The sequence below is a fragment of the Cupriavidus sp. GW822-FHT06G04 genome, assembly GCF_058799075.1.
In genome coordinates, this window is record NZ_JBXALD010000014.1 from 57,672 (window position 1) to 113,031 (window position 55,360).

The 55,360-nt window shown below is 64.4% G+C and carries 55 protein-coding genes and 2 tRNA genes (1 of these 57 running past the window's edge); 37 read left to right on the forward strand and 20 right to left on the reverse strand.

Annotated elements, in window-relative coordinates:
- Positions 1-94: 94 nt before the first annotated feature.
- Positions 95-1,621, forward strand: coding sequence for an oxygen-independent coproporphyrinogen III oxidase (gene hemN, locus AC1RKI_RS25830; RefSeq protein ID WP_492797902.1), 1,527 nt, complete (start codon positions 95-97; stop codon positions 1,619-1,621).
- Between the two features lie 250 nt (positions 1,622-1,871).
- Here the strand turns inward: hemN and AC1RKI_RS25835 are convergent, their stop codons facing one another.
- Entirely contained in the window at positions 1,872-2,780 is a 909-nt protein-coding gene (locus AC1RKI_RS25835) for a c-type cytochrome (RefSeq protein ID WP_492797900.1), read from the reverse strand.
- A gap of 324 nt (positions 2,781-3,104) precedes the next feature.
- On the opposite strand from AC1RKI_RS25835, the gene AC1RKI_RS25840 reads away from it, so the two are divergent.
- From AC1RKI_RS25840 to AC1RKI_RS25860, 5 genes are all read left to right on the forward strand, one after another.
- Positions 3,105-3,180, forward strand: a tRNA-Arg gene (locus tag AC1RKI_RS25840).
- A gap of 185 nt (positions 3,181-3,365) precedes the next feature.
- Positions 3,366-4,166: an enoyl-CoA hydratase gene (locus tag AC1RKI_RS25845; protein ID WP_150982464.1), complete on the forward strand. Its 801-nt coding sequence runs from the start codon at positions 3,366-3,368 to the stop codon at positions 4,164-4,166.
- 197 nt (positions 4,167-4,363) lie between these two features.
- Positions 4,364-5,755, forward strand: coding sequence for an FAD-binding oxidoreductase (locus tag AC1RKI_RS25850; protein ID WP_490714458.1), 1,392 nt, complete (start codon positions 4,364-4,366; stop codon positions 5,753-5,755).
- Between the two features lie 50 nt (positions 5,756-5,805).
- Entirely contained in the window at positions 5,806-6,210 is a 405-nt protein-coding gene (arfB, locus tag AC1RKI_RS25855) for an alternative ribosome rescue aminoacyl-tRNA hydrolase ArfB (protein ID WP_167585401.1), read from the forward strand.
- A 167-nt stretch (positions 6,211-6,377) separates the two neighbouring features.
- On the forward strand, positions 6,378-9,572 hold the full coding sequence (locus AC1RKI_RS25860) for a bifunctional cytochrome P450/NADPH--P450 reductase (protein ID WP_492797898.1): 3,195 nt from the start codon (positions 6,378-6,380) through the stop codon (positions 9,570-9,572).
- Positions 9,573-9,623: 51 nt separating this feature from the next.
- On the opposite strand, the gene htpX is transcribed toward AC1RKI_RS25860, so the two are convergent.
- Both htpX and AC1RKI_RS25870 read right to left on the reverse strand, forming a co-directional pair.
- The gene (gene htpX, locus AC1RKI_RS25865; protein WP_061953468.1) at positions 9,624-10,502 is read right to left on the reverse strand and encodes a protease HtpX; all 879 of its coding nucleotides are present in this window, start codon (positions 10,500-10,502) and stop codon (positions 9,624-9,626) included.
- 112 nt (positions 10,503-10,614) lie between these two features.
- Positions 10,615-11,049, reverse strand: a complete 435-nt coding sequence (locus AC1RKI_RS25870) for a hypothetical protein (protein ID WP_492797896.1) — start codon at positions 11,047-11,049, stop codon at positions 10,615-10,617.
- Between the two features lie 251 nt (positions 11,050-11,300).
- Here AC1RKI_RS25870 and AC1RKI_RS25875 point away from each other — a divergent pair, with 251 nt between their 5' ends.
- The 3 genes from AC1RKI_RS25875 (at position 11,301) to AC1RKI_RS25885 (ending at position 13,247) form a co-directional block, all read left to right on the forward strand.
- Positions 11,301-11,735 carry a Cd(II)/Pb(II)-responsive transcriptional regulator gene (locus AC1RKI_RS25875; RefSeq protein WP_061953472.1) on the forward strand — a complete coding sequence of 145 codons (435 nt, stop codon included), beginning with the start codon at positions 11,301-11,303 and terminating at the stop codon, positions 11,733-11,735.
- 443 nt (positions 11,736-12,178) lie between these two features.
- A complete protein-coding gene (gene rnk / locus AC1RKI_RS25880) occupies positions 12,179-12,592 on the forward strand; it encodes a nucleoside diphosphate kinase regulator (protein WP_061953589.1) in 414 nt (137 codons plus the stop codon).
- Positions 12,593-12,902: 310 nt separating this feature from the next.
- Positions 12,903-13,247 carry a hypothetical protein gene (locus AC1RKI_RS25885; RefSeq protein WP_061953474.1) on the forward strand — a complete coding sequence of 115 codons (345 nt, stop codon included), beginning with the start codon at positions 12,903-12,905 and terminating at the stop codon, positions 13,245-13,247.
- A 198-nt stretch (positions 13,248-13,445) separates the two neighbouring features.
- Here the strand turns inward: AC1RKI_RS25885 and ypfJ are convergent, their stop codons facing one another.
- From ypfJ to gcl, 6 genes are all read right to left on the reverse strand, one after another.
- A complete protein-coding gene (gene ypfJ / locus AC1RKI_RS25890) occupies positions 13,446-14,339 on the reverse strand; it encodes a KPN_02809 family neutral zinc metallopeptidase (RefSeq protein ID WP_061953476.1) in 894 nt (297 codons plus the stop codon).
- A gap of 222 nt (positions 14,340-14,561) precedes the next feature.
- Positions 14,562-16,028, reverse strand: a complete 1,467-nt coding sequence (gene pyk / locus AC1RKI_RS25895; protein WP_061953591.1) for a pyruvate kinase — start codon at positions 16,026-16,028, stop codon at positions 14,562-14,564.
- A gap of 50 nt (positions 16,029-16,078) precedes the next feature.
- Complete coding sequence (locus AC1RKI_RS25900) at positions 16,079-17,410, reverse strand: glycerate kinase type-2 family protein (RefSeq protein WP_227458767.1); 1,332 nt, start codon at positions 17,408-17,410, stop codon at positions 16,079-16,081.
- Between the two features lie 149 nt (positions 17,411-17,559).
- Entirely contained in the window at positions 17,560-18,483 is a 924-nt protein-coding gene (gene glxR / locus AC1RKI_RS25905) for a 2-hydroxy-3-oxopropionate reductase (RefSeq protein ID WP_061953480.1), read from the reverse strand.
- A 116-nt stretch (positions 18,484-18,599) separates the two neighbouring features.
- On the reverse strand, positions 18,600-19,379 hold the full coding sequence (gene hyi / locus AC1RKI_RS25910; protein WP_061953482.1) for a hydroxypyruvate isomerase: 780 nt from the start codon (positions 19,377-19,379) through the stop codon (positions 18,600-18,602).
- A 102-nt stretch (positions 19,380-19,481) separates the two neighbouring features.
- Complete coding sequence (gene gcl, locus AC1RKI_RS25915) at positions 19,482-21,266, reverse strand: glyoxylate carboligase (protein WP_150982459.1); 1,785 nt, start codon at positions 21,264-21,266, stop codon at positions 19,482-19,484.
- 473 nt (positions 21,267-21,739) lie between these two features.
- Here gcl and AC1RKI_RS25920 point away from each other — a divergent pair, with 473 nt between their 5' ends.
- From AC1RKI_RS25920 to AC1RKI_RS25930, 3 genes are all read left to right on the forward strand, one after another.
- Positions 21,740-22,243: a BUD32 family EKC/KEOPS complex subunit gene (locus AC1RKI_RS25920; protein ID WP_227458769.1), complete on the forward strand. Its 504-nt coding sequence runs from the start codon at positions 21,740-21,742 to the stop codon at positions 22,241-22,243.
- Between the two features lie 202 nt (positions 22,244-22,445).
- On the forward strand, positions 22,446-23,093 hold the full coding sequence (locus tag AC1RKI_RS25925) for a hypothetical protein (RefSeq protein WP_317851312.1): 648 nt from the start codon (positions 22,446-22,448) through the stop codon (positions 23,091-23,093).
- Positions 23,094-23,208: 115 nt separating this feature from the next.
- The gene (locus tag AC1RKI_RS25930; RefSeq protein ID WP_490714464.1) at positions 23,209-24,165 is read left to right on the forward strand and encodes a LysR family transcriptional regulator; all 957 of its coding nucleotides are present in this window, start codon (positions 23,209-23,211) and stop codon (positions 24,163-24,165) included.
- A 198-nt stretch (positions 24,166-24,363) separates the two neighbouring features.
- Here AC1RKI_RS25930 and AC1RKI_RS25935 read toward each other — a convergent pair whose 3' ends face one another.
- Together AC1RKI_RS25935 and AC1RKI_RS25940 are read right to left on the reverse strand one after the other, a co-directional pair.
- Positions 24,364-25,056: a GntR family transcriptional regulator gene (locus tag AC1RKI_RS25935; RefSeq protein WP_061953491.1), complete on the reverse strand. Its 693-nt coding sequence runs from the start codon at positions 25,054-25,056 to the stop codon at positions 24,364-24,366.
- Between the two features lie 52 nt (positions 25,057-25,108).
- Positions 25,109-26,512, reverse strand: a complete 1,404-nt coding sequence (locus AC1RKI_RS25940; protein ID WP_227458771.1) for a C4-dicarboxylate transporter DctA — start codon at positions 26,510-26,512, stop codon at positions 25,109-25,111.
- A gap of 399 nt (positions 26,513-26,911) precedes the next feature.
- Here AC1RKI_RS25940 and AC1RKI_RS25945 point away from each other — a divergent pair, with 399 nt between their 5' ends.
- On the forward strand, positions 26,912-28,168 hold the full coding sequence (locus tag AC1RKI_RS25945) for an allantoate amidohydrolase (protein ID WP_061953493.1): 1,257 nt from the start codon (positions 26,912-26,914) through the stop codon (positions 28,166-28,168).
- Positions 28,169-28,232: 64 nt separating this feature from the next.
- Positions 28,233-29,483, forward strand: a complete 1,251-nt coding sequence (locus AC1RKI_RS25950) for a M20/M25/M40 family metallo-hydrolase (RefSeq protein ID WP_492797890.1) — start codon at positions 28,233-28,235, stop codon at positions 29,481-29,483.
- Positions 29,484-29,622: 139 nt separating this feature from the next.
- Here AC1RKI_RS25950 and AC1RKI_RS25955 read toward each other — a convergent pair whose 3' ends face one another.
- The gene (locus AC1RKI_RS25955) at positions 29,623-30,138 is read right to left on the reverse strand and encodes a MarR family winged helix-turn-helix transcriptional regulator (protein ID WP_150982454.1); all 516 of its coding nucleotides are present in this window, start codon (positions 30,136-30,138) and stop codon (positions 29,623-29,625) included.
- A gap of 59 nt (positions 30,139-30,197) precedes the next feature.
- Between AC1RKI_RS25955 and AC1RKI_RS25960 the strand changes: the two genes are divergently transcribed.
- From AC1RKI_RS25960 to AC1RKI_RS25970, 3 genes are read left to right on the forward strand one after another with little or no spacing between them, the layout of a single operon-like run.
- Complete coding sequence (locus AC1RKI_RS25960) at positions 30,198-30,659, forward strand: carboxymuconolactone decarboxylase family protein (protein ID WP_244786302.1); 462 nt, start codon at positions 30,198-30,200, stop codon at positions 30,657-30,659.
- Positions 30,659-31,108: a GNAT family N-acetyltransferase gene (locus AC1RKI_RS25965; protein WP_490714466.1), complete on the forward strand. Its 450-nt coding sequence runs from the start codon at positions 30,659-30,661 to the stop codon at positions 31,106-31,108. Before AC1RKI_RS25960 ends, AC1RKI_RS25965 begins: the two co-directional genes overlap by 1 nt.
- Before the next feature lie 15 nt (positions 31,109-31,123).
- A complete protein-coding gene (locus tag AC1RKI_RS25970) occupies positions 31,124-31,747 on the forward strand; it encodes an FMN-dependent NADH-azoreductase (RefSeq protein WP_492797888.1) in 624 nt (207 codons plus the stop codon).
- Here AC1RKI_RS25970 and AC1RKI_RS25975 read toward each other — a convergent pair.
- Complete coding sequence (locus AC1RKI_RS25975; RefSeq protein ID WP_423782027.1) at positions 31,736-32,362, reverse strand: GNAT family N-acetyltransferase; 627 nt, start codon at positions 32,360-32,362, stop codon at positions 31,736-31,738. The genes AC1RKI_RS25970 and AC1RKI_RS25975 overlap by 12 nt on opposite strands.
- Before the next feature lie 278 nt (positions 32,363-32,640).
- On the opposite strand from AC1RKI_RS25975, the gene arsC reads away from it, so the two are divergent.
- Complete coding sequence (arsC, locus tag AC1RKI_RS25980) at positions 32,641-33,000, forward strand: arsenate reductase (glutaredoxin) (protein WP_150982451.1); 360 nt, start codon at positions 32,641-32,643, stop codon at positions 32,998-33,000.
- Positions 33,001-33,102: 102 nt separating this feature from the next.
- On the opposite strand, the gene AC1RKI_RS25985 is transcribed toward arsC, so the two are convergent.
- The 3 genes from AC1RKI_RS25985 to AC1RKI_RS25995 form a co-directional block, all read right to left on the reverse strand.
- Positions 33,103-33,333: a hypothetical protein gene (locus AC1RKI_RS25985; RefSeq protein WP_061953509.1), complete on the reverse strand. Its 231-nt coding sequence runs from the start codon at positions 33,331-33,333 to the stop codon at positions 33,103-33,105.
- A 178-nt stretch (positions 33,334-33,511) separates the two neighbouring features.
- Positions 33,512-34,156, reverse strand: coding sequence for a 3'-5' exonuclease family protein (locus AC1RKI_RS25990; RefSeq protein ID WP_244786296.1), 645 nt, complete (start codon positions 34,154-34,156; stop codon positions 33,512-33,514).
- A gap of 4 nt (positions 34,157-34,160) precedes the next feature.
- Positions 34,161-34,811: an MBL fold metallo-hydrolase gene (locus tag AC1RKI_RS25995; RefSeq protein ID WP_061953595.1), complete on the reverse strand. Its 651-nt coding sequence runs from the start codon at positions 34,809-34,811 to the stop codon at positions 34,161-34,163.
- Between the two features lie 284 nt (positions 34,812-35,095).
- On the opposite strand from AC1RKI_RS25995, the gene AC1RKI_RS26000 reads away from it, so the two are divergent.
- Complete coding sequence (locus tag AC1RKI_RS26000; protein WP_492797884.1) at positions 35,096-35,872, forward strand: septal ring lytic transglycosylase RlpA family protein; 777 nt, start codon at positions 35,096-35,098, stop codon at positions 35,870-35,872.
- A 121-nt stretch (positions 35,873-35,993) separates the two neighbouring features.
- On the opposite strand, the gene rsmI is transcribed toward AC1RKI_RS26000, so the two are convergent.
- Positions 35,994-36,917 (reverse strand): 16S rRNA (cytidine(1402)-2'-O)-methyltransferase, encoded by a 924-nt coding sequence (rsmI, locus tag AC1RKI_RS26005; protein ID WP_227458777.1) that lies wholly within the window; start codon positions 36,915-36,917, stop codon positions 35,994-35,996.
- Positions 36,918-36,932: 15 nt separating this feature from the next.
- Here rsmI and AC1RKI_RS26010 point away from each other — a divergent pair, with 15 nt between their 5' ends.
- From AC1RKI_RS26010 to AC1RKI_RS26090, 17 genes are all read left to right on the forward strand, one after another.
- Positions 36,933-37,340 carry a YraN family protein gene (locus AC1RKI_RS26010; protein ID WP_061953515.1) on the forward strand — a complete coding sequence of 136 codons (408 nt, stop codon included), beginning with the start codon at positions 36,933-36,935 and terminating at the stop codon, positions 37,338-37,340.
- 30 nt (positions 37,341-37,370) lie between these two features.
- Positions 37,371-37,958 carry a phosphoheptose isomerase gene (locus AC1RKI_RS26015; RefSeq protein WP_061953517.1) on the forward strand — a complete coding sequence of 196 codons (588 nt, stop codon included), beginning with the start codon at positions 37,371-37,373 and terminating at the stop codon, positions 37,956-37,958.
- A gap of 190 nt (positions 37,959-38,148) precedes the next feature.
- Positions 38,149-38,994 (forward strand): BON domain-containing protein, encoded by an 846-nt coding sequence (locus AC1RKI_RS26020; RefSeq protein ID WP_061953519.1) that lies wholly within the window; start codon positions 38,149-38,151, stop codon positions 38,992-38,994.
- A gap of 22 nt (positions 38,995-39,016) precedes the next feature.
- Positions 39,017-39,415, forward strand: coding sequence for a c-type cytochrome (locus tag AC1RKI_RS26025; RefSeq protein WP_084003811.1), 399 nt, complete (start codon positions 39,017-39,019; stop codon positions 39,413-39,415).
- Positions 39,416-39,422: 7 nt separating this feature from the next.
- Positions 39,423-40,697, forward strand: coding sequence for an FCSD flavin-binding domain-containing protein (locus AC1RKI_RS26030; RefSeq protein ID WP_341248255.1), 1,275 nt, complete (start codon positions 39,423-39,425; stop codon positions 40,695-40,697).
- A 248-nt stretch (positions 40,698-40,945) separates the two neighbouring features.
- Positions 40,946-41,839: an EamA family transporter gene (locus AC1RKI_RS26035; protein ID WP_492797881.1), complete on the forward strand. Its 894-nt coding sequence runs from the start codon at positions 40,946-40,948 to the stop codon at positions 41,837-41,839.
- A gap of 286 nt (positions 41,840-42,125) precedes the next feature.
- Positions 42,126-42,452, forward strand: coding sequence for a c-type cytochrome (locus AC1RKI_RS26040; RefSeq protein WP_061953525.1), 327 nt, complete (start codon positions 42,126-42,128; stop codon positions 42,450-42,452).
- A 158-nt stretch (positions 42,453-42,610) separates the two neighbouring features.
- Positions 42,611-43,066: a thiosulfate oxidation carrier protein SoxY gene (gene soxY, locus AC1RKI_RS26045; RefSeq protein WP_061953527.1), complete on the forward strand. Its 456-nt coding sequence runs from the start codon at positions 42,611-42,613 to the stop codon at positions 43,064-43,066.
- Positions 43,067-43,130: 64 nt separating this feature from the next.
- Positions 43,131-43,442 (forward strand): thiosulfate oxidation carrier complex protein SoxZ, encoded by a 312-nt coding sequence (gene soxZ / locus AC1RKI_RS26050; RefSeq protein WP_061953529.1) that lies wholly within the window; start codon positions 43,131-43,133, stop codon positions 43,440-43,442.
- 22 nt (positions 43,443-43,464) lie between these two features.
- Entirely contained in the window at positions 43,465-43,923 is a 459-nt protein-coding gene (locus AC1RKI_RS26055; RefSeq protein ID WP_061953531.1) for a DsrE family protein, read from the forward strand.
- Between the two features lie 132 nt (positions 43,924-44,055).
- Entirely contained in the window at positions 44,056-44,922 is an 867-nt protein-coding gene (gene soxA / locus AC1RKI_RS26060) for a sulfur oxidation c-type cytochrome SoxA (protein ID WP_211922792.1), read from the forward strand.
- Between the two features lie 16 nt (positions 44,923-44,938).
- Complete coding sequence (gene soxX, locus AC1RKI_RS26065) at positions 44,939-45,583, forward strand: sulfur oxidation c-type cytochrome SoxX (protein ID WP_061953533.1); 645 nt, start codon at positions 44,939-44,941, stop codon at positions 45,581-45,583.
- Positions 45,584-45,589: 6 nt separating this feature from the next.
- Positions 45,590-46,111: a TlpA family protein disulfide reductase gene (locus AC1RKI_RS26070; protein WP_341248256.1), complete on the forward strand. Its 522-nt coding sequence runs from the start codon at positions 45,590-45,592 to the stop codon at positions 46,109-46,111.
- A 31-nt stretch (positions 46,112-46,142) separates the two neighbouring features.
- The gene (gene soxB, locus AC1RKI_RS26075) at positions 46,143-47,867 is read left to right on the forward strand and encodes a thiosulfohydrolase SoxB (RefSeq protein WP_492797877.1); all 1,725 of its coding nucleotides are present in this window, start codon (positions 46,143-46,145) and stop codon (positions 47,865-47,867) included.
- 67 nt (positions 47,868-47,934) lie between these two features.
- Positions 47,935-48,010: transfer RNA gene (locus tag AC1RKI_RS26080), tRNA-Ala, on the forward strand.
- A gap of 980 nt (positions 48,011-48,990) precedes the next feature.
- Complete coding sequence (locus AC1RKI_RS26085; protein WP_492797875.1) at positions 48,991-49,197, forward strand: type II toxin-antitoxin system MqsA family antitoxin; 207 nt, start codon at positions 48,991-48,993, stop codon at positions 49,195-49,197.
- A gap of 639 nt (positions 49,198-49,836) precedes the next feature.
- Positions 49,837-51,300 carry an anti-phage dCTP deaminase gene (locus AC1RKI_RS26090; RefSeq protein ID WP_492797873.1) on the forward strand — a complete coding sequence of 488 codons (1,464 nt, stop codon included), beginning with the start codon at positions 49,837-49,839 and terminating at the stop codon, positions 51,298-51,300.
- A gap of 382 nt (positions 51,301-51,682) precedes the next feature.
- Here the strand turns inward: AC1RKI_RS26090 and AC1RKI_RS26095 are convergent, their stop codons facing one another.
- Positions 51,683-52,813: a site-specific integrase gene (locus AC1RKI_RS26095; protein ID WP_492797871.1), complete on the reverse strand. Its 1,131-nt coding sequence runs from the start codon at positions 52,811-52,813 to the stop codon at positions 51,683-51,685.
- Between the two features lie 398 nt (positions 52,814-53,211).
- Here AC1RKI_RS26095 and AC1RKI_RS26100 point away from each other — a divergent pair, with 398 nt between their 5' ends.
- Positions 53,212-54,195: a cation diffusion facilitator family transporter gene (locus AC1RKI_RS26100; RefSeq protein ID WP_150982445.1), complete on the forward strand. Its 984-nt coding sequence runs from the start codon at positions 53,212-53,214 to the stop codon at positions 54,193-54,195.
- Here the strand turns inward: AC1RKI_RS26100 and AC1RKI_RS26105 are convergent.
- Complete coding sequence (locus tag AC1RKI_RS26105; RefSeq protein WP_341248258.1) at positions 54,187-54,816, reverse strand: LysE family translocator; 630 nt, start codon at positions 54,814-54,816, stop codon at positions 54,187-54,189. The genes AC1RKI_RS26100 and AC1RKI_RS26105 overlap by 9 nt on opposite strands.
- A gap of 450 nt (positions 54,817-55,266) precedes the next feature.
- Positions 55,267-55,360, reverse strand: the 3' end of a protein-coding gene (locus AC1RKI_RS26110; RefSeq protein WP_061953551.1) for a DNA-3-methyladenine glycosylase I. The gene runs 530 nt beyond the window's last position; 94 of the gene's 624 nt are visible here — the last part of the coding sequence; its start codon lies off the right edge, out of view; it ends in the stop codon at positions 55,267-55,269.

Genomic DNA, 55,360 nt, shown 5'->3' on the forward strand with positions numbered 1-55,360 from the left:
AGCGTTGCCCCGGGTTTGACGCGCATCAATGCTGCGCCGCGAGGCAAGGCATAGCATCGATCGCTAATTGCGCCCAAGATCTCGAAAATCCACTATGTCCGCCCCCCAATCCGCCTCTCAGCCCGCACTGCGATCCGCGCCTCGATCCTCTTCCCCATCCACGTCGCCGATATCCGATGCCACGGCCTTTGACCGTGGCGCGCTAGCCGATTTTCGCAGCCTCGCCGGTCGCATCGACGGCAACGGGCCGCGTTATACGTCCTACCCCACCGCCGACCGCTTCCACGCCGAAATGGGCGACGCCGGCTATCTGCGGGCGCTGGACTTCTGCCGCGCTAATGCGCCGGCGCCGTTATCGCTATACGTCCACGTTCCGTTCTGCGAGAACATTTGCTACTACTGCGGCTGCAACAAGATCATCACCAAGGATCACGGCCGTAGTGCGCAATATGTCGACTATCTGGCGCGGGAAATGGCGATGGTGTCCGACCGGCTGGGCCAGCGCCGCGCCGTCATGCAGTCGCACTGGGGCGGCGGCACGCCGACATTTCTGGACCCGGACGAGATGCGCCGCGTAATGGCAGCGCTGCGCCGTCATTTCGACCTGCTTGCCGGCGGCGAACATTCGATCGAAATCGACCCGCGCCGCGTCACCGACGCGCGCATGGATTTATTGTCGGAACTGGGCTTCAACCGCATCAGCCTTGGCGTGCAGGATTTCGATCCAGAGGTGCAGGCGGCAATCCATCGCGTGCAGTCCTATGACGAAACGCGCGCCGTGGTCACGGCGGCCCGGCGGCTTGGGTTTCAGTCGATCAGCATGGACCTGATCTACGGCCTGCCGCACCAGACCACCGCGCGTTTCAACGCCACCATCGATCGCGTGCTGACGCTGCGTCCGGATCGGCTGTCGGTCTACAGCTATGCCCATCTGCCGCACGTGTTCAAGCCGCAGCGTAGTATTGACGCCGCCGCGCTGCCGCCCGCGGCCGAGAAGCTCGATATTCTGGTGTCGACGATCGAACGATTGACCGCCGCCGGGTACGTTTACATCGGCATGGACCATTTCGCGCTGCCCGACGACGACCTTGCCATCGCCCAGCGTGAAGGGCGTTTGCAACGCAACTTTCAGGGCTACGCCACGCACGCCGGCTACGACCAGATCGGCCTGGGCGTCTCGGCGATCGGCGCCGTGGCCGGACATTACGTGCAGAACGCGCGTACCACGGACGACTATTACGCCGCGCTCGACACCAATCGGCTGCCGATCATCCGGGGCTTCGAGATGTCGCCGGACGATCATCTGCGCAAACGCATCATCGGCGCGTTGATGTGCAACGGCGTGCTCGATATTGCGGCCGTGGAGGCAGAGCATCGGATCGATTTCGGCACGACGTTCGCCGCGGAACTGGCCGATCTCGACGCCCTGGCGCAGGACAATCTGGTGCGACGCACGCCCGCGCGCATCGAGATCACATCGCTCGGCCGCCTGCTGGTGCGTCGCGTGGCAATGGTTTTCGATCGTTACCTGCGCGATGACGCAGCGCGCCCGCCGCAGGCCACGGCCGTCGGTGGCCCGCAAGCACAAGGGATTCCGGTGCGCTATTCGCGCGTTGTCTGAGCGGCGTCGGGTAGCGCCTCGGGTCCGGCGGAGTGACTGGTGACGTTAGCCGCGCCCGATCGCACGCAGCCAATGGCTGGCGTCGGGTGGGTAGCAGTCGGCGAATGGTTGATGGCGATCCGTCGACGACAGGCGGCCGTGGCCCGGCGCAAAGAAAAAGCCCGCGAACTTCTTCGCGGGCTTTTTGCTGGATCGGTGACCGATATCGGCTGGCCAACCCGGCCACCTGTTCGGCGGCCGATTCGTCGGCTTACTTTGCGGCGTTGGCCATGTAGTCGGCAGCGGCGATCACGTCCGCGTCCGGGCCGGCATAGCCACCCTTGGGCGGCATCACGCCCTTGCCCTTGAGCGCATAGTTGTGCACGGCGTCCATGCCTTCCTTCAGACGCGGCGCCCAGGCCGCCTTGTCGCCGAACTTGGGCGCGCCGGCAACGCCAGCGGCGTGGCAAGCGGCACAAACCTGTTCGTAGACTTTCTTGCCCGTATCGGCCGACGCTGCTGCCGGAGCCGCGGCAGGAGCCGCCGCAGCGGGTGCCGGAGCCGGTGCTGCAGCGGCCGCAGGCGCTGCTGGCGCGGCGGCAGCCGCAGCGGCCGCTTCAGGCGCTGCCGGAGCCGAGGCCGCGGCCTGCGTGGCTGCGCCAGCCGCCGGGGCGGGCGGTTCGGGGAACTTGGCGCCGCCGGCGTCGGCCATGTAAACCACCGCGCGACCGAGTTCGTAGTCGCTCAGATCGTCCGGCGACGTGCCGGCGCGCGCGGGCATTGCGCCCTTGCCGTTCAGCACCGACTTCATCAGCCCGTCGAAACCCTGGCCGATCCGTGCCGTCCAGTCAGCAGCCGTGCCGTATTTCGGCGCACCGGCCGCGCCCGTGGCGTGGCATGCCGCGCAAACTTCCTTGTACACCTGCTCGCCCGTCTTGAAGACGCGCGGCGCGTTGGGATCCTTGATTTCGAGCGAGGCCACCGGCGCGATGCGCGTGTTGACCGCTTCCAGCGACTGGGTTGAGCCGGCGCCCTCGCGGCTGCCGTGTCCGACAAAATTGACCAGCAGGATAATGACGATGATCGGCACCAGAAAGGCGGCGATCACTACGGCGATCAGTTGCTTCGGGGTCTTGATTGGCGACTCGTGGTGGTCGTTTTCTTGATGGACGTCACTCATACAGAACTCTCGATTTTGCGGGAAACCTTATGCACAGCACGTGGGGGCGGCTTGCTTGTCTGGCCCTGTTTCGGGGGTGAATTTCTGTCGGTCTCTGCGCCCGGGGCTGTCTCCGGCCCGGCTACGTCTCTGTTACGGCGCAAATAGCTGCCGATTATAGACCCAACACCCGCCCAGAGGGACTAAAAGCGACGGTTCAGAGACCCGTACTAACCCCCGCCCGAGGCGCTTCGGCGCAACCCGCATGGACGGGCCCGCGCAAACCGGGTATCCTATGCGACTTTCCGGCGACGGCGTCCGTCCGTTGCCAGTCAGCCTCACATCGCGCCCGTAGCTCAATGGATAGAGTACTGCCCTCCGAAGGCAGGGGTTGCTGGTTCGATCCCAGCCGGGCGCGCCAAGTCCCGCAACGGTTTCCCGCGTTTCCCACTACCGCCGCGAAGGGCGGCACCGATGACCGAGCCACGCCGGCCGCGTCGATCCCGTCCCCGCATCCGTATTGACCCCAATTCGCCCCCCGCGCAGCGCCAAACCATCGCCGGAACGCGCGATGATTGCGGTCACACGCCACTACGGAGCGCCGCCATGACGATGGAATCCAATAGCCATACCGAACCGCCGCTGGTCTTGCGCGAGTCGCGCGATGGGGTGGTCACGTTGTGCCTGAACCGGCCGGCGCAGTTCAACGCGCTGTCCGAAGCGATGCTTGGCGCGTTGCACGAAGCGCTGCAACAGGTTGCCGCCGATGAGGCTGTGCGGTGCGTGATCCTGGCCGGCGCGGGCAAGGCGTTTTGCGCGGGGCATGATCTGCGCGAGATGCGCGGTCATCCCGATCTGGCCTACTACCGGTCGCTGTTTGCGCAGTGCAGTGTCGTCATGCAGGCGATCCAGGCATTGCCAGTACCGGTGATCGCGCGGGTTCACGGCATCGCCACGGCCGCTGGCTGCCAACTGGTGGCCAGCTGTGATCTTGCGATGGCCTCCACGGTGGCGAAATTTGCGGTGTCCGGCATCAACGTCGGATTGTTTTGCGCAACGCCGTCGGTCGCACTGTCGCGCAACGTCTCGGCCAAACGCGCCTTCGACCTGCTCGTGACCGGCCGATTCATCGACGCGGCGACGGCGGCCGACTGGGGGCTGGTCAATGAAGCCGTGCCCGATGCGGAACTGGACGCCGCCATCGCGCGCAAGGTCGACGCGATCCGCGCCAAGAGTCGCGTCGCAATCCGGTATGGCAAGTCGATGTTCTACCGCCAGCGGCAGATGGAACTGGCCAGCGCCTATGCCTACGCGGGCGATGTCATGGCGCGCAATATGATGGAAGAAGACGCCGGTGAGGGCATCGACGCATTCCTGCAGAAACGCACGCCGCGCTGGCAGTCGTAAGTGTTGCGACCCGCACGCAGGCGCGATGTCTGCGCTTCGCCGCCTCAGCAATGAAACCGATCGTAGCGCCGCGGGATGGCCGGATAGCCGCATCGCCGCCGCGAGCCGCGCCGCGGCGCGGTCTGCGGGCGTTGGCGCGTGCTTTGCATGGTCAATGACTCCGGAATCCGCATCCGATGCGGAAGGGAGGATTCATCATGGCCACGCTTGCTGCCGATCACATCGACATGTTGCGCAAATCGGTGCGCGGCAGGGTGCTGTTGCCGGCCGATGCCGGGTACGACGTCGCGCGCACGGTCTGGAACGCCACCGTCGACCGCAAGCCGGCGGTCATCCTGCAATGCACGGGGACGGCCGATGTGATGCATGCCGTCAACTTCGCGCGCGATCATCGCCTGGTGCTGGCCGTGCGCGGCGGCGGTCACAATATCGCGGGCAGCGCGATCTGCAATGCCGGGCTGGTGATCGACCTTTCGGCGCTGCGCGGCGTGCATGTCGATCCGCACGATCATGTGGCGTGGGTGAGTCCGGGTGCCACGCTTGGCGATTTCGATCACGAAGCCCAGGCGCTGGGACTGGCCACGCCGCTGGGCATCAATTCGACCACCGGCGTCGCTGGCCTGACGCTGGGCGGCGGCTTTGGCTGGCTCACGCGCCAGTACGGCATGACGGTCGATAACCTGCTCGGCTGCGAAGTGGTGACCGCCGACGGTCAGCGGCATTGGGCGGATGCCCAGCATGAGCCGGAACTGTTCTGGGCGTTGCGCGGCGGTGGCGGAAATTTCGGGGTGGTCACGCTGTTCCAGTTCCGCCTGCATCCGGTCGGCCCGATGGTCACCGCCGGTCTGCTGGTGTTTCCAGGCGTGGAAGCCAAGTCGGTGCTGCGCCAGTATCGTGCTTTCACCGAAACCGCGATGCCTGACGATCTCAACGTGTGGGCCGTGCTGCGCCGCGCACCGCCGTTGCCGTTCCTGCCGGCGTCGGCGCACGGCACCAATGTGGTGGTGCTGGCAGCGTTCAGCACGGCTGATGCGGCCGCGGCCGAACGTGCGATCGACCCGTTGCGGTCTTTTGGCCAGACCGTTGGCGAACACGTCGGCCAGATGCCATACACGGCATGGCAGCAGGCGTTCGATCCGCTGCTGACGCCGGGTGCGCGCAACTATTGGAAGTCCCACAATTTTTCCCGGCTCGACGACGCGGCGATCGACATGATGGTGGATTACGCGGCGCGCGGGCCGTCGGCGCATGCCGAGATCTTTGTCGGTCAGGTCGGCGGCGTCGCCAATCGCGTGCCGCCCGACGCGACGGCATACAGCCATCGCGATGCGCGTTACGTCGTCAACGTGCATTCGCGTTGGGACCGCGCCGACGAGGACGCCGCCTGCATCGCCTGGGCGCGCGATTTCTTCAACGCAGCGGCCCCCTACGCCACGGGCGGCGTCTATGTGAACTTCATGACCGAGGACGAATCTGCGCGCGTGGGCGCCGCATACGGCCCGAACTACGATCGCCTGGCGCGCGCCAAGCGCACCTACGATCCGCAGAATCTGTTCTGCACCAACCAGAACATCGCACCGGCCCCGTAGCGTGCTGGCGATGCCCCCTCGGAACGCCATGCGTTGCTATGATGCGGCGCATGGCCGACGACCTGTTCATCCCCCATTACGAATACGAGATCACCGCGATCCGCGCCCAGGGTGCGGGCGGTCAGAACATCAACAAGGTGTCCAACGCGGTGCATCTGCGCTACGACGTGCGCGCATCGTCGCTCGCGCCCGATCACAAGGAACGGCTGCTGGCGCTGCACGACCATCGCATCACGCGCGACGGCGTGGTGGTGATCAAGGCGCAGCAGCATCGCAGCCTGGAACTCAACCGCGAAGAAGCGGTGCGCCGTCTGCACGAACTGGTCCAGAGCGTGGCCACGCCGCCGCGCGTGCGCCGGCCCACCCGCCCGACGCGCGCGTCGCGTACCCGCCGGCTGGAAGCCAAGACGCAGCGCGGGCAGGTCAAGGCGCTGCGCGGCAAAGTGGTCGACTAGCCGCGCATCTTTGGTCCGAACAAACATTTCAAACGCTCGGATCAGGGATGGGACAACGCGGCCGTTGGCAGGCATGCTCTGGTGTCCCGCATTGACTTTGTCGATCCCATGCCCGGCCGCGCCGGCATGGGCCGGCGGTCCACCATAACCACAGGCGCCCTCCATCCATGTCATCCGCCATTCCTGCCGCTGTCCTCGAGCCGATTCCGCGCGATCCGGGCTGGCCTATCGTCGGCAACCTGTTCCAGATCACCCCGGGAGAAGTCGGTCAGCATCTGCTGGCGCGCAGCCGCCATCACGACGGCATTTTCGAACTCGACTTCGCTGGCCGGCGCGTGCCGTTTGTGTCGTCGGTGGCGCTGGCGGCCGAGGTGTGCGATCCGGCGCGCTTCCGCAAGATCATCGGCCCGCCGCTGTCCTATTTGCGCGACATGGCGGGCGACGGCCTGTTCACCGCGCACAGCGACGAACCGAACTGGGGTTGCGCGCATCGCATCCTGATGCCCGCCTTCAGCCAGCGCGCGATGAAAGGTTATTTCGACGTCATGCTGCGCGTGGCCAACCGCCTGGTCGATAAATGGGATCGCAACGGCCCCGACGCCGATATTGCCGTGGCCGACGACATGACGCGCCTGACGCTGGATACGATCGCGCTGGCCGGCTTCGGCTACGATTTCGAATCGTTCGCCAGCGATCAGCTCGATCCGTTTATCACGGCGATGGTCGGCGCGCTCGAGGAAGCCATGCGCAAGCTCACGCGGCTGCCGATCCAGGACCGCTTCATGGGCCGTGCTCACCGGCAGTTTGCCGACGATGTGGCCTATATGCGCAATCTGGTCGACGACGTGATTCGCAAACGCCGCGCCGCGCCCACGCAGGGCATGGATCTGCTGAACCTGATGCTCGACGCGCGCGATCCGGAAACCGACCAGCGCCTCGATGACGCCAACATCCGCAACCAGGTCATCACGTTCCTGATCGCGGGCCACGAAACCACTAGCGGACTGCTGACGTTCACGTTGTACGAACTGCTACGCAATCCCGGCGTGCTGGCGCAGGCCTATGCCGAAGTGGACGCGGTGCTGCCCGACGACGCGCCGCCGGTGTATGCCGATCTGGCGCGCATGCCGGTGCTCGATCGCGTGCTCAAGGAAACGCTGCGGCTGTGGCCCACCGCGCCGGCCTTCGCGGTCGCGCCGTTCGACGATGTGGTGATCGGCGGCCGCTATCGGCTGCGCAAGAATCGCCGGATTTCGGTGGTGCTGACCGCATTGCATCGCGATCCGAAGGTGTGGGCCCATCCCGAGCGTTTCGACATCGATCGCTTTCTGCCCGAGAACGAAGCAAAGCTGCCGGCGCACGCCTATATGCCGTTCGGTCATGGCGAGCGCGCCTGCATCGGCCGCCAGTTCGCGCTCACCGAGGCCAAGCTGGCCCTGGCGTTGATGCTGCGGAACTTTGCCTTTCATGATCCGTTCGACTACCAGTTCCGGCTCAAGGAAACGCTGACCATCAAGCCCGATAACTTCGTGCTGCGCGCGCGGCGTCGACGCCCGCATGAACGGCTGCTCGCCCAGGCGGCCGCGCCGGCGGCGCTCGATAGTGCGCAGGCCGAGGTGCGCGGACATGGCCAGGCGATGACGGTGCTGTGCGCATCGAGTCTTGGCACGGCGCGCGAACTGGCCGAGCAGATCCATGCGGGCGCCGTGGGCGCGGGTTTCGACGCCAGACTTGCGGATCTCGACGACAGCATCGACGCGCTGCCGACATCGGGCCTGTTGGTGGTAGTGGCGGCAACCTATAACGGGCGCGCGCCCGATTCCGGACGCAAGTTCGAAGCGATGCTGGATGCCGGCGGTGCACACGGCTATCGCGCCGACGGCCTGAGGCTGGCGCTGCTGGGCTGCGGCAATTCGCAATGGGCTACCTATCAGGCGTTCCCACGGCGTGTGTTCGACTTTTTCACCGCGGCGGGTGCGGTGCCCTTGCTGCCGCGTGGCGAAGCCGACGGCAATGCCGATTTCGACCAGGCCGCGGAGCGCTGGCTGGCGCAATTGTGGCAGGCGTTGCAGGCCGACGGTGCCAGCGAGCGCGGCCTCGGCGTCGACGTGCAATTGCGCAGCGTCGATGCGATGCGCGCGCAAACGCTGCCGGCCGGCACGCAGTCGTTCTCGGTGATCGCCAACGAGGAACTGGTGGCCGATCCCACCGGCCTGTGGGATTTTTCGTTCGAGGCGCCGCGCACCTCCACGCGGGCGATCCGGTTGCAGTTGCCGCCCGGCGTCACCTACCAGACCGGCGACCACCTCGCGGTGTGGCCACGCAACGAGCCGCGCCTGGTTGCCGACCTGTGCGAGCGGCTCGACCTCGATGCCGGCGCGATGGTCACGCTGAGTGCGCCCCACGGCGCGGGCCGCGGCCTGCCCATAGGCGAGGCACTGCCGCTGCGCGAGCTGCTGACCCATTTCGTCGAACTGCAGGATGTGGTGTCGCGCCAGACCTTGCGCGCGCTGGCGCAAACGACGCGCTGTCCGTTCACGCGGCAGTCGCTCGAAACCATGGCATCGGACGATGCGCAGCACGGTTACGCCACGCAGGTGGCGGCGCGCCGGCTGGGCGTGCTCGATGTACTGGCAGCCTATCCGGCGCTCGCGCCGACGCTGCAGCAACTATTGGCATGCACGGTGCCGATGCGCCCGCGTTTCTATTCGATTGCGTCCTCGCCGCGGGTGGCGCCCGATGTGGCGACGCTGCTGGTGGGGACCGTCTGGGCACCGGCGTTGTCGGGTCGCGGCCAGTTCCGTGGCGTGGCGTCAACGTGGCTGCAGGCGCTGGCGCCAGGCGCGCGCGTATCGGCGTCGATCCGCACCCCGAATCCATCGTTCGCGCCCGTAGCCGACGCGACGGCGCCGATGCTGCTGATCGGACCGGGCACCGGCATCGCGCCATTCCGTGGCTTTATCGAGGAACGCGCGGCTCAGCGCGCAGCCGGACAGGCAGTGACGCCAGTGCAGCTGTACTTCGGCTGTCGCCATCCGCAGCATGACTGGTTGTTCCACGACGACTTTGCCCGCTGGGCGCAAGCCGGCGTGGTGGCGCTTCACACCGCGTTCTCCGTGCTGCCCGACACGCCCCGCTATGTGCAGGATCTGCTGTGGCAGCGCCGCGCACACGTCTGGTCGCTGTTGCAGGCGGGCGCAACCGTCTATGTGTGCGGCGACGGGCGCCGCATGGCGCCAGCGGTGCGTCAGACGCTGATCGACATCGCCGCGGAGCAGGGCGGGATGACGGCCGACGCGGCTTCGGACTGGTTCGCCGGTCTGATGGCCGCCGCAAGGTATCGACAGGACGTCTTCAACTGATCGTGCCGATGCCGCGCGGCGCGGCGTCTGGGCCGGAAGCCGGGCCAGGTTTCAGCGCGCGCCCTGTAAGGCGGCGATGCGCGATTCGATCGGCGGGTGGCTGGAGAACAGCGCCAGCCACGACTTGCCGCCCGAAATCCCCATCGCCTGCATGTTCTGCGGCAAGCCGTCGGCGTCCAGGCCGCCCAGGCGGCGCAACGCGGCGACCATCGGCGTGGGCGTACCCATCAATCCGGCCGCGCCTGCATCGGCGCGATATTCGCGATGGCGCGAGAACGCGGCGACGATGATGCTGGCCAGGATGCCGAACACGATTTCGCAAACGACCACCGTGATCATGTAGCCGATGCCTGGGCCGCTCGACTCCTCGTCGTTGCGACGCAGCCAGGAATCGACGAAGTAGCCGACCACGCGGGCCATAAAGATCACGAACGTGTTGACCACGCCCTGGATCAGCGTCAGCGTGACCATGTCGCCATTGGCAATGTGCGCCACTTCGTGCGCCAGCACGGCTTCGACTTCGTCGTGCGACATCGATTGCAGCAAACCGGTAGAGACCGCCACCAGCGAGTTTTTCTTCGACGCTCCCGTGGCAAACGCGTTGGGCTCGCCGTCGTAGATCGCCACTTCGGGCATCGGCAGGCCAGCGCGCGTGGCCAGCTTCTGCACAGTCTGCACCAGCCACAGTTCTGTGCTGGTGCTCGGATGCGTGATGACCTGCGCGCCAGTGGACCATTTCGCAATGGTCTTGGACATCAGCAGCGAGATGAACGAACCGCCAAAACCCATCAGCGCCGCAAACGCCAGTAGCGTACCGAGGTTCAGCCCGTTGGCGGTAAGGAAGCGATTCACGCCCAGCAGGCTGGCCGTAAAGCTGAGGACGAGCATGACGGCGAGGTTGGTCGCCAGGAACAGAAAGATACGTTTCATGGTTGTGGGACAAGACTTGAAAAGACGCGGACCAGCCGCAAGCGCGCGCGACACGATCAGACGTGCCGGGCGACAGGGGGACGTGCGAAATCACTTCCGCACGAATCGGGAATCAGCCGCGTGGAGGACGCGGCAGTAAAGGCAGATGAGGGTCCGGCAGCGCGGCGACGGCGTAGTGGGGCACCACACTAGGCGTCACGGCAATCGACACGCGCGGCATTGGCGCGGGAAGCAACTGTTCGGCGAAATCCGCGCCGGGCGGCGAGGGGTCCGCGCTGTCGCAGGGGTGCGACGAATCCGACGCCGGCAGCGACGGCGTGGCGAAATCGGCCTGATCGGCCGCCAACCCGACATGACGCTGTGCGCCGATCCGGCTATCGCCTTGCGCCGCGAGCGGGCTATCGGACGCCTGCGCCTTGTGCGCCTTGGCGATCTGTGCCGCCTGGAGCGGACCGGCCACCGACGCGGACGTGTTGAAGCCGGCCCATGCCTGGAACGGCAGGAAGGCCAGCAAAACCACCATCAGCAGGAACCGGAATGGGAGCACGGGGCGCGTGACGCAAGGGTCAAAAACGATGGCAACGATTCTACAGGATGGCGTCCGCCGGCGTTGTCAGCCTACTGCACTATCCGATTATTCTCACTGCATTGGCGATGGACAGGCCGACCGGCCGCGCGCCCTCGGATCGCAACATGGCCGCATCCCGCTTCCGGCAGGATTCGCCCGATTGGACTACACTTCGCTTTAACCCTGTAATGACTACAGGGATTTGTTGCCCAATCACGGAGGCCACGACCATGCGTATCGGCGAACTCTCGCGCCATAGCGGCTGCGATGTGGAAACCATCCGATATTACGAACGCGAAGGGCTGCTCGATGCGCCCCAGCGCGAGGACAACGGCTATCGCCGATATGGCGATGGCCATCTCGTCCAACTCAATTTCGTGCGGCATTGCCGTTCGCTTGGCATGAGCCTGGCCGATGTGCGTAGGTTGCGCGATTTTCAGCGCAATCCGTTGCTGGCGTGCGACGATATCGACACGCTGCTGGACCGCCAGATCGAACAGATTCACGCGCAGCGCGTGGCGCTGGAAGCGCTGGAAGGGCAGTTGCGGGCGCTGCGGCACACCTGCGGGAAACCCAATCCCCATCCGGCCAGCGAATGCGGCATCCTGCAGAACCTGCAGCAGGCCGCCGAAGGCGCGGCTTGCGAATGCCATCCGAAGCACTGAACGCGTCATAGCGGCCGCGCGCCCACGGCGCCGTGCTGTCGGACGCCAGTTGCGCGCCGTGTGCTAGCATCACCGTTCGCGTCCCACCCGACGCGCTTTTTCACCGGATTTCCTTTGACGATGTCTCGCTACCTTGCCCTCGCCGTCCTTGCCATGGTTCGCCCCGCGCGACCGGCGCGCGCGCGCATGGTGGCGCCGACCATTCCCGCCAGCCGCCGGATCAACGCCCCGCTTGATCCCGCCCGGTTCCCGGCCTGACCGACCCCCACTCCTGAGCAGCACGGGTCCGGTGCCGAACCGGGCCTGAGGCACCACGCTTTTTTCGCTGTAGCACGCCCGGCATGTCTGATCGCGCCGGCCCCAATCGATTTCCCTGGCTGCCGTCCCGGCGTCGCACCAACGTGTCGACGCTCGCGGCCGCCGCTTTTGCGAAAGGCAACGCCATGGCAAAGACCAAGAACCCAACCCTGTATCTGACCGAACTCGACGTGACGCGGCTCGAGGCGATTGCCAGCCGCGCCGGTACCGCCGAGCTGGACGAAATGCTCGACGCGCTGCTCGAACGCGCGGCCATCGTCATGCCGAGTGCCATTCCGAAAGACGTGGTGACGATGAACTCGCGCGTGGTCTGCGCGCTGGAAGGCGAAGCCGCGCCCCGTGAGTGGACACTGGCTTACCCGGACGAGGCCGACCTCTCGGCGGGCCGCCTGTCGGTGCTGTCGCCAATCGGCCAGGCATTGCTGGGCGCCCGTGCGGGCAAGACGGTCGATTACCGGCTGCCCAACGGCGCCGCGCAGCGCGTGACCATCGTCGATATTGCGTTTCAGCCTGAGGCCAACGGCCAGTACACGCTCTGATCCAGTTGCGGCATCGCGCCGCCTGAGTCTTCTACGCGCCCAGTCATCGGCCCTGCCGTACCGCAGGGTAGGTGACTGGTTCCGCTCTGCAGCATTCCCTCCTGGCTGCCATTCGGCGGCCGATCTGCGCCATTCATCCACAGACCCAGCGTTTCACGGCGTGCAACGCACCATTCGTCGCAGCGGTATTTCTCGTAGAACTACTACCCACTAACCTTCAGTCCGTGCTCGCATCGCTACGAAGATGGCGCATCGGGCAGCTGTCAGCTGTATCCAAAAAAAGGTTGTGAATCAGTTGAAGGAGTCCCAGATGAACGCCAGACGTATCCTTGGCGGTGCCCTCGTGCTCGCCGCGTTTGCCGCGTCGGCAGCGATTGCCGCACCGGCCGCGACCAAAAAGGTCGGCAAGTTCGACGTGTATGCCGATGCCGCGCGCACAGGCAAGTTCGACACCTATAGTGAAGGCTCGAAGATGGGGAAGTACGACACCTTTACCGATGGCGCCCGTCAGGGCAAGTTCGACACGTTCAGTGAAGGTTCGCGCACCGGCAAGTTCGACAGCTTCAGCGAAGGCTCGCGCGCATTTGGCGGCGAGATCTCCGCCTCGGCGCTCGACAACTCGCGCAACGGCGATCTGTACGGCTACAAGGTCTGATAGCCCGCAGAACGCCAATCGGCGGCCGATGGATCCACCGGCCGCCGATCTCGTTTCAGTTTCTCTCCCACCTGCGCGACCGACCTCCTCCTTCTCTCTCCGTCGCGCAGGTGATTTTTCCCCGCCGAATTCCGTTCCGTTTCCTGTCGCTTCCTGGCTTTGGCAGTTGCCGCTGCGTGCCGTGATGAGACGCGCCGGCTAGAGTTGCCGCGCGGCAAACGTATCGCACTTGCGCATATCGCCGGTCGTCAGGCCCTGGCGCAGCCATCGCACGCGCTGTTCACTGGTGCCATGCGTGAACGCCTCGGGCACCACGTAGCCTTGCGATTGCTTTTGCAGACGATCGTCGCCAATCGCGGCCGCTGCTTTGAGCCCTTGCTCGACGTCACCCGGTTCCAGCAGTTGCTGGTTCATCTTGCCGGCCGTGGCGGCCCACACACCGGCCAGACAATCGGCCTGCAATTCCATCCGCACCGACAGCTGATTGGCCTGCGCCTCGCTCATGCGGCGGCGCGCCGCATCGACCTTGTTCGATACGCCCAGCAGATTCTGGACGTGATGGCCGACTTCGTGCGCGATCACATACGCCTGCGCAAAATCGCCGCCTGCGCCAAAACGCTGGCGCAGTTCGTCATAAAACGACAGGTCGATATAAACCTTCTGGTCGCCGGGGCAATAGAACGGGCCCATCGCCGACTGGCCTGTGCCACATGCGGTGGGCGTCGCACCCGAGAACATCACCAGCGTGGGCGGCGCATAGCGACGGTTCAGGTCGGTCTCGAAGATGTGTTCCCACGTGCGCTCGGTGTTGCCGAGCACCTTGCGTGTGAAAACCGAGAGCTGGTCGTTGGCGGCCGGTCGATGCGCCTGCGATTGCGGCGCCGGCTGCTGCTGGCCCTGGATCACCGAAGCGCCCTGAAAAATCAGCGAGGGGTCGATGCCAAAAAAGTACGATGCGGCCAGTGCGATGATGACCGTGCCGATGCCGATGGATTTTCCGCCGATCGGCAGGCCGAATCCGCCGCCTCCGCCGTAGCCATCGCCGCGGCGATCTTCTACGTTCTGGCTTTCGGCTTCGTCATCGAGACGCATGTTGGGGGCTCCGTCGGGGATTCTGATATGCCGATGGAGTATAGCAACGGCGCTTGACGCCCAGTGACGCGTGCGCAATTGGTTACCTTGTGCCGCACCCGCCCCGGCGCAAAAAGGAGCCGTCCGCGACACCGGGCTGGTGGGTGCGGACGGCCGGCAGGGCAGGGGGTCAACCTGCTCTGCCTCAGGAAATGCAACGCGCGGGCGGCAACGCCGCCGGCCTCAGACGGCCTCGGCGGCGGGCAGCTTGCCGATCTGCAGGCCGCCAACTTCGGTGCCCACTTCGGCCACGCGCAGAAGGTTGGTCGTGCCGCCCTGGCCGAACGGCATGCCGGCTGCGATCGTGATCTGGTCGCCCGGCGCGGCGTAGCCTTCCACCAGCGCGGCGCGCGCGGCTGCCTCGACCATTTCGTCGACGCTTTGCACATCCGGGCTGACCGTCGAATGCACGCCCCAGGCGATGGCCAGGCGCCGCGCGATATCGAGGTTCGGCGTGATGCTGACGATCGGCGCGCACGGCCGCTCGCGCGCCGCGCGCAGCGCCGTGGCGCCCGACGACGTGTAGGTGACCGTCGCCTTGGCGCCGATGATGTGGGTGACCTCGCGCAGGGCCGCGCAGATGGCGTCCTGGCGCGTGGAAAGCGGCGCCTCGTGCTGCGCGTCGAGCATGTTGCGATAGAGCGGATCGCGTTCCACCTCGTTGATGATGCGGTCCATCATCGATACGGCCGGCACCGGATGACGGCCATTGGCGGACTCGGCCGACAGCATCACCGCGTCGGCGCCGTCGTAGATCGCGCTTGCCACGTCGGACGCCTCGGCGCGCGTCGGCACCGGCGAGTCGATCATCGATTCCAGCATCTGCGTGGCGATCACGATCGGCTTGCCCAGCTGGCGGCAGATGCGCAGGATGCGCTTCTGCACGCCGGGCACGCGCTCCGGCGGCAGTTCCACGCCAAGGTCGCCGCGCGCCACCATCACTGCATCGGACACGCGCACGATCTCTTCCAGTTGCTGCAGCGCGGCCGGCTTTTCGATCTTCGACAGCACGCCGGCACGCGTGCCGATGATCTCGCGCGCTTCGACGATATCGGAGGCACGCTGCACGAATGACAGCGCGATCCAGTCCGCGCCCAACTCCAACGCGAAGTCGAGGTCCTTGCGGTCCTTCTCGGTCAGGGCCGGGATCGGAATCACCGCGTCGGGCACGTTCACGCCCTTGCGGTCCGACAGCGTGCCGTGGTTGGCCACGCGCGTGGTGATGCTGCCGCTGGAAACGGATTCGATATTGAGGCGCACCTTGCCGTCGTCGATCAGCAACGACTGGCCCGCGTTGGCGGCCTTGAACAGTTCCGGGTGCGGCAGGTACACGCGCGTGCCGTCGCCGGGCGTCGGGTCGCTGTCGAGCACGAACACGTCGCCCGCGCGCACCGCCACCTTGCCGGCGGCGAACGTGCCGATGCGCAGCTTCGGGCCTTGCAGATCGGCCAGGATCGCGATCGGGCGGCCCGTTTCGGCCTCCACCTGGCGCACCGCGTCGTAGCGCGCGCGATGGTCGTCATGCGTGCCGTGGCTGAAGTTCAGGCGGAACACATCGGCCCCGGCGTCGAACAATTGGCGGATGACCGCGATGTCGCTGCTTGCGGGCCCCAGGGTGGCCACGATCTTCGCTTTGCGCTGGCGTCTCATGAAAGTCTCCTTCTCCATCCTCGTTATGCTGCCGTGTCGAACCGTTCGCCTCAGACGATCAGGATCGCGCGGAAATCGTTCACGTTGGTGCGGGTCGGGCCGGTGACGATCAGATCGTCGATGCCCGCAAAGAAACCGTACCCGTCGTTGTTGTCCAGATGGGCGCGCGCCGACAGGCCGCGTGCCGCCGCGCGCGTCAGTGTGTCGGGGTCGAGCAGCGCGCCGGCGTTGTCTTCCGATCCGTCGATGCCGTCGGTATCGCACGCAATCGCATGCACGCCGGGCAGGCCATCGAGCGCCACCGCCAGCGACAGCAGGAATTCGGCGTTGCGGCCGCCGCGGCCGTTGCCGCGTACCGTGACCGTGGTTTCGCCGCCGGAAAGGATCACGCACGGCTTCTGGAACGGCTGGCCGTGCGCGACGATCTGCCGCGCGATCGCGGCGTGCACTTCGGCCACATCGCGCGCTTCGCCTTCGATGCTGTCGGACAGGATGTATGCGGCCAGGCCAAGCTCGCGGGCGCGCGCGGCGGCGGCCTCCAGCGATTGCTGCGCGCTGGCCAGCGTCACGCTGCGATGGCCGTCGAATCGACTGTCGCCGGGTTTGGGCGTCTCGCCCGCGCCGCTTGCCAGGTGCGCGCGCACGTTGGCCGGCACGTCGATGCCGTACTTGGCGATGACCGCGAGCGCGTCGGCGCAAGTGGTGCTGTCGGGCAGCGTCGGCCCGCTGGCAATCAGCGTGGGATCGTCGCCGGGGATATCGGAAATCAGCAGCGTTTCCACGCGGGCCGGCGCGCACAGCAGCGCCAGGCGCCCGCCTTTGAGCGCCGACAGATGCTTGCGCACGCAATTCATCTCGCCGATGCTGGCGCCGCTGCGCAGCAGCGCCTTGTTCACGGCCTGCTTGTCGGCCAGTGAGATGCCCGGCGCGGGCGCGGCCAGCAGCGCCGACCCGCCGCCCGATATCAGGCACAGCACGAGATCGTCGGCGGTCAACCCCTGCACCAGCTCCACCATGCGCTGCGCGGCCTGCTGGCCGGCTGCGTCGGGCACCGGATGCGCGGCCTCGACGACTTCGATGCGCTGGCACGGCGCGCCGTGCCCGTAGCGCGTCACCACCAGCCCCGACAGTTCGCCTTGCCAGTGCGCTTCCACGGCCTGCGCCATGGCCGCGGCGGCCTTGCCCGCGCCGATCACCACGGTGCGGCCCCGCGGCGGCTGCGGCAAATGCGGCGGCAGGCAATGCGCGGCGCTGACGGCAGCCACCGCCGTATCGAACAGGTCGCGCAACAACTCGCGCGCCTGCGCGGGGTTGCGGCAATCGGGTGCGCCGGCCTTGCGCTGGGGCGACAGCAGGACGGCAGTGGCGTCGGTGGCGAACATGAAAATCCTGTTGAAAATACGGAATACCGAAAAAACGGAATGCAAGCAGCGGGCGGTGAATTCACCGGGCGTCGGGCGCGGCGCATGCAGCGCGCGCCACGCCGCCGCCTTCGCAGGCCGGAAGGCCGGAAGGCGGCCCGATCGCGCAGTTACTTCGCGGCCTTGGCGATGTCGTGGTTCGACATGATCTCGATCGCGCGGCACAGCGCCGAGTGATCGAGCTTGCCGAAGCCGTTGGCGGCGCAGGCGTTGAACAGTTCCTGCGCGGTGGCCGTGTTCGGCAGCGACACGCCCAGCGCCTTCGCGCCCTGCAGCGCCAGGTTCAGATCCTTCTGATGGAGTTCGATGCGGAAGCCCGGATCGAACGTGCGCTTGACCATGCGCTCGCCGTGCACTTCCAGAATGCGCGACGCGGCAAATCCGCCCATCAGCGCCTGGCGCACCTTGGCCGGATCGGCGCCGGCCTTGGAGGCAAACAGCAGCGCTTCCGACACGGCCTGGATGTTCAGCGCCACGATGATCTGGTTGGCCACCTTGGTGGTCTGCCCGTCGCCGTTGCCGCCGACCAGCGTGATGTTCTTGCCCATCAGGTCGAACAACGGCTTGACCTCGTCGAACGCTTCGGACGGGCCGCCCACCATGATCGTCAGCGACGCCGCCTTGGCGCCAACTTCGCCGCCCGAGACCGGCGCATCGAGGTAGGAAGCGCCCAGCTTGTTGATGCGCGCGGCGAAATCCTTGGTGGCGATCGGCGAAATCGAGCTCATGTCGACCACGATCTTGCCGTACGTGGCTTCCTTGCCGGCGCTCTTGTAGGCCGCTGCGACGCCCTTTTCGCCGAACAGCACGGCTTCGACGTGCGGGGTGTCCGGCACCATGACGATCACGATGTCGGCGCGCTTGGCCACTTCCTCGGCGCTGGTGCAGACCGTGACGCCGGCATCGACCAGCACCTGCGGAGCGGGGTTGACGTCGTGTACGAACAGCGTGTGTCCGGCCGCGCGCAGATGTCCGGCCATCGGCGCACCCATGATGCCCAGGCCGATAAAGCCGACGTTACGTTGATTTGCCATGATGATGTCTCCAGTCGTTTGGAATGATGTCGATGATGTGTGGGCCGAAGTCGGCACGCTGCCGCGGCGTCAGTACGCTGGCGCGGGCGTATCGCTTCGGCACGAAGGGCGGGGCGTCAGACGCCGTGGGCGGCGCGCCAGCCCAGGCCTTCCTCGGTCGTCGTCCTGGGCTTGTATTCGCAGCCGATCCAGCCCTGGTAGCCGATCTCGTCGAGCAGGCCGAACAGGTAGCGGTAGTTGATCTCGCCCGTACCCGGTTCGTTGCGGCCAGGGTTGTCGGCCAGCTGCACGTGGCGGATCTTCGGAAGATTCGCCTTGATCGTGTTGGCGATTTCGCCTTCCATGCGCTGCATGTGATAGATGTCGTACTGCACGTACAGATTGGGCGCGTTGACCTGTCCGATCAGGTCGATCGCCTGCTGCGTGCGCGACAGGAAAAAGCCCGGAATGTCGAACGTGTTGATCGGCTCGATCAGCAGGTCGATCTGCTCGCCGGCCAGCGCGTTGGCTGCGAAGCGCAGGTTTTCCACCAGCGTTTCGTTGGCCTGCTCGCGCCGGACGTTCTGCGGCAGGATGCCAACCAGGCAGTTGAGTTGGCGCACGCCCAGGACTTTCGCGTACTTGATCGCCTCGCCCACGCCGTCCTGGAATTCGCCGACGCGGTCGGGATGGCAGGCGATGCCGCGCTCACCGGCATCCCACTTGCCCGCGGGCAGGTTGTGAAGCACCAGGTCCAGCTGGAAGCGATTCAGGCGATCGGCGATCTGGTCGGCATGAAATGCGTAGGGGAACAGGAATTCCACGCCGCGAAAGCCGGCGCGCGCGGCGGCTTCGAAGCGGTCCAGAAAACCCACCTCGTTGAACAGCATCGTCAGATTGGCTGCGAGCTTTGGCATTGTGATGTCTCTCTCGGTGTTGGGAAAACCGGCCACGCCCGCCGCGCCGGCGCGCGCGGGGTGGCCTGTCCGCGGACGTGCCGCGGGACTCTCGCGAAATGATCAGGCCGTGACGGTTTCTTCAACCAGAATGGCCTGCTCGGCGTCGTCCAGGTCCTCGATCGGCTCGAACTCGTTGATGTTGTCGATCTCGGTGCCCATCGCGATGTTGGTCACGCGCTCCAGAATCACCTCGACCACCACCGGCACCGAGAACTCGGCCATCAGGTCGCGCGCTTCGGCAAACGCCGGGGCGATGTCTTCGGGCTTGAACACGCGGATCGCCTTGCAGCCCAGGCCTTCCACCACCTTGACGTGGTCCACGCCATAGCCTTCCAGCTCCGGCGCGTTGACGTTGTCGAACGCCAGCTGCACGCAGTAGTCCATTTCGAAATTGCGCTGCGCCTGGCGGATCAGCCCGAGGTACGAGTTGTTCACCACCACGTGGATGTAGGGCACCTTGAACTGCGCGGCCACGGCCAGCTCTTCGATCATGAACTGGAAGTCGTAGTCGCCCGAAATGGCCACCACATCCGATTGCGGCGATGCGGTTTTCACGCCGATCGCGGCGGGAATCGTCCAGCCCAGCGGGCCGGCCTGGCCGCAGTTGATCCAGTGGCGCGGCTGGTTCACCGACAGGAACTGCGCCGCGGCGATCTGCGACAGGCCGATGGTGGTGACGTAGCGGACATCGCGCGGGAAGTACTGGTTCATCTCGCGATACACGCGCTGCGGCTTGACCGGCACGTTGTCGAAATCGCTCTTGCGCTTCATGGTGCGGCGGCGCTTCTGCACATCGGCCACCCACGCCTTGCGGCATGGCAGGCGGCCCGCCATCTTCATTTCGCGCGCCACTTCGACGAACAGTTCCAGCGCCGCGCGGGCGTCGGAAACGATGCCGAGGTCCGGGCCGAACACGCGGCCGATCTGCGTTGGCTCGATATCGACGTGCACGAACTTGCGGCCCTTGGTGTACACGTCGACGCTGCCGGTGTGTCGATTGGCCCAGCGATTGCCGATGCCCATCACGAAGTCGGACGCCAGCAGCGTGGCATTGCCATAGCGGTGCGAGGTCTGCAGCCCCACCATGCCCGCCTGCAGCGGATGGTCGTCGGCCAGCACGCCCCAGCCCATCAGCGTCGGCACCACCGGCACGTTCACCAGTTCGGCGAATTCCACCAGCAGCTCATTGGCGTTGGCGTTGATCACGCCGCCGCCGCAGACGATCAGCGGACGCTCGGCCTGGTTCAGCATCGCGATGGCCTTTTCGATCTGCGCGCGCGACGCCGCCGGCTTGTACGGCTGCAGCGGCTGGTACGTTTCCGGATCGAATTCGATCTCTGCCACTTGTACGTCGAACGGTAGGTCGATCAGCACCGGACCAGGGCGGCCCGAACGCATCAGGTGAAACGCCTGCTGGAACACCTGCGGCACCAGCGCGGGCTCGCGCACGGTCACGGCCCACTTGGTAACGGGCTTGGCGATCGATTCGATATCGACGGCCTGGAAATCCTCCTTGTAGAGGCGCGCGCGCGGCGCCTGGCCCGTGACGCACAGGATGGGAATCGAATCGGCCCAGGCCGAGTACAGGCCCGTGATCATGTCCGTGCCGGCCGGCCCGGAGGTGCCCACGCACAGACCGATGTTGCCCGGCTCGGCGCGGGTGTAGCCCTCGGCCATGTGCGAGGCGCCTTCCACGTGGCGCGCCAGCAGGTGACGGATCGAGCCGGCCTTGCGCATCGCCGAATAGAACGGGTTGATCGCGGCGCCGGGCACGCCAAACGCGGTGGTGATGCCTTCCTTTTCCAGCACGGCGATGGCCGCGTCGACTGCTCTCATCTTCGGCATGTCTGTCTCCAATACGCTCAAAAACAATGGGTGGGATTTGTTCTGGCGTTGATGCTATGCCTGCATCGGGTATGGATAAACAGAAGCGCGATCAGTTGATTCGATACCTGGGGTTTGCAATGGCGCAGAAAATGCGCGGGAAATGTGCGCGTGGGGATATATGGCGCCGGCGCTGCGAGCCGGTTAAAAATGCGTGCGCGCGGGACCGCATCCTGGTAGGTGCTTGCGCATCCGCTCCGCCACGCACTCCCGTCCAGATCAATCCCACGCCCGCGCGCGGCGCTTAACATGCGGCCGGTTCGGTAATCGCAAGGTCGTCCCTTACTGCGTCCGCATTTTCTGGCAACGCTTTTAGCCCGCGATCCAATTGGGACTACCGCGCGAATCCGGAAATTTATGATGAAGCGTCCGGTCGGCAATGCCCGCATGGCGTTCCCCGCTAGCCGGATTTCTTCGCTGGACAAGGAGATGGGATGGCCCCGAAATCAATATCCGATATTCAGGCGTGCGGCACATCATTGGGCGGCGGAGCCTTTGGCGAAGCGTGGCGCGTCGGCGATCAGGTCTTCAAGGTGTACAAGATGAACCGGCAGGGGGCAGCGCTCATGGGAGTCAAGTCGATGTCGGCTGCGGAAATGCGGACGGCGGCGAGCGAATGGAATTATTTCTACGGCCGCGCCTATGGCGGCCAGTTCCGGCGCCTTGCCTCGGCAACGGTCATCCGGCTGGAGTCCGGAGAATGTGTGCTCCGCACGCCGTTTGTGGATGGCACCGAGATGCCTGCCGATGTTTATGCCCGAAGTCCTCAAAAAGAACTGGTGGTACAAACGCTGAAACAGATTCAGCGGCAGATTGGCGATAATTCGGCCGCCAATATCAGAATTCTCGACGGCAAGCCGGTGATTATCGATTTCGACTGTGTCACCTTCAAAAACAGCGACGCCCAGGATGCCGCATTGAAGATGTTCGGCTTTTAGACGCGCGGATGCGGGGGCCGTCCCAGCTGTCTGGCGGGCGATCCTCCGGGCGTTTTTGCACCGCTGAATCCGTCGATGCGGGCGCTGCGATCAAACGGCGGCGTTTTTCCTATCGGCAGCAGCCGCGGTGGGGCCACAATAGCGGGTTTCGAAACGCCATTGCCTTGCCATGTACACGCGGCTGCCGACAAATCTCGAATTGATGGAAGCATTGCAGACGGCGCCGGCCGAAAAGGCGCGGGACAGCCGTCTGGTGACGGTGCTATGGGGCGGATTCGTGCTTGCGCTGGTGCCGACGCTGGCGGTCGGCGCGGGTCTGGTGTGGTGGCATCAGGTCCTGAAGCAGGCGCCGCCGGCGTGGCTGCCGGACGTTTTTCACGTACTGCTGGGCGTGAGCGCGCTGTTCTACGTGGCGGCCTGGCTGACTCGGATGCTGGGCAGGCGCGATGCACTGCGGCACCCGATGCACTGGCTCGCGCAGCGTATCGACGCGCAACTGGCCGTGGAAAATGCGCTGCTGCTGCGTCTGGGCCGGATTCCCGCGCTGCAGTTGCGCGCCCGGCAGCGCCGCATCGAGTTGCAGGCGCGCTTATGGGAAGGCGGCGCGCGCACGGTGGCGGTGATCCTGGCCATCGGCCCGGCGGCAGCCGTACTCGCGCATGGCTTGCCGGCGACGACGTCCGGACAGGCGCCCATTCTGGTGGCGATCTACGGCGCGGTGGTGGTCATCGGCGGCGCGTTCGCGCTGTTCGCCCAGTGGCAGTGCAGTGCGCCGCTGCGACGGCTGGCGCATGTCCTGAGCGAGGCAGCGGAGATTAACGAAGCGCTGGCCCGGCGTCAGCAACCGTAGCGGCGGCGCCATGGCGCGGCGCGCTGCATGCGCCGCATAGCGTTCCGGAGATGCGCGGCAAGCCTTCCATGCCTCACAATGCGACGGCAGGAGACAATCGGCTTAGCTGGCCCCTATGGACAAACTCAAACAGATAGAAGCGTTTATCGCCGTGGTCGAGCACGGCAGCATGGCCGCGGCGGCCCTGACGCAGGGCGTCACGCCGGTCATGATCGGCAGGCGCATCAACGCGCTGGAAGCACGCATCGGCGTCAAGCTGCTGCATCGGTCGACACGCAGAATCGTCGTGACCGAACAGGGCGCGGCGTTTATGGAGCAGTGCAAAAAGGCGCTGGCCGATCTCGATCGCGCGGAAATGCTGATCGCCGAAGGCAAACACAAGGCCACCGGCCATTTGATCGTGTCGGCGCCGGCCGCGTTCGGCCGCAAGCATGTTGCGCCGCACGCGCCAGCGTTCCTGGCCGCCAATCCCGAAGTCCAGATCTCGTTCAACCTGACCGACCGCGTGGTCGATTTGGTGCGCGAGGGCTACGACGTGGGGATCCGCATTGGCGGTGCGATCGATCCCAACTTTGTCGCCATCAAGCTGGCCACCAACAAACGCGTGGTATGCGGCACGCCTGCATATTTCGCCAGGCACGGCGTGCCGCACACGCTCGAAGACCTGGAAAAACACAACTGCCTCGCGTTCAACCTGCAGGGCGGACAACAGCGCGGCTGGTATTTCCAGCAGAACGGCAAAACCGTGACGGTGCGCGTCAACGGCAACCTCGATTGCAACGATGGCGAGCTGCTGCATCGCTGGACCGGAGAAAGCCTGGGACTTGGCTGGCGGTCGACATGGGAAATTCTTCCGCAGCTGGAAAGCGGCGAGCTGATTACCGTGCTGGACGAATACGCGCTGCCGGACTACGACATCCTGGCCGTGTATCCGCAGCAGCGTCCGGTGCCGGCCAAGATCCGCTTCTTTATCGAGCACCTGAAACAGGCTTACGCCAAGCCCGGCTACTGGACCGCGCGCAGCAGCAGTTGGACGACTGCTGCGACTGCAGCGGCCACGGCGGCCGGGTAAGGCAGGCCGGTAAGGCCAGTCGGCGCACAAATGAAAAACAAATGAAAAAGCCCGCAGCCGTTGCGGTCTGCGGGCAGCCCTTCTTGCGAAGGGCGGGGAGAGCTCATGAAGTGCGCCCCCGCAACTCCATGGCGAGACGAATCATGCGCCTCGCACCCCGTCCCCGTCCTTGATAGCGATCAAGCGCAAAGCAAAGGATCAGGCCAGCAACGCGGCAACCAAGTCCTTGCCGCGCGTCGCAGCGGGAATTTCGTCGAAGTGCAACGCGCTTTCGACGTGGTTCAGGTGTTCCACCATCAGGCTGACCGCCAGATCCGCATCGCCGGCCTTGGCCGCGTCGATGAACGCGCGGTGTTCGTCGGACGAGCAGGTGGCGTCGCGACGGCTCTGGTAGAGCATCGTGATCACCGCGCTGCGCATCGACAGCTCGCGCATGATTTCCGTCAGCACATTGTTGCCAGCCACTTCCGCCAGCACGATATGAAAATCGCCAAGCAGGCGCGTGCGCGTCTGCGCGTCGTTGCCGCTCAGCGACTTGCGTTCGGCCGAAAGATGCTTCTCGATGCGCTTGTAGTCCGCCGCCGTCGCCTTGGCGACGAATTCGCGCGCCAGCGCCGCCTCCAGGATGCGGCGCACGGCAAAGACCTCGCGTGCTTCCTCGGCGCTTGGCTTGGCCACGAACGCGCCCTTGTCCGGCACGATCTGGATGACCTTGTCTTTGGATAGCATCAGGAGCGCCGCGCGGACCTTGGTGCGGCTGACGCGATAGACGCTCGCCAGCGCCTCCTCGCGCAGCTTGGTCCCCGGCGGCAGCCGGTGCGAGACGATGGCGGCGACGATGTCGTCGGCAATCGCCTCGGAGGTCATGTCTGGATCGATGTGCTCGGGCATGGTGTCGCGCGACTGTTGCCTGCTCCGCGCGTGGAAATAGGATGGCGTGATTCTAGCGCCCCGAGGCCACACCGGGCAGCGATGCCGGCACAGGGACTTCCCCGGGGGTTTGCGCCGCGGCCGACAGGCCCTCGTCGAGGTCGCCCGCCGGGATGGCGCCGTCGAGTACCGCGTGCGCCCGCTCGCGGTCGATATCGCGCTCCCAGGCCGCCACGACCACCGTCGCCACGCAGTTGCCGATCAGGTTGCCCACCGCGCGTGCGATGCCGATGAACCAGTCCACCGACAGCACCAGCACCAGACCAATCGCCGGAATGGCCGGATGTGCCGAAAGCGTGGCGGCAAGAATCACAATGGCCGAGCCCGGAATGCCATGCGCACCCTTCGAGGTAACCAGCGCCACGGCCAGAATGCCGAGCAGGTCGCCCATTGCCAGCGGCGTATTGGTGGCCTGCGCGATAAATACCGCGGCCAGCGTCAGGTAGATCGAGAATGCGTCGAGGTTGAACGAATAGCCGGTAGGAATCACCAGTCCGACCACGGACTTCCTGATGCCCATGAATTCGAGCTTCCTCATGACCTGCGGCAGCACGCTGTCCGACGATGCGGTGCCAAGCACCACCAGCAATTCGGCGCGCAGATAGCGGATCAGCTTGAGCACAGAAAAACCGCACAGTCGCATGATGATGCCAAGCACGCCCAGCACGAACACCAGCACCGCGCCGTAGAACAGGATCACCAGAAAACCGAGTTGCTTGAGCGATCCGATGCCGTACTTGCCCACCGTGAATGCCACCGCACCCAGCACGCCCAGCGGCGCCAACTTGATGATGAATCCCATCATCTTGAAAAGCGTCTGCGAGAAGTTGTCGATCAGCCTGACCAGCGGCCGGCCGGGCTCGCCGACCAGCGACAGCGCGCAACCGAACAGCACCGACACCAGCAGCACCTGCAGCACGTCGCCGCTGGAAAACGCGCCCATGATGGTGTTCGGAATCAGCTTGAGCAGGAAATCGACCATGCCCGCGCTTTTCACCTTGTCGGCCGATTCCACATACGCGGCCATGGCGGAAGCGTCGAGATTGTGCGGATTGACGTTCATGCCCGCGCCGGGCTGGAACACATAGGCCAGCACCACGCCAAGCGCCAGCGCGATGGTGGTGACGACCTCGAAATACACCACGGCCTTGATGCCGACTCGGCCTACTTTCTTCAACTCGCCAGCGCCGCAGATGCCGGCGACCACCACGCAGAACACCACCGGTCCGATCAGCATTTTGATCAGTTTGATGAAGCCGTCGCCAAGCGGCTTGAGCTTGGCCGCGAATTCGGGAAAGGCAAGCCCCAGCAGCGTGCCCAGCGCCAGGGCGATCAGCACCTGGCCGAACAGGGAACGAGTGAAGCGAATGTGCAGGCGTGCACCGGCGGCGCGCTGCGTGGGTACGGCATGCTGCATTGTTGTCTCCATGCCGGGCCTGGTCCGTGGCGCTGTCGGTGATCGATGCGCCATCGGCCGGCCCTGATCTGGTTCAGGAATGCCGTCGCACCGGTCAGCAAAGACAACGCTGATGCGGCGTGCGGCGTGGCATCACCGTGACAATCGGCCCGCAGGCCCTTGTCCGGCGCGGAAAGCCCCCCTGTTGAGGCGGAATCCACGCAATCCACTTGTCCGGACCGGATTGTCCGCGGCGGATTGTCGGTGCGTGGAGGCCAATATAGTGCATATCATTTTTGTATGCAATTTTTGAATTCACTGTGCTAACATGAATCGCACAGAATAGAGCCACGGCTTTCGGGCGCCCGCCCGGGGCAGACACTACCGGGCTCACGCACCGCCAGCAGGAGAGACAAACACATGGCAGCAATCACCACGCCGTTGTCCGCCGACATCGGCACCCGCATCATGGCCTGGGCCGACGCCCTGGCCGTTCATACCGACCAGCCCGGCATTCTTACCCGCACCTATCTGACCGACGCGCATCACGGCGCGGCCGCGCAACTGACCGAATGGATGCAGGCGGCCGGCATGACGGTGCGCCGCGACGCCGCGGGCAACGTGATCGGCCGCTACGAAGGCGCGCAGGCCAACGCGCCCGCGCTGCTCACCGGATCGCACTTCGACACCGTGCGCGACGCCGGCCGCTACGACGGCAATCTGGGCGTGATCCTGCCGATCGCCTGCGTGGCCGAATGGCACCGGCAAGGCAAGCGTTTCCCGTTCGCGATCGAAGTGATCGGGTTTGCCGAGGAAGAGGGCGTGCGTTTCAAGGCGACGCTGCTGGGCAGCCGCGCGATCGCCGGAACGTTCGACCACAACGTGCTCGACAACGTCGACGATGCCGGCCGCACGATGCGCGACGTGATGCGCGCGGCCGGCTTCGACGCCGCGCAACTGCCTGCCGCCAGGCATGACCGCGAGAAGGTGCTGGCCTTCGTCGAAGTCCATATCGAACAGGGCCCGGTGCTGCTCAACGAAGGGCTGCCGGTGGGCGTCGTCACGGCGATCTCGGGCGCCACGCGCTTTATCGTCGAACTCGAAGGCCTGGCCGGACACGCCGGCACCGTGCCGATGGACATGCGTCGCGACGCGGCGATGGCCGGCGCGGAAATCGGCCTGTTCATCGAAAAGCGCTGCGGCGGCAAGCCGGGCCTGGTGGGCACGGTAGGCCAGTTCAATGTGCCGAACGGCGCCACCAACGTAGTGCCCGGGCGCGCCGTGTTCTCCATCGACATTCGCGCGGGCGTGGACGCCGAGCGCGAGGCTGCCGTCAATGACGTGCTGGCCGAAATCGAACGTGTCTGCGCGCGCCGCAATGTGCGCGTGCACATCCGTAAGACGCACGAAGCGGCCAGCGTGCCGTGCGCGCCGTGGCTGCAGTCGCAATGGGCCGCCGCGGTGCAGCGCCAGGGCGTGCCCGTGCGTCATCTGCCCTCCGGCGCCGGCCATGACGCGATGGCCATCGCCGCCATTGCCGATGTGGCCATGCTGTTTGTCCGCTGCGGCAACGGCGGCATCAGCCACCATCCCACCGAGACCATGACCGCGGAAGACGCCGAAATCGCGGCGCGCGTGTTTGCCGATTTCGTCGAGCACTTCCAACGTACCCAATAAGCGCGCCGCACGCACGGCGCCCCTCCCAACACTCCAGAGCTAGACGATGACCGCACGAGACAACATGAATCCCATCGAATCCACGCTGATCCAGTACATCGACGCGCACCGCCCGCAGCAGGAAGCTTTCCTGGCCGAGCTGGTGAAAGTGCCGTCGGACAACCCGCCGGGCGACTGCGACGCACATGGCAAGCGCGCGCATGAACTGCTGGAAGGGCTGGGCTTCAAGGTGGAAGCGCACAAGGTGCCGGAAGACAAGGTCAAGGCGGCCGGCATGATCAGCGCCACCAATCTGCTGGTGCGCAAGACGTTTGGCAACGGCGGTCCGGTGATCGCGATGAACGCGCACGGCGACGTGGTGCCCCCGGGCCTGGGCTGGACCAAGGATCCGTACGGCGGCGAAATCGCCGACAGCGAGCACGGCCCGGTCATGTTCGGCCGCGGCGTGGCGGTGTCGAAGTCGGACTTCGCCACCTACGCCTACGCCGTGCTGGCGCTGATCGAAGCCGAGAAGCAGGGCGCCAAGATCAACGGCACCGTGGAACTGCAATTCACGTACGACGAGGAAACCGGCGGCGATATCGGCCCGAAGTTCCTGCTCGACGAAGGTCTGACCAAGCCCGACTATGCGATTTCGGCCGGCTTCTCGTACGGCATCACGTCGGCGCACAACGGCTGCCTGCACGTGGAAGTGACGGTCAAGGGCAAGCAGGGCCACGCCGCGATGCCGCACACCGGCGTCGACGCCATCGAGGCCGCCACGCACATCCTGCAATCGATTTACGGCCTGCGCGCCGAACTGGCAACGCGCAAGAGCAAGGTGCCGGGCATCGACACCGCAACGCTCAACGTCGGCCTGATCAAGGGCGGCATCAACACCAACGTGGTGCCCGATCTGGTGACGTTCCGCGTGGACCGCCGCATGATTCCCGAGGAAATCGGCTTCGACGCGGAAGGCGAACTGCGCGCCGTGGTGGAGAAGGCCGCGCGCGAGCGTCCGGGCATCGAGGTCAAGGTCGAGCGCATCATCCTGGCCGAGCCGCTGTCGGAACTGCCGGGCGTGGACAAGCTGATCGGCGCGCTCAAGCAACGCGCCGAAGCCGTGTTCGGCGTGGAAATTCCGGTGCAGGGCGTGCCGCTCTACACCGACGCGCGCCACTACACGAGCCGCGGCATCCCGACCGTGCTGTACGGCGCCGGTCCGCGCACGCTGATGGAAGCGCGCGGCCATAATTCCGACGAGAACCTGCGTCTGAACGACCTGAACCGCGCGACCAAGGTGGTGGCGCTGGCGCTGTCGGACCTGATGCGCTGAGTCCGCGAAGTGCGCCGGCGGTTTTCCGCACCGCTGGCGCCGCAATGAATCCGTAGTTGTGATGCGATGATGGCCCGCGTGACGCAAGTCGGCGGGCCTTTTTTTCATGCCGCGCGCGGGCCTTGTTTCCTGCCGCGCCTTACGCCGTCAGATCGCTGTCCGGCGCGGCCAGGCTGACCAGCCAGCGCCGCACGATCTGTTCTTCTTCCGGGCTGAGCCCGGCGCGCAGTTGCTTGTCCACCTCGGCGGCGCGGACCTTGCACTGCGCCAGCAGCGCGCGCCCCGCATCGCTGAGGGCGACGGTCTGGATGCGGCCGTGAACCGGATGCGGCTGGCGCGCGATCGCGCCCATCTTCTCCAGATTGTTCATGATCACGCTGACCGTCTGCGGCGTCAGCAATGCCAACCGTGCGATGTCCGCGCCCGATGCGCCCGGATACGCGCCGAGCATCGTCAGCACGAAAAACTGCGGCAGCGTCACGCCGAGATCGGCCAGCGCGCGCTCCATCTGCAGACGATTGGCCGCGCTGGCCTGCCGCAACAGATACGCCAGATAGCCGCTTTCGCCGCGCTTGCCTTCGCCGGGTGCGGGAATCCGCGTGGTCTCGGCAGCAAGCCCGGCGCTTTTCCCCTTCGACGACAGGGTCTTCCTCATAATGTCAGAGCTCTTATATTAATCTTCGAACTCTGACATCTTACCCGAAGGAGTCGAAGATGGATTTCCAGGCTTTCACACGGACGGCCCCCGATGTGTACGCGGCCCTGAGCGGCGTTAGCAAGGCGGTCACGGCGGCCGGCATGGACCCCGCGCTGACCGAGCTCGTGAAGCTGCGCGTGTCGCAAATCAACGGCTGCGCGTTCTGCCTGCAGTTTCACCTGAACATCGCGCGCAAGCTCGACATCGATCCGCGCAAGTTCGATCTGCTGGCCGGCTGGCGTGACGCGGGCATCTACACGGCGCGCGAAACGGCGGCGCTGGACTGGGCCGAGGCGCTCACCCGCATGAGCGATGGGCCCGCCCGCGACACCGCGCTGGCAGACGCGCGCGCCGTCTTCAGCGACGACGAACTGGTGTTCCTGGCCGCCACGGTTGCGTCGATCAACGCCTGGAACCGTATCGCCGTGGGACTGCACTTTCCGCCGCCGCCCGCCGATGCGCCGGCCGGAGCGCGCTGATGCAAATCGCCGCCGCGCAGCAAAATCAGATTCGTCGCATCGACACGCCGGCCGACGTCGCGGCATCCTTTGCGCTGATGCACCAGCTTCGTCCGCATCTGGCCAACGCGGAAGAATTCGTCGCGCGCTGGCAACGCCAGACGCTGGACGGCTACCGGCTGGTCGGGATGTGGCAAGACAACCAGTGGGTGGCGCTGGCCGGCTATCGCCTTGCCGAGAATCTGGTCTACGGCAAGTACTGTTATGTCGACGACCTCGTGACCGATGCCGGCGCGCGCAGTGGCGGCCACGGGCATCAGCTGATGAACTGGCTAAAGGCGGAAACCGCCGCCCAGGGCTGCAGTCAGCTTGTGCTCGACACCCCGCTGACAAACGTGCTGGGCCATCGCTTCTATTACCGCAACGGCCTGCTGGCCCGGGCGCTGCGCTTCAACCATATGATCGACTGATTAGGTCGCAAGACAATGGCAACACTGCTACACCTGAACGTCAGCCCGCGAGGCGATAGGTCCACCAGCCGCCGCGCGGGCGAGATCGTTCGCGCGCAACTGTCGGCGCAGCACGGGCCGCTCGTCGTGATCGAGCGCGACCTGGCTGCCAATCCGCTGCCGCCGATCGGCGCCGCATTCACCGATGCCAATCTGGCGGTGGCCGCAAAGCGCGAAGCGGCCGATCCCTCCGCGCTGGCGTTGTCGGAAGCGCTGATTGCCGAACTCGAAGCGGCGGACATCGTCTTGATCACCACGCCGATGCACAACTTCACACTGCCGGCATCGCTGAAGACCTGGATCGACCTGGTGGTGCGCCCCGAACGCACCTTCGCGGGGACGCCGCAGGGCAAGCAGGGGCTATTGCGCGATCGCGCGGTCCTGGCCGTGGTGTCGTGCGGTGGACGGTTCTCGGATGACGCCGCCAGCCAGAAGGACTTCTTCACGCCGTACCTGAAATACGTGCTGGGCACGATTGGGCTGGCGCGCGTCGAAGTGATGCGCCTGGAAAGCATGACGCGCGGCCCAGACCACGTTGCGCGGGCTTACGACAACCTGCGCGCCTGGTGTGACACCGCCGTTCCGGCCTTACTGTCGTAGTTCGTCAGGGTGGGGAACCGTGGCGTTGCCTGCGCCGAGCGGTCGCTGCATCAGCAAGGTATCGATCCATTCGCCGTGCTTGAGGCCGACCGATTCCAGCCGGCCCACGGTGCGAAAGCCCAGACGCTCGTGCACGGCGACGGACCCGGCACCCTCGCCAGTGGAGGTCATCGCCACGACCGCCACCATCTGGCGCCAGGGGCCCCGTTCGCAGCGCGTGATCAACTCCGCGAGCAGCGCACGACCCAGTCCTTCGCCGGTGTGGCGATGGTCGATGTAGATCGAATCCTCGATGGCGAAGCGATAGGCGCTGCGCGCGCGGTAGCTCGATGCATAGGCATAGCCGAGTATCCTGCCGTCGCGTTCGGCCACGATATAAGGCAGACCCTTGCGGAGGACTTCGGCAAAGCGCAACTGCATGTCGTCCACGGTTGGCGCGACTTCTTCAAACGACGCGCGTCCGTGCTGGACGTGGTGGGCGTAAATCGCCTGAATCGCGGGGACATCGGCGGGGGTTGCGTCGCGCAGCCGGTACGGCGCGCGGGTGGCAGGTGAAGAAGAATCGGACACGTTATGTTGGGCAGAAAGCGGTTCCGGCACGATGCCGGCCACCATGGTGAATGGACAGCCACGCTACGCACGATACATGCCCGCTTCGCCTGTGCCAATCCACCGCCGAAAAGGGGATATTGACGATGAGTGGCGGACTTGACTGCCGAGCGACCTCATTAACGCGCCAGAGCGACGGCCCTGACTACGCCCCCTGGCAGGCGGACATAGCGACGGGTCCGACCTGGGGTCCTTGCCGCGTTTTCCGCCGCGCGGCCTCGTCAGAGCCGGCGAGCCGTTGTATATAGTGCCGGGATATCTAACGCAGGCAGGAGGAAGCCGTCATGATCACGATTTACCACAATCCCCGATGCTCGAAATCGCGTGAGGCGCTGGCGCTTGTCGAAGCCGCTGCGCCGCGCCTGGGCGAAACCGTGGAGATCGTCGAATATCTGAAGACGCCGCCGACGCTGTCGACGCTGCGGCAACTTCACACCCTGCTGGGCGTGCCCGTGCGGGAAATGATCCGGGACGGCGAGACGGCTTACAAGGAACTCGATCTGGCGGACCCTGGGCTGACCGACGCCGAGCTGCTTGCCGCCGTGGCGGACAATCCCATCCTGCTGCAGCGTCCCGTGGTCGTGCGCGACCATCGCGCGGTGATCGGGCGCCCGCCAGAAAACGTCGCGCCACTGCTGGCCTGACACCTTTGCCGCACCGCAAAAAGCAACACCCAAAATAGAACCGGCCCCCCGCAAGGGAGGCCGGCCGGTCAGTCAGGCGAATCGCTTCAGGCGAGTCGTCGTTTATTCAACACCCAGCCAGTGCATGGCCTCCTGACCGAAACTGATGCCGGCCAGCACGACCAGCAACACAATCGCGGTGACGGCGCTGACATAGATGAGTGCCTTGGCGACTTCGGCGTCTTCCGATGCCGAGTGGAAATGAGCCACGACATCGGCACGTGAGGGTGGGCGGTGCGGCCAGTGAAGTCTGCTGGACAGGTCTTTCAGGTGTAGATCGGGATGGAAACGCATGGTCACACCTCCTCGGCGCACCGTCGCGCGGGGTTTCGAACGGACCTACGCCGTCAATTTCACGATTCCACTATAGGAGAGCGCGCGAAAAATTGTGGTGTTGCTGTCGCGCGGGCGCATGTGGCGTGCCGCACGGACGGCCGTCCCTCACGCAGTCCCGGATCCCGGCGCCAAGGGCTCACTCCGGCGCCGCAGCGTTGCCCGGGGCGCCGGATGCGTCTGAAAGGTTTGCCAGCCGGCCTTCGCGGGCGCGCAACTCGGCCAGCATGTTGCAGAACAACGCCCCCTGTTCCAGTGCGTCGTCCAGCGCGACATGGGTATGCGGCAGCGGATCGTGCCAATGCGGCGGAAATGCGGCTTTCACGGACTTGCGATAGGGGCGTCCCGTCAGGGCAAAACCGAGCGTCTTGATATCGAGCGCGGCCCAGCCAAACGGCGACCGGCCCGCGAAACGCATCATGTACCAGAACATCCAGGTGAAATCGAAGCCGGCCGGAAACGCGACGAACACGGGCTTGCCAGGAAGACTCTCCACCCATTCGACATAGCGCGGCATCACGTCTTCCGGCCGTTCCAGATCCCGACGGCATGCGGCCCAGGCGTCCGGCTGCGTTTTCCACCATTGCATCTGCACCGGATGTCCCGCCGCGCCGGGCAGTGTTTCCAGATTGGCCGAAAACGTCGCCACCACGGTCTTGTCCGCCAGCATTGCGGCCGATGCAAACGACAGCATCGAATGCGGGCCCGGAATCGGTCCGTCGGCCTCCACATCGGTACTGACGTAAATTTCCGGCCGGATGTCGGGCGCTTGCTTCTTTGCCATCGCTTTAGGCTGCGTCGATCAGGTGGTCGGCCACGAAAGGATTGCTGCGACGTTCGTCGCCAAACGTGGACACCGGGCCGTGGCCGGGCACGAATGTCACATCTTCGCCAAGCGGCCACAAACGCGTGCGGATGGAGCGGATCAGGTCCGCATGGTTGCCGCGCGGAAAGTCGGTGCGGCCGATCGACCCGGCAAACAGCACGTCTCCCACGATTGCCAGCCGGTTTGCGCGCGAAAAAAACACCACGTGCCCCGGCGTGTGGCCCGGGCAGTGGTAGACCTCGAGCGTTTCATTGCCGAACGTCACCGTGTCGCCGTTGTCGAGCCAGCGGTTCGGCTCGAACACTTCCGCATGACCAAAACCGAAGCGGCGCGTCTGCTCGGGCAGTTGCTCGATCCAGAAGCGCTCGTCCTCGTGCGGGCCCTCGATCGGCACGTCGAACTGCCGTGCCAGCGCCGCCGCACCCGCGCAGTGGTCCACATGACCATGCGTCAGAAAGATCTTTTCGAGCGTGACGCCGTTTTCTTCCAGCGCGGCGGTGATGCGGTTCAGGTCGCCGCCGGGATCGCACACCGCGGCGCGTTGCGAGGTCTCGTCGATCAACAGCGAGCAGTTTTGCTGGAAGGGCGTGACGGGGATGAGGATGACTTTCATTTGCGGCTCAATCTGCATTTTTCGCGTCGGTTCCGGCGGGGAACGCGGTGCGCCGTGGGTGGGCCATTGTAGCCCCCGATGCTGCGCCTACTCGGCCGCGAAACGTTTGAATCGTGCGTGAGAAGAATCTGAAAGTTAAGTATCCGCCGCACTTCAGCGATGGCAGGGTAATCGGCGCAATCCCTTGTGTAGCGGTGGATTGCGGGGAATTCGTCGCCGTTTCTTTAGATTTCGTAACAAAATCAAGGCACTAGCTTAAAACGACCGATGATAGACTGCGCGCCATGCTCAGTCTGCCCCTATTCCGTCCCGGGGCCGCGCGCGAGATGGCGCCCGGCTCCAACCGCTTCCTTCGTCAGTGCGCGATCGTCGTGTCTGCGCTGGCATTGGCCGCGTGCGCGACGCCCCCGGGCAGCGACACCGAGACCGCATCGACTAGCGGCGCTATTTCCACCAAGTCCACCCGGGCGCTGACGGGCAAGGCCGCCACGCCGGCCGACCGCACCGACGATCGCGGCAACTGGAATCTGTTTGGCTGGCAGGACGACAACACGCCGACCCAGCCGTCCATCGACGGTCTGCGCGCTGACATGGGTACGTTCGAGCAGCGCGGCACGGCGTCGTGGTACGGCAAGGGCTTCCACGGGCGCAAGACCGCCAACGGCGAGCGCTTCGACATGCGCGCCATGACGGCCGCCCATCCGACGCTGCCGCTCGATAGCTGGGTGCTGGTGCGCAACCTGCGCAACAACAAGGTGGCGGTGGTCCGCATCAATGACCGCGGCCCGTATCACGGCAACCGGATCCTCGATCTGTCCTACGCGGCGGCAAAGCGCCTGAGCTTTGTCGACCACGGCGCCACGCAGGTGGAAATCCGCCGTCTCTCGCGTACGGAAGTCGCCGCGCTTGGCCCGAACATCGAGGCCGGCGGCGCGGAAGCCGGTGACGGCAGCGGCGCTGACGACGTCAGCCTGCCCGATACCGCCAACTCGCTGGTGCCGGCCAAGTCCAAGGCAAGGTCGAAGGCTGGCAAGTCCACCACCAAGCACAAGCGCAAGTAAGGCGATGCGGCCAGGTCAGATCCGATTTCTCGACCTCGCCTCTCCCAGCCAGCAACGTCTCTTCCTGATAAGAATTTTCTCAAGCGGCATGATCACGAGCGTGGTCATGCCGTTTTTGTTTTCAGTCGTGGTCCGCGTCCGCCTCGCCGTCCGTGCGTTGCGCCAGCGCCAGCTTGTAGAGCGCATCGGTCTTGGCGCCCGTGATGGCCGACGCCAGCTTCGCGGCGCGCTTGGCTGGCAGTTCGGCCAGCAGCAGCTTCAGCACGCGCGCCGCCTCGGCGTCGGGCGCGTCGGCGTCGCTGCCCTCGGCGCGGCTCGCCCCTTCGATGACCAGCACGAATTCACCTTTGCCGCGCGTCGGCTCCGCCGCCAGCCACGCCGGCGCGTCGGCCACGCGCATCACCGGCGTTTCCTCGAACAGCTTGGTCAGTTCGCGTCCGATCAGGATCCGCCGCGACGCTGGCAACGCTTCGGCCAGCGCCGCCAGCGTGTCCGCAATGCGATGCGGCGCTTCGTAAAGGATCCAGGCGTGATCGAGCGCGGCGCAGTGCGCGATCGCGTCGTTGCGCGCCTTGGCCTTGCCGGGCAGAAACCCGACGAAGGTAAAACGCCCGCCGCCAGCCTCGAGCATGTCGCCCGCCACGGAAAGCGCCGTGACGGCCGCGCTGGGCCCGGGCAGCGGCGTCACGCGCAAGCCGGCTGCGCGCACCGCCTCCACCAGCCGCGCACCGGGGTCGGAAATGCCCGGCGTACCCGCGTCCGATACATAGGCAATGCGCTCGCCCGCAGCCAGCCGTTCGACGATCCGGACGGCGGCCTCGCGCTCGTTGTGTTCGTGAACCGCCACCAGTGGACGTTGCACGCCCACGCGGCTCAGCAACTGGCCGGTGTTGCGCGTGTCCTCGCATGCGATAGCATCGACCAGACCCAGTACATGCAGCGCCCGCAGCGAAAGGTCCGCGACGTTGCCGATTGGCGTGGCCACCACGTACAGCGTGGCGGGCGGATAGGTCTGGCCGGTGGCCAACTGGGTCCAGTCACTCATGCTTGAGAACTTCCATTGAATCGCTCATTCAAAACCACCACGCCAACCACTACGGCAAAGGGCGCGTTGGCCGAGGACCGGGCGCTGGCCTACCTGAAGCGGCAGGGCCTGGCGCCGGTCGTGCGCAATTATCGCTGCAAAGGCGGCGAGATCGACCTGATCATGCGCGCGCGGGACCAGACGCTGGTATTTGTCGAAGTGCGCCAGCGCCGCGGTCGCGGGTTTGGCGGGGCCGCGCAAAGCATCACGCCGGCCAAGCAGCGGCGCGTGCTCCATGCGGCCGCACATTACCTGGCCTCGCTCGATCACGTGCCGCCCTGCCGCGTGGATGTCGTGGCGCTGGAGCCGGGCCGGCTGGAGTGGCTGCCCAACGCATTCGACCTGACGTCGATGCACAACGACGCGCCGGACGCTGCGTCATAATGCGCGGGATTGTGCAGATGTCACCTGACCATGAGTATTGAAAGTATCGAACAACATTTCCTGGACAGCGCCGACACCAAGCGGCTGGCCGCATCGCTGATGGCGCCGCATATCGATGCGGCGGTGGAGCGGATGGTGGCTGCGTTGACCAGCGGGAACAAGATTCTGGTGTGCGGCAACGGCGGCTCCGCGGCCGACGCGCAGCATTTTGCGGCCGAACTGATCGGCCGCTTCGAGCGCGAACGCCCCGGACTGGCGGCCATCGCGCTGACCACCGACAGCTCGATCCTGACCGCGATCGGCAACGATTACGATTTTTCCGTGGTGTTCTCCAAACAGGTGGAGGCGCTCGGCCAGCCGGGCGATATCCTGCTGGCGCTGTCCACTTCGGGCAATTCCGCCAACGTCATCACGGCCATCGAGGCCGCGCACCAGCGTGACATGGGCGTGGTGGCCCTGACCGGCAAGGGCGGCGGCAAGATCGCCGCGCTGCTCAGCGAATTCGACATCCACCTGTGCGCGCCGAGCGACCGGACCGCGCGCATCCAGGAAGTGCACTTGCTGACGCTCCATTGCCTGTGCGATGGCATCGACGAGGCGCTTTTAGGCACCGCATGACCGCCACGCTTACATCGCGCCCGAAGTTATCCCGGGTTATCCACATGGCTACCCACAAGCTATGCACAGGTTTCGCGATGTATTCCACAGCGATATCCACAGGCGCTGCGGCGGGCGAGGTAAATCCGCTTGCATTGCAGTCCGTTTCCCGCATCATTTCCGCCATCCATCCGAACAACCAAGACACCGCATGACGAACGTGACCCATCAGAACAAGACTTCGCCGGCCCGCATCGCGCGTACTGCCATTACCGTGGCCGCCCTGGTGGTTTCGGCTACCCAACTGGCCGGCTGCTTTCCAGTACTGGCCGGCGCGGTCGGCACGGGCGTGGTCATGGCGACCGACCGCCGCCCGACCGGCACGCAGACCATCGATCGCGGCCTGCAAGTGGAAATCGACAGCACCTTGAGCTCGCGCTACAACGACAGCCAGGCGCGCGTCAGCACTTCGGTGTTCAACCGCAAGGTGCTGTTGACCGGTGAAGCCGCCAGTGCGGATATCAAGCAGCAGATCGAAAAATACGTGCGCGGTCTGCCCAATACGCGGGAAGTGGTCAACGAGATCGAAATCACCGCATCTCCCGGCTTCATGACGCGCAGCAATGACGCCTATCTGACCAGCAAGGTGAAAACACTACTGGTGACGGCCGACGGCGTGCCGGCCAACTCGATCAAGGTGACGACCGACAAGAGCGTGGTGTACCTGATGGGCGTGGTCACCAGCGTCGAAGGCGACAAGGCGACCGACGTGGCGCGCAATGCCAGCGGCGTGCAGAAGGTCGTCAAGGTGTTCGACTACGTGAGCGAAGCAGAGCGCGCGCGGCTGGACCAGGCCACGACTTCGCAGAACGGCAATACCGGCAACGAGGCGGTCGGCACGCCGGCGCCGGTGCAATCGGTGCCGGGCAGCCAGCCGAATGCGCCGGTCACGTCCGATGCGCCGGCATCGATGGGCACGTCGGGCGCCACGACCAGTCCGGTCGCCGCGCCGGTGTCCTCGCCGGTGGCGCTGCCGCCGGGACGCAATCTCCCCTGAGACTGAAACAAAAGGAAGCCACATGAAAGCCCCATTGCGATTGCCGTTGTCCCCCCGCTGGATGGTTGCTCTCGCCGTGGGGCTATGCGCCGCGCCGTTGCTGGCGCAGCCCGCCGCGTCCGGCCCCGTCACGGCCGGTCCGGCGGATTCCGGAAAGCTGACGATCGAAGCCCAGCGCGCGCGGGTGGAGCAGGCGCGCAATCAGGCCGCATCGTGCGCGGTCTGCCACGGCCCCGACGGTCGCCCGCCTGCCGGCAGTCCCGTGCCGCGCCTGGCCGGCCGGTCGCAGGCCGATCTGGTCGAGCTGATGCTCGATTACAAGCTTGGCAAGCGCCCGGGCACCGTGATGCCGCAGATCGCCAAGGGCTATAGCGATACGGAAATCATCGGCATGGCCGCGTGGTTCGCGGATCAGAAGTAGATTCCGCATGCATCGGAGATCCGTACTCAAGGCGGGACTGGCCGCCACGGCGATGGGCTGTCTGTCGCCGCGTCTGGCGCGCGCCGCGGCGCCGGCCCGGGTGGTGGTGGTGGGCGGCGGCTACGGCGGCGCCACGGCGGCGCGCTACCTGCGCTTCTGGAGCCGCGGCGCGGTCGATGTGACGCTGGTCGAGCCCGACGCCGCATTCGTGTCCTGTCCGTTATCGAATCTGGTGGTGGCTGGTTACCGGCGGATGGCCGATATCACGCTGCCGTACGACGCCCTGGCACGACAGCACGGCGTCCGACATGTGCGCGACACCGTTACGGCCATCGATACGGATCGGCGCGCGGTGCGGCTTGCGAACGGCGCGACGCTGCCCTACGACCGGCTGGTCCTGTCGCCCGGCGTGGAAATGCAGACCAGCGCGATGCCGGGCCTGGCACAGGCGGGCCCGGGCGATGACCGGATCGTTCACGCCTGGAAAGCCGGCCCGCAGACGGAAATACTGCGCCGTCAGCTTGCCGCGATGCCCGACGGCGGGGTCTTCGCCATCGCGATTCCCCTTGCGCCGTATCGCTGCCCGCCGGGGCCGTATGAGCGCGCCTGTCTGGTCGCGGACTATCTGAAGCAACACAAGCCGCGCAGCAAGGTGCTGATCTTCGATGCCAATCCGGACATCACGTCCAAAGGCGCGCTGTTCCGCCAGGTGTGGAACACGCGCTACAAGGGGATGATCGACTATCGCCCGCAACACGAAGCCATCGACGTAGATCCCGCCACGCGCACGATCAGATTCGACGTGCAGGACGACGAAAAGGCCGATGTGGTGAATCTGTTGCCGCCGCAGCGTGCGGGGGCCATCGCCGTGTCCGCCGGACTGGCAACGGCCAACGGACGCTGGTGCGAAGTGGACTTCCTCACCATGGCGTCCCATGTGGCGCCGGACATCCACGTACTGGGCGACGCGGTGCAGATTGCGCCGCTGATGCCCAAGTCCGGCACCATGGCCAACCAGCACGGCAAGGTGGCGGCGGCCGCGATCCTGCAACTGCTGGCCGGCCGGCAGCCCGACCCGGCGCCGGTGTACACCAATACCTGCTACAGCTTTACGTCGGCGACCGAGGCGATCCATATTGCCAGCGTGCATCGCTACGATGCGGCACAGAAAACGATGCTGACGGTGCCCGGTTCGGGCGGGTTATCGACGGAGCCAAGCGCCGTGGAAGGCGCCTACGGCATGGCGTGGGCGCGAAGTATCTGGGCCGACATGCTGAGCTGAACTGGGCTGAGCCGGCCGGGCGGATTTGTGCGGCTTCAGGGTCTGCACGATCGGCGCGCCGCGCCGGGCGGCCATTCCCGCAGCACCAGGCGCGCCGCCGCCGGGTCCCCCGAGGAAGCAAGGCCGCCAGGCGCATGGAGCCTTCGCAACAAAACCGCAAGATCGTGCAACGCGCGGGCGGGGTCGGCTGCTACCCTAGCCATGCCTGACGTCCCGCCCCCGGGGATGTCGGCGCTCCCTTATCGATCATGCAAGCCAAAGACCGTCTTCTTGCCCTCGCCATCATTCTGGTCTGGGGCGTCAATTTCGTAGTGATCAAAGTTGGCCTGGCCGGAGTGCCGCCGATGTTGCTCGGTACGCTGCGCTTCTGCCTGGTGGCGTTTCCCGCCGTCTTTTTCATTCCACGCCCGCGCATTCCGCTGCGCATGCTGGTGGCATATGGCGCTTCGATCAGCCTCGGCCAGTTCGCCTTTCTGTTTTATGCGATGGCGGTCGGCATGCCGGCTGGAATTGCGTCGCTGGTGCTGCAATCGCAAGTGTTCTTCACGGTGGCGATTGCCGCGCTGTGGCTTGGCGAGCCGCTGCGCTGGCATAACCTGGCCGGCATGGCGATTGCCGCCGGCGGCCTGGCGCTGATTGGCAGCGGCGCGGCGCATGGCCCGGGCGGCATGACGGCGGCTGGTTTCCTGCTGACGCTCTGCGCTGCGCTGTGCTGGGCCACCGGCAATATCGTCAGCAAGAAGATCGGGCCGGTCGACCTGCTGGGGCTCGTGGTGTGGGGCGCGCTGGTGCCGATCGTGCCATTTGCACTGCTGTCGTTGTGGTTCGAGGGACCCGCGCGCGTCGCGCAGGCGCTCACCCATGTCTCGGGCATGGGCGTCTTCGCGGTCTGCTATCTGGCGTTTGTCGCCACGCTGTTCGGCTACACGATGTGGGGCCGCCTGCTGACCCGATACGCCGCCAGCAAGGTGGCGCCGCTGACGCTGCTGGTGCCGGTGATCGGCCTGCTGTCGGCGCACGCGTTGCTTGGCGAGGACCTGGCGATCGTGCAATGGATCGGCGCCGTGGTCGTCATGGCCGGACTGCTGCTCAACGTCTTCGGCAACCGCCTGGGGACCGGCCGGGCGCTGGCGCGCCGCTGATTCCACATGTGAACCATTTGCCGAAAAATATCGGGTTTACCCTTGGGTTGATGCAGATATCCCGGCAATTTCTGCATATGGATATCACTGTCGCGTCTCGTATACCTGCCACTTCTTGAGGCAAAATAGCGGACTGGCCGCATATGCCCCGAAGACCCTCACCGATCACCGCAGAGGCCTTCCGAGAAGCCCGCCCCAACGGCGGCCAGCGCGCGCCGCGCCGCGGAGATCGTCCGAGCGCGGCGATTTGCCGTCCCCACGGCTCAATCAGTTTGGAGCACAACACATGAAGCAGTTTGTCATCGCCGCCGCGCTGCTGGCAGCCGCCGCGTCCGCGCACGCCGTCGACGCAGCCAAGGCGCAGGAGATCGCCAACAAGAACGCCTGCATGGGCTGCCACCAGGTCGACAAGAAGCTGGTCGGCCCGGCCTACAAGGACGTTGCCGCCAAGTACAAGGGCGACAAGGGTGCACTGGCCAAGCTGTCGGCCAAGGTGAAGAACGGCGGCTCGGGCGTCTGGGGCCCGGTGCCGATGCCGGCCAACGCGGCCGTCAGCGACGCCGACATCAAGACCGTGGTCGAGTGGATCCTGGCAGGCGCACCGGCCAAGTAAGCTTTCGCATCGCCCCACGCGGGCCGGCCGGCACTGACGACGGCCCGCGATGATCGAAATCGAACGGCTCCCCCAAGCAGCAAACAGATCGCCGGCGACGCACCGGCACAACACGGGTCGACACAAAACCGGTACGCAAGTACGGGGTACACAGCAAGATGAACGCAAAACGACGAGATGTACTGCGGATGACCGCCGTGCTGTCGCTGATGGCTGCCACCGGCCTGATCAGCGAAGCGCAGGCCGCGGAATGGAACAAGACCGCTTTCGACGGCAAGAGTGTGGCCGACGTCATCAAGGCGCTGGGCGGCAGCGGCACGGAGAAGAGCACCGCCATTAGCTTCAACGCTCCCGACATCGCCGAGAACGGCGCCGTGGTGCCCGTGTCGGTCACCAGCAATATCGCCGATACCGAGCAGATCGCCATCCTGGTGGAAAAGAATCCGAACACGCTGGCGGCCGATTTCACCATTCCGCCGGGCACCGAGCCGTTCGTTTCCACACGCGTGAAGATGGGCCAGACGTCCGTGGTGCACGCAGCGGTCAAGGCGGGCGGCAAGTGGTACGTGGCATCGAAGGAAATCAAGGTCACGCTGGGCGGCTGCGGCGGCTGATTGCTGCCACGGTCGAATCGATCCGAGACCTGATTTTTCCGATTACTGCTGACAGGAGAAGCACATGGCAGACCCGATGCGCGTTCGCGCCACCGAAAACGGCGGCGTCGTTGACGTCAAGATCTTGATGAAGCACGACATGGAAACCGGCCAGCGCAAGGATTCGGCCGGCAAGACGATTCCGGCCTGGCATATCCAGACCGTGATTGCATCGTACAAGGGCAAGGAAGTGTTCAACGCCCAGTTTGGCCCGGCCGTCTCCAAGGACCCGTTCCTGAACTTCAAGTTCAAGGGCGGCGCCAAGGGCGACAAGGTCACCGTCACGTGGGTCGATAACCGCGGCGACCGTCGTACCGACGAGGCCACCATCGCCTGATCCCGGCAAACAAGGAAGCATCATGCGGCGAGCATTCATTCGCGCCACGGCGGCGCTGGCGGCCATCGGCCTTTCGGCCAGGGCCGCGGCCCAGCAGGCGCCCGCGCAGGCGGCGTCCGGCAAGGGGCGCGTCAAGGTGGTCTATCAACTCTCCGAAGGCATCGACCAGGCGGTGCGGGCGATGTCCAACCTGCGCAATCACCTGAACGGCGCGCCCGACACGAAGATCGTGGTGGTGGCGTTCGGCTACGGCGTGGATTTCCTGCTGGAAGGCGCCAAGGATGGCCGCGGCAACACCTTCGAGGCCGCGGTGGCGGCGCTTGCTTCGTCGGGCGTCGAGTTTCGCGCGTGCCGCAACACGCTGACCGCGCGCAAGATTTCCGAACAGAGTCTGCTGATGGATGCCAAGGTGGTGCCGGCCGGCGTGGTCGAAATCGCCCGCCTGCAGTTCGACGAAGGCTACGCCTATATCAAGCCGTGATGCAGTCGATGGCGCGGGCGCCGGCCTAGTCGTCGCCGCGCTTCGATCAATACTTGCCGGTGAGCCGCCGGCGATGACAATACAGCCGTCCGCCTCCAGACCATGCGGCGCGATGGCGAGGAGAACGCCCCCATGGTTACCGTGCGCAAGACCCGCCACACCATCCGTCGCCTGCCGCGCGCCGTGGCGCCCGCGCTGGTGGCGCTGACCGCTGCGGCCGCGGCCGTTGCGGCCACGCTGTCCGGCCCCGCGCTGGCGCAGGACAAGACGGCCGAGGAAATCGCCAAGTATCGCCAGATGCTGGCCGAAGGCAATCCCGCCGAACTCTGGGAAGCTGCCGGCGAGGAGCTGTGGAAAAAGCCGGCCGGCCCGCGCAACGTATCGCTCGAACAATGCGATCTGGGCAAGGGCCCGGGCGTGACCAAGGGCGCCTACGCGGAACTGCCGCGTTACTTCAAGGACGCCAACAAGGTCATGGATCTGGAGCAGCGCCTCGCGTATTGCCGCGTGACGCTGCAGGGCCTGACGCAGCAAGAGGCCACCAGGCAACCGTTTTCGTCGCAAGGCCAGCCGTCCGATATCGAGCGGCTGGCGGCCTTCGTCACCGGCGAATCGCGCGGTGTGAAGATGAACGTGCAACTGGCGCATCCCGAGGAAAAGCGCGTCTATGCGCTGGGCCAGAAGATGTTCTTCTATCGCGGCGGCGCCTACGATTTCGCCTGCGCCACGTGCCATGCCGTCGACGGCCAGCGCATCCGCCTGCAGGACCTGCCGAATCTGATGACCGAGAAGGGCGCACAGGCCGCGTACACCACCTGGCCGGCCTATCGCGTATCGCAGGGCGAGGTCCGCACGATGCAGCATCGGCTTTACGACTGCCTGCGCCAGCAGCGCTTCCCCGAACCGGCCTATGGATCCGACGCCATTACCGCGCTGACGATGTATCTGGCGCGCAACGCGAACGGCGGCACGTACGACGGCCCGAACATGAAGCGCTGAGCAGGGGGACAACAATATGAAAACACTGCATACGATGGCGCTGATGTCGCTGTTGCTGCTGGCCGGCACCGGCGCACAGGCGCAAACCGCAGCCAAGGCCAAGAGCGTGAAAGTGACCGACGCCGATGTGCGTCAGATGATCGAATCGTCGTTCACATCGAAGGGCCCGGCGACGGTCGAGGGCGTGGTGAACCAGGACGCCACGCAGAAGGCTTGCAGCCAGTATCCGGATCGCACCAAGGTGCCGGCAGCGCTGGCGAAGAAGGTGGAAGCGGCCGAGTTGAAGCTGGTGAAATATCCGGCCGACAACAACTTTATCGGCGACTGGAAGGAAGGCGAGCGCATCGCGCAAAACGGCCGCGGCATGCAGTTTTCCGATCAGGTGGGCGCGCCCAACGGCGCCAACTGCTATGCCTGCCACCAACTGACCAAGGCCGAGATCTCGTTCGGCAATATCGGTCCGTCGCTCTACAACTACGGCAAGCTGCGCGGCAACTCGCAGGACGTGATTCGCTACACCTGGGGCAAGATCTGGGACTCGAACGCGTATAGCGCGTGCTCCAACATGCCACGGTTTGGCCACAAGGGCATCCTGACCGAGCAGCAGATTCGCGATGTGATGGCGCTGTTGCTCGATCCGGCATCGCCGGTCAACCAGTAGGCGACGATGCGCGCGCGCCGAATTGCGCTGGCGTGGCTGCTGGCCGCGTCCGCCGTGGTCGGTCTGTTCGGCATGCCCGGCGTGCCCGGCATACGCCACGCGCAGGCGGCCGAAGTGGGCGACACGATCCGCCTGCCCGATATGACGCTGCTCGACGGACGGCGCGTCGATGCGTCGCAGTGGGCCGGCAAGCCGGTGGTCATCGAGTTCTGGGCGTCGTGGTGCCCGTTCTGCGCGCTGCAGAATCCGCGCTTGCAGGCGCTTTACGACAAGACGCGCGGCACTCGGCTGCAGGTGCTGACGATCAGCATCGACCGCCAGCCACAGGACGCCATCGCGTACATGAAGCAGCGCGGCTATACCTTCCCGGCGACGATGGATTCCGACGCGCTGCGCCGGCAGTTCGGCGCGCGCAAGGGCCTGCCCGAACTCTATGTGCTGGACGGCCACGGCCGCGTGGTGCAGAAGGAAGTCGGCGAGATGCTCGACGACGACGTCGCGGCGCTGGCGCGCTACGCCAGGCCGTGAAGCGGCCCCCACTTTTGCAACGGAAATCCGCATGAATCGACGCGAGTTCCTGCAGGTGCTGGCCGTGGCCGGCGCCGGCGGCATGACTTTCCCAGGCGGCGACGCGCAGGCCGCGCAAGCCGCCCAAAAGCTCTACGACGTGCCGCGCTTCGGCAACGTTCATCTGCTGCATTTCACCGATTGCCACGCGCAGCTGCGTCCCGTGCATTTCCGTGAACCGAGCATGAACCTGGGCGTGGCCGAATGGGCCGGACGTCCGCCGCATCTGGTGGGCGATGCGTTCCTGCGCGAATACGGCATCGCACCGGGCAGCGCCGCCGCGCACGCGTTCACGTATCTCGATTTCACGGCTGCCGCGCAGCGTTACGGCAAGGTCGGCGGGTTTGCCCATTTGTCCACGCTGATCCAGCGCGTCAAGGCCAGCCGGCCCGGCGCGCTGCTGCTCGACGGCGGCGATACGTGGCAGGGATCGGCGACCGCACTGTGGACCAAGGGCCAGGATATGGTGGACGCCGCGCTGCAGCTGGGCGTCGACGTGATGACGCCGCACTGGGAAATGACGCTCGGCGCAGAGCGCGTCAAACAGATCGTCGACGGCGATTTCAAGGGGCGCGTCGCGTTCCTGGCTCAGAACATCAAGACCAACGACTTCGGCGATCCGGTGTTCGACCCGTACATCATTCGGGAAATGAATGGTGTGCCGGTGGCCATCATCGGCCAGGCCTTTCCCTATACGCCGATTGCCAACCCGCGCTATCTGGTGCCGGACTGGACCTTCGGCATCCAGGAAGAGAACCTGCAGCAGACAATCGACGAGGCGCGCGCCAAAGGCGCCAAGGTTGTCGTGCTGCTGTCGCATAACGGCATGGACGTCGACCTGAAACTCGCGTCCCGGGTGCGCGGGCTCGATGCCATCCTGGGCGGCCATACCCACGACGGCGTACCCGCGCCGGTGCCGGTCAGGAACGCAGGCGGCGTCACGCTGGTCACCAATGCCGGATCGAACGGCAAGTTCCTGGGCGTGCTCGATTTCGACGTTCGCCACGGCAAGGTCAGCGATTTCCGCTACAAGCTGTTGCCAGTCTTCGCCAACTTCCTGCCGGCGGATCCCGCGATGGACGCATTGATCCGCAAGGTTCGCGCCCCATACGAAGCAAAGCTCAGCGAGGTGCTGGCCGTGAACCGCGGCCTGTTGTACCGGCGCGGCAACTTCAACGGTACCTTCGACCAGTTGATCCTGGACGGCCTGATGGCGGTGCAGGACGCCGAAATCGCGTTTTCGCCGGGCTTCCGCTGGGGCACGACGCTGCTGCCCGGCGAGAACATCACGATGGAGGCGCTGATGGACCAGACCGCCATCACGTATCCGTACACGACCGTCACCGCGATGTCCGGCGAAACCATCAAGACGATCCTTGAAGACGTCGCCGACAACCTGTTCAATCCCGATCCCTACTACCAGCAGGGCGGCGATATGGTCCGCGTGGGCGGCCTGCAATACACGATCGCCCCCAACCAGCCAATCGGCAAGCGCATCACCAACATGCGCCTGGCCGGCCAGCCCATCGATGCCAACAAGTCCTACAAGGTGGCCGGCTGGGCGCCCGTCGCGGAAGCCTCCCGCAACGCTGGCGGCGCGCCGATCTGGGACGTGATGGCGCAATGGCTGCGCACGACCCGGGAAGTCGACGCCCGTCCGCTGAACCTGCCAACAATCGAAGGCATGCGCGGCAACCCTGGCATGGATGCGTCGTGAATCCGCCAAAGTGTTGGGCCGAAGCAATTGAAAGGCCGCCGAAGGTTCGGCTACAATCGTCCGCTACGGGCCGATAGCTCAGCTGGGAGAGCGCTGCGTTCGCAATGCAGAGGTCGGGAGTTCGATCCTCCTTCGGTCCACCAGGATTTTCCTTGTAGAACAACGCACTACGTCTCGCGATGTAGTGCGTTGTTTTGCTTTAGAATGCGGTTTTTTGCACATTGGGTGTGGCAAATTTGTGGCATCCCACCAACGTGCCACACCTGACGCCGTGCATGACACTGCGCAACACTGCTGCTAGACTTTGCTCGCCTGCTACGCGGGCGTATGTACCTGACACCATGACTTCACACCCACAAGGCCGGGCTTCGGTGTCGCCCAGGTCAACTACCGACCAACTGCGCCCTGCGCAGTTGGTTCGATGACTACAGAGCCCCGTTTGTACTGCGGGCTCGCGTCGACATCGTGATTTCACACCCACAAGGCCGGGCCCGGTGTCGCCCTGGTCAATCACCGAGTAGTCCAACGGCGCAACTGCTCGATGTCCCTAGCCGGCTTACCGGGTTATCAAAATGGGACAGACTTCTGTCGCAGCAACTCCGGCCGCCCTTCTGACGGTCGAGCAATTGGCGCAATGCCTCCATAAAGCCGTAGCAAGCGTCCGTAGCGACGCCACACGCAATCCGCAGGCCCTTCCACCCATTTGTCGGCTCCCGGGCACCAAGCGACTCCTGTGGCGCGCTGAAGACGTGGAGAGCTGTTAGCTGCCTATGTCGAGAGATCGCAGCTTGTAGGGACTCATAGCCCCGTCCAAGGGCATTCGCCGCGCCGAGGCCGCCCCACGAAAGCTGAGCAAGTGGAACGCCAACGGCGCGAAAAGTCCGTTCACCTCGGACAAGGCGTTTGAACCCAAAGGGAGCGGTTGTGGATAAGCCTGTCGATAGCGAGTCTTATCCACGCCGAATTTGCCCCCCCTTTGCGCCGAATCTACCCCCCCTTTTCGCGCCGAATCCACCCCCCCCTAAAACCTATAGGTTTACTCCTATATGTTTACCGATAGTTAAAAGCCACGAAATCTGTGGATAACTCAGCCCCCGAGAGCGCTGAGTACATTGGAGCGACGATGATCTGCCCTACATGTAATGCCGCAGAGATGAAGCCAGACACCCGAGAGGTTCCTTACCGGTACAAAGGTCAGGAAACAATGGTCCGTGCTGTCACTGGGCTCTTCTGCCCCGTTTGCGGCGAGTCTGTTACGGACGCCAAGGAGTCGGAGGCCGCCATGCGACAAATGCTGGCCTTCAAAAGAGAGGTCGATGGCCGATCTTGACCCGGAGTCCGGTGCCACTGCCACCTGGCGTCACGATTTCTTAGGTTGCCTAAAGCGCCCGCAAAGCTTCCGTAAAGGCTCGCTAAACTTTGGTATCGCTGCAATAAAGGTAGATTTCCAGAGGTGCCCCAAACGATAAAGCCGCAATGAAGTGCGACAGCAGGGCAGGATATGTGAAGTTAGCTAACCGGCGAGCCGGTTAGCTAACTTCACTGCGCCATTCGCACGTTCGGTGCTCATGGTCCAATGTTCCGTCAGAGCGCTACCGCGCCGGGGTAGCGAACGCTTTAGCGGCTAAAGGCTGCCTCAGGATCTTGGCTAGACGCCATAGATCGAAAGCACCCGCGGGATCATCAGCGGAGTCGCGGACTATTTAGCGGATCATGGGCGAACCACGACACCGGAGTTGGAGCAACGTCCGAGGAATGAAAGGCAGCTATCGCGAAATGGAGAGAACAATTACTAGATCGTAGCAACCCGGCCATTCCTGCGTTTTGCAGGGATATCCAACTATTCTGTATTTTCTTTACAACGTGTTGCTCCGGAATAGTTGAAATTTATGCGGCCAAGTATAAAATAATTAAAAATGGCTGTATTCCGACGGTTTGTGGTGCGCCTAAAATAAAATTGAGGGTGGATATGGAGTCGTATTCAAAGGATTGTGAGATCGTTATCGGTTTGGTTGCGCCAGTCGGGGTAAATCTCGATGACGTAAAAAATCGTCTGGAATCTTTGTTGCCGCAATATAAATATAAAGCGAATTGGATTCATCTCAGCGCGCTTTCCAGTGAATACGTCAAAAATGGAGTAGATCCGAAGACGGAGTTGGAGCGTCTGGATCAGGGTATGAATAATGGTAAGTTTTGTCGCGAAAAATTTCGACGTGGCGATTTCTTCGCGTTACTTGCAATTAACGAAATTAGTAAAAAGCGTTCCGGAGAAGATCTGGCGCCACTTCCTCGAACTGCGCACATTATTCGCTCCCTGAAACATACCGGAGAGGTGGAAACGCTGCGCAGGGTGTATGGAGATGGTTTTTTTCTACTTGGGGTGTCATCGAGCATCAACACGAGAAAACACTATCTTCACAATGTGAAGGGTATCCCTGAGGAAGAGTTGAGTAGGCTTATCGGCCGAGATGACAGAGAGGCGGGTGACTGGGGGCAGCGGACACGGGATGTCTTTCAAATGTCCGACGCATTCGTAACGACGGATGATGCGATGAGATTGTCCGACCAACTCTCGCGAATTCTTGACCTTCTGTTTTCGAAGCCCGTAGTGCCCCCTACGGAAGACGAGTACGCCATGTTCCTCGCGTACGCTGCCTCGTTACGATCGGCGGACTTGTCGCGGCAGGTGGGTGCGGTGATCGCCAACAAACATAAGGATATCGTTGCTACTGGTGCAAATGACGTTCCAAAATTTGGTGGAGGATTATATTGGCCCGGGGACAAGGATGTTCGTGACTATAGTAGGGGGGAGGATTATAATGAAAAGCGGAAAAGAGAAATTACGCTTGAAATTATGCGCAGCCTCTCCGATGATCCAAATGCCTCCGGTGAGGAACTGCTAGAAAAAGGGCTTTCCGCTCTTAAAGATACTGGGCTTCTTGATATAACGGAATATGGTAGGGCTGTGCATGCCGAAATGGAGGCATTGCTTTCTGCGGCGAGAAATGGAATTTCAGTAAGAGGCAGCACTCTTTATACCACGACCTACCCGTGCCATAATTGTGCTAAACATATTGTGGCGGCGGGTGTAAAAAAGGTTAAGTTTGTCGAACCTTACCCCAAAAGCTATGCCATAGAGATGCATAGCGATTCGATTGAGGCGAATGGGGAAGGTGCGAAGCATAAAGTGAAATTTGAGCCTTTCGTCGGAATCGGTCCACGACGTTTTGTTGATCTTTTTTCAATGGGCCTGAGTAGTGGACGAAAGCTAGTGAGAAAGGATGCTGGAAAGGTGATTGAGTGGGAGAGAGGTAGCGCCGAGTTACGAGTTCCCATGACTCCGCTCTCTTATTTGGAAGCGGAGGTGAATTTGATTAATGAGTTGTCAGCGCTGGTGTTAAAGGACAAGGAGATCAACCATGGCGGAAACTAATTTTGAGCGGGCTCGTATGGTCGCGGATAGCTGGCCGGAGTGGAAGCGAACCTACGTCTTAACGAAGGATTCGACGCGAAGTCTGAGCTCAACTGAGAAAAATTCACATGAATCGCAATCTGAATACAGTCAGAAGCAGAGTGTGAATGTTCGTACCGAAGGAAAATAAAAAAGGGGCGTACGCCCCTTTTTTTCCTCTATCTTGCTGCCATTCGTTGAGGGTCTCAGCCCAAAGCCTCAACAGCAATGTGTTTTCCCTGGGGGCAGCAATCCCCTGTGTAGATATAAATTCTATATGGCGGCATCGATGAATCTTGTTTGACAGGTCGGGAGCTGTGGTGCGTTGGACGCCGGGGTATTACCAGCACTCCATTCCAGTAATCTAACTCAAGCGCTTCGCCAAATCTTCTGCCCTTGGGTGATAGTAGCGCATGAGCATGCGCGGATCCTTGTGCCCAGTGATTTTGGTTAGCTCGTGCAGTGGGAAGATTGATGCAAGTCGCGAGGTGGCCTCGTGGCGAAGGTCGTGAAAGCGTAGATCAGTCAGGAAGCTGGAGCTTGGCCGCAGTTCAGCGGCCCCACACTCCTTGATATAGAGCGCTCGGGCGCGCGCGACTGCTCGCTCGAATGCCCTCGTGACTGCATCGCGGCGAATATTGAATACTTGGCCGGTACTGAACTCATCGCTATCCGCGGATTGTTGCTTAGCGTCAGCCTGAGCCTCCTTTAAGTCTTGAAGCACAGCAACTGCACGGGACGACAGCGGCACATCGCGAGAACTCCCGTTCTTGGTTGCAGGAAGGTGGGCTACTCGACGCTTGAGGTCAACGTGCTCCCAGCGTAGGGCAACGATTTCGCCCCGTCGCATCGCTGTTTCGACGGCCAACGAAACAATTGATGGCAGCAGAGCCGAGCCGCTAGCTGCAACGACCCGTTCAAGCTCGCCGTCCTGTGCCCCGCGACTCGGCTCAACGTTATCGAAATCTGGCACATCCGCTGTTGGATCCCCGACAGCCAGTCGTCGGGTGCGTGCGTTATTGGTTTGCGGCTTGCGTACCAACTCCACGGGGTTCGAGAGGCTTTCCATGCCCCATTCCTTGCGCGCGATGTTGAAAACATGGGAGAGCACCGCCAGGCGGCGAAGCACCGTCGCAGGCTTATACTCCTTCAGCCAATCATCGCGGAGCCTTGCCACATCGGCGCTACGGATCGCGGCCAGCGGCCGCTTTGCTAAGTCGGTAGCTTTGAAAGTTTTGAGAACGGACGACTCAGGATCCGCGCCCTTTTTTGTTGGGGAAATCTCGTCTCCGTAGCGCGCCAGGGCTTCATGGAGAGTCGTCGCCTCGGCTTCACTACGGCTAAGCCATACGCCACGGGACATCTCCGACTCGATCATATTGGCCCAAGCATCTGCCTCCGCCTTAGTGTTGAACGTCTTGCTTTGTGCTGGGTAGCCACGTCGGCGTACCTGTGCCTCCCACTGGTACTGGCCTCTCTTCCGAATGCTCGCCATCTCATCGCCTTTGAAAACTCACTGTGGCAATATTGTGGCAAATAAACCGCAATTCGGCTGAATGGCATATATCACAAAGGATATTTTTACATTCGCAATGCAGAGGTCGGGAGTTCGATCCTCCTTCGGTCCACCAAATACGCCAAAGCATTAAATTCAAAGGGCTCGGAAATCATTCCGGGCCCTTTTTGCATTGGCGCGGCAGCACCGCCGCACAACGATTCGGCGGCGATGCGATGCGCCGCGTACGGTTCGGACAGGACTGGCATGGGGCCGGCTGAACGCCTCGTCACGGCCAGCCCGTCACACCCGCGCCCCCGCTGTCGCGTCCCGCCAAAAATGCTACCTTACGCTTCACAATTCCGGCCCCCCGACCGCGGGCGCAAATTTACCGAGCGATGAAAAGTCAGCGCGAGAGCGAATCCGATACCGATCACTTCAGCCCTGGCGTCGGCAATGGCGCAGAGGCGTCGAGCAGCGCCGACGAGCGGCACGCGGCGGGGCGGCGAAGCACGCTGGTCAGCGTGTTCGTCAATATCGGACTGACCGTCGCGCAGGGGGTGATCGGCGTGATCGCCGGATCGCAGGCGTTGGTGGCGGATTCGCTGCATTCGCTGTCCGATCTGGTGTCCGATTTCGTGGTGCTGTTTGCGGGGCACCATAGCCGCAAGGGCGCCGACAGCGATCATCCGTACGGGCATCAGCGTTTCGAGACCGCGGCGTCGCTGGCGCTTGGGGCGTTGTTGCTGGCCGTCGGGGTCGGCATGCTGTGGGCGGCGGTGGGCAAGATCCAGCATCCGTCCGGCGCGCAGCCGGTGCAGACCGTGGCGCTGTGGGTGGCGCTTATCGCGCTGGCGGCCAAGGAACTGCTGTTCCGCTACATGTTGCGCATCGCCGAGCGCGTGCGCTCCAGCATGCTGGTGGCCAACGCCTGGCATGCGCGATCCGATGCGGCGTCGTCCCTGGTGGTGGCGCTCGGTATCGGCGGCAATCTGCTCGGCTATCACGTGCTCGATCCCGTGGCCGCGATCGTGGTGGGATTGATGGTGTCGCGCATGGGGCTGCGATTCGGCTGGGACGCCATGAACGACCTGATGGATCGCGCCGCCGATGACGACGTCGTCGCGGCGCTACGCGAGGCCATGCTGCAGACGCCGGGCGTGCTCGGCCTGCACGATCTCAAGACGCGCAAGATGGGCGACATGGTGCTGGTCGACGTCCATCTGGAGATCCAGGCAGACCTGACCGTCGAGCAGGGGCACGCGATCGCCAGCGAGGCGCGGCGTCGGGCGATGGCGCGCGACGACGTGCTGAACGTCATGACGCACGTCGACCCTGTCAGGGTGCCGCGCACCGACGCGCCGGCGCGGGCGTCAGCGTAAGTCGCTACGGCGATACAGGCTCAGGCCTACTGCCAGGAACGCAAGCATTCCGGCGCAGCCACGGTTGATCCATTGCACGGCCCGCGCGGACAACGTGCGCATGGCGTGCCGCCCGCCGAAAGCGTAGATCGACATCATCACGATATCCATCGCGGCGGCGATCAGCGCAAGGACGACGTATTGGATCGCCACCGGCTTGTCCGCATGCACGAACTGCGGCACGAATGCCGATGTAAACAAAATCGTCTTGGGATTCGATAGCGCCACCAACAGCGCGCGCAGAAACGCTGCGCGGCCGCTGGCTGACGTGGCGGCGGTCGATGCGCTCAGCGCCTGCGTGGGCGCGCGCCACATCGCTACCGCCAGATAAAGCAGATACGCCGCGCCAATCCACTTGACCGCCGTGAACAGATGCTCCGACGCCTGCAGCACGGCGCCAAGTCCGCAGCCCACCGCGCCAATCAGGATCAGGTCTGCCAGCGCCGCGCCAGCGATGCCGCAGGCGGCGACGCGCATCGGCCGGGTGGCGCCGTTGCTGAGCGCGAGCAGCATCGTCGGGCCTGGCGTGACCATGACGGCCGATACGGCGATCAGGTAAAGAAGCAGGGTTGTGGCGTCCATAACGGGCTCCGGGGGCAAGGTTGCGACAGTGTGATCCGATTCAGCGCAACACGCACGAGCGGCATGTTGTGGACATCCATTGCACAAGGCTGGGGACAACCGCATGAACAGCCTGTGGTCGGGCTGGGGGCGGCTTGTGGGACGTATACGAACAACTTGACGCGTATACGTCAATCGTCTTGCCGGCCGCAAAGGTTGTGCACCGCTGTCCACCTCGGCGCAGCCCGCTTGCCAAGCGGGTTATCTTTTTTCCAACCCATTGATGGGCAAGGGGAAATTCGGGTTATCCACCGAAATGCCCTAGTGTTAACCATTACTACTACTATTTATGTATACGTAAACAATATGAGTATACGTATACGGGCTGTTTCAGAATCCGCAAGCGCTGGCGGCCGGTGCGCCCCCTATCCGTTCCATGTACGCCGACGGCGCGTGCACGGCCGATCCAGTTCAGCGTGGCACCTGGAACGACTTGCGCGCACGCAGCGCCAGCGCGCGCGTCGAGCAGCCGTCCATGTGATCGTTGACCAGCCCCATCGCCTGC

What these genes read in the sequence shown, in the direction of transcription:
- AC1RKI_RS26085 (WP_492797875.1), top strand. Translation starts at nt 48,991, where the DNA reads ATGATCTGCCCTACATGTAATGCCGCAGAGATGAAGCCAGACACCCGA.
- AC1RKI_RS25990 (WP_244786296.1), bottom strand. Translation starts at nt 34,156, where the DNA reads ATGGCAAAGAAGCAAGCGCCCGACATCCGGCCGGAAATTTACGTCAGT.
- AC1RKI_RS26040 (WP_061953525.1), top strand. Translation starts at nt 42,126, where the DNA reads ATGAAGCAGTTTGTCATCGCCGCCGCGCTGCTGGCAGCCGCCGCGTCC.
- soxX (WP_061953533.1), top strand. Translation starts at nt 44,939, where the DNA reads ATGAAAACACTGCATACGATGGCGCTGATGTCGCTGTTGCTGCTGGCC.
- AC1RKI_RS25930 (WP_490714464.1), top strand. Translation starts at nt 23,209, where the DNA reads ATGGACAAACTCAAACAGATAGAAGCGTTTATCGCCGTGGTCGAGCAC.
- AC1RKI_RS25835 (WP_492797900.1), bottom strand. Translation starts at nt 2,780, where the DNA reads ATGAGTGACGTCCATCAAGAAAACGACCACCACGAGTCGCCAATCAAG.
- glxR (WP_061953480.1), bottom strand. Translation starts at nt 18,483, where the DNA reads ATGGCAAATCAACGTAACGTCGGCTTTATCGGCCTGGGCATCATGGGT.
- AC1RKI_RS25860 (WP_492797898.1), top strand. Translation starts at nt 6,378, where the DNA reads ATGTCATCCGCCATTCCTGCCGCTGTCCTCGAGCCGATTCCGCGCGAT.
- AC1RKI_RS25950 (WP_492797890.1), top strand. Translation starts at nt 28,233, where the DNA reads ATGAATCCCATCGAATCCACGCTGATCCAGTACATCGACGCGCACCGC.
- AC1RKI_RS26105 (WP_341248258.1), bottom strand. Translation starts at nt 54,816, where the DNA reads ATGGACGCCACAACCCTGCTTCTTTACCTGATCGCCGTATCGGCCGTC.
- AC1RKI_RS26055 (WP_061953531.1), top strand. Translation starts at nt 43,465, where the DNA reads ATGCGGCGAGCATTCATTCGCGCCACGGCGGCGCTGGCGGCCATCGGC.
- arsC (WP_150982451.1), top strand. Translation starts at nt 32,641, where the DNA reads ATGATCACGATTTACCACAATCCCCGATGCTCGAAATCGCGTGAGGCG.
- AC1RKI_RS25985 (WP_061953509.1), bottom strand. Translation starts at nt 33,333, where the DNA reads ATGCGTTTCCATCCCGATCTACACCTGAAAGACCTGTCCAGCAGACTT.
- AC1RKI_RS25845 (WP_150982464.1), top strand. Translation starts at nt 3,366, where the DNA reads ATGACGATGGAATCCAATAGCCATACCGAACCGCCGCTGGTCTTGCGC.
- hemN (WP_492797902.1), top strand. Translation starts at nt 95, where the DNA reads ATGTCCGCCCCCCAATCCGCCTCTCAGCCCGCACTGCGATCCGCGCCT.
- htpX (WP_061953468.1), bottom strand. Translation starts at nt 10,502, where the DNA reads ATGAAACGTATCTTTCTGTTCCTGGCGACCAACCTCGCCGTCATGCTC.
- AC1RKI_RS26095 (WP_492797871.1), bottom strand. Translation starts at nt 52,813, where the DNA reads ATGGCGAGCATTCGGAAGAGAGGCCAGTACCAGTGGGAGGCACAGGTA.
- AC1RKI_RS26070 (WP_341248256.1), top strand. Translation starts at nt 45,590, where the DNA reads ATGCGCGCGCGCCGAATTGCGCTGGCGTGGCTGCTGGCCGCGTCCGCC.
- AC1RKI_RS25945 (WP_061953493.1), top strand. Translation starts at nt 26,912, where the DNA reads ATGGCAGCAATCACCACGCCGTTGTCCGCCGACATCGGCACCCGCATC.
- arfB (WP_167585401.1), top strand. Translation starts at nt 5,806, where the DNA reads ATGGCCGACGACCTGTTCATCCCCCATTACGAATACGAGATCACCGCG.
- AC1RKI_RS25940 (WP_227458771.1), bottom strand. Translation starts at nt 26,512, where the DNA reads ATGCAGCATGCCGTACCCACGCAGCGCGCCGCCGGTGCACGCCTGCAC.
- AC1RKI_RS26030 (WP_341248255.1), top strand. Translation starts at nt 39,423, where the DNA reads ATGCATCGGAGATCCGTACTCAAGGCGGGACTGGCCGCCACGGCGATG.
- AC1RKI_RS25935 (WP_061953491.1), bottom strand. Translation starts at nt 25,056, where the DNA reads ATGCCCGAGCACATCGATCCAGACATGACCTCCGAGGCGATTGCCGAC.
- AC1RKI_RS25875 (WP_061953472.1), top strand. Translation starts at nt 11,301, where the DNA reads ATGCGTATCGGCGAACTCTCGCGCCATAGCGGCTGCGATGTGGAAACC.
- AC1RKI_RS25970 (WP_492797888.1), top strand. Translation starts at nt 31,124, where the DNA reads ATGGCAACACTGCTACACCTGAACGTCAGCCCGCGAGGCGATAGGTCC.
- AC1RKI_RS26090 (WP_492797873.1), top strand. Translation starts at nt 49,837, where the DNA reads ATGGAGTCGTATTCAAAGGATTGTGAGATCGTTATCGGTTTGGTTGCG.
- soxA (WP_211922792.1), top strand. Translation starts at nt 44,056, where the DNA reads ATGGTTACCGTGCGCAAGACCCGCCACACCATCCGTCGCCTGCCGCGC.
- AC1RKI_RS26000 (WP_492797884.1), top strand. Translation starts at nt 35,096, where the DNA reads ATGCTCAGTCTGCCCCTATTCCGTCCCGGGGCCGCGCGCGAGATGGCG.
- rsmI (WP_227458777.1), bottom strand. Translation starts at nt 36,917, where the DNA reads ATGAGTGACTGGACCCAGTTGGCCACCGGCCAGACCTATCCGCCCGCC.
- AC1RKI_RS26100 (WP_150982445.1), top strand. Translation starts at nt 53,212, where the DNA reads ATGAAAAGTCAGCGCGAGAGCGAATCCGATACCGATCACTTCAGCCCT.
- AC1RKI_RS26035 (WP_492797881.1), top strand. Translation starts at nt 40,946, where the DNA reads ATGCAAGCCAAAGACCGTCTTCTTGCCCTCGCCATCATTCTGGTCTGG.
- pyk (WP_061953591.1), bottom strand. Translation starts at nt 16,028, where the DNA reads ATGAGACGCCAGCGCAAAGCGAAGATCGTGGCCACCCTGGGGCCCGCA.
- AC1RKI_RS25975 (WP_423782027.1), bottom strand. Translation starts at nt 32,362, where the DNA reads ATGGTGGCCGGCATCGTGCCGGAACCGCTTTCTGCCCAACATAACGTG.
- AC1RKI_RS25955 (WP_150982454.1), bottom strand. Translation starts at nt 30,138, where the DNA reads ATGAGGAAGACCCTGTCGTCGAAGGGGAAAAGCGCCGGGCTTGCTGCC.
- AC1RKI_RS25885 (WP_061953474.1), top strand. Translation starts at nt 12,903, where the DNA reads ATGAACGCCAGACGTATCCTTGGCGGTGCCCTCGTGCTCGCCGCGTTT.
- AC1RKI_RS26020 (WP_061953519.1), top strand. Translation starts at nt 38,149, where the DNA reads ATGACGAACGTGACCCATCAGAACAAGACTTCGCCGGCCCGCATCGCG.
- soxZ (WP_061953529.1), top strand. Translation starts at nt 43,131, where the DNA reads ATGGCAGACCCGATGCGCGTTCGCGCCACCGAAAACGGCGGCGTCGTT.
- AC1RKI_RS25850 (WP_490714458.1), top strand. Translation starts at nt 4,364, where the DNA reads ATGGCCACGCTTGCTGCCGATCACATCGACATGTTGCGCAAATCGGTG.
- AC1RKI_RS25900 (WP_227458767.1), bottom strand. Translation starts at nt 17,410, where the DNA reads ATGTTCGCCACCGACGCCACTGCCGTCCTGCTGTCGCCCCAGCGCAAG.
- AC1RKI_RS25995 (WP_061953595.1), bottom strand. Translation starts at nt 34,811, where the DNA reads ATGAAAGTCATCCTCATCCCCGTCACGCCCTTCCAGCAAAACTGCTCG.
- ypfJ (WP_061953476.1), bottom strand. Translation starts at nt 14,339, where the DNA reads ATGCGTCTCGATGACGAAGCCGAAAGCCAGAACGTAGAAGATCGCCGC.
- AC1RKI_RS26025 (WP_084003811.1), top strand. Translation starts at nt 39,017, where the DNA reads ATGAAAGCCCCATTGCGATTGCCGTTGTCCCCCCGCTGGATGGTTGCT.
- AC1RKI_RS25960 (WP_244786302.1), top strand. Translation starts at nt 30,198, where the DNA reads ATGGATTTCCAGGCTTTCACACGGACGGCCCCCGATGTGTACGCGGCC.
- hyi (WP_061953482.1), bottom strand. Translation starts at nt 19,379, where the DNA reads ATGCCAAAGCTCGCAGCCAATCTGACGATGCTGTTCAACGAGGTGGGT.
- gcl (WP_150982459.1), bottom strand. Translation starts at nt 21,266, where the DNA reads ATGCCGAAGATGAGAGCAGTCGACGCGGCCATCGCCGTGCTGGAAAAG.
- soxY (WP_061953527.1), top strand. Translation starts at nt 42,611, where the DNA reads ATGAACGCAAAACGACGAGATGTACTGCGGATGACCGCCGTGCTGTCG.
- rnk (WP_061953589.1), top strand. Translation starts at nt 12,179, where the DNA reads ATGGCAAAGACCAAGAACCCAACCCTGTATCTGACCGAACTCGACGTG.
- soxB (WP_492797877.1), top strand. Translation starts at nt 46,143, where the DNA reads ATGAATCGACGCGAGTTCCTGCAGGTGCTGGCCGTGGCCGGCGCCGGC.
- AC1RKI_RS25920 (WP_227458769.1), top strand. Translation starts at nt 21,740, where the DNA reads ATGGCCCCGAAATCAATATCCGATATTCAGGCGTGCGGCACATCATTG.
- AC1RKI_RS25965 (WP_490714466.1), top strand. Translation starts at nt 30,659, where the DNA reads ATGCAAATCGCCGCCGCGCAGCAAAATCAGATTCGTCGCATCGACACG.
- AC1RKI_RS25925 (WP_317851312.1), top strand. Translation starts at nt 22,446, where the DNA reads ATGGAAGCATTGCAGACGGCGCCGGCCGAAAAGGCGCGGGACAGCCGT.
- AC1RKI_RS26015 (WP_061953517.1), top strand. Translation starts at nt 37,371, where the DNA reads ATGAGTATTGAAAGTATCGAACAACATTTCCTGGACAGCGCCGACACC.